Raw genomic sequence first — 57340 nt, forward strand, 5'->3', positions numbered from 1 at the left:
CCCCAAAGGGGAGAGGGGACTTTATACACCCTCGCCGGGGTGAGGGGAAAATCAAGCCGCACCCACCTTAGTTCCCTAACACCTTCATCGCTTCCCGCGTCACATTATCCATTTCATCCAGTAACTCCAGGAACTCCGGTTCAAGCTCTGATTCCGGGGTCCCTGCACGCAACTGCTGCTCCAGCAACTGGCAGAGGTTTTTCAGCCGCGGCACACCGCTGTAGCCGCAGCTGCCGTGCAGCTTGTGGATCGCTTCCAGCAGCGCTTCCGGGTTTTCACCCACCAGTTGCTCTTCAACCTTGTTGCGAATTTCCGGCAGAAACGCGACCAGCATTTGCAGCATTTCGCGGGCTAAATCGGGTTTACCTGCCGCCTGGCGCAGCGCAAGCTGCCAGTCAAACGTCGCGTTCTGATTGACGCTGAGCTCAACCGGCTCACTGGACACCGTGTACGTTCCGCCAATATGACCCGGCTGATAGCGTAACAGCAGGTTGTGAAGTTTCTCTTCATCGATTGGCTTCGCCAGATAATCATTCATCCCGGCGCTCAGCAGCTTCTCTTTCTGGCCAGCCATCGCATGGGCGGTGACCGCAATCACCGGGGTTTGCTGCTGGTGCGGCAGCTGGTGGATCAGCTCGCAGGCACGAATGCCATCCATGCCCGGCATCTGAATATCCATCAGGATTAAATCAAACTGCATCTGCTTAGCCTGTTCAACCGCCTGCGCGCCGCTGGTACACAGCTCAACATGCTGTACCTGGTCTTCAAGCAGTGCGCCAATGAGCTTCAGGTTGGCCGGATTATCATCTACCGCCATCACGCTCATCGGCAGTTTTTGCTCTTCGTCAATCAGCGGAAGGGCATGCTGGCTAAGACGGCAATACTCCGTAAGCGCGGGCAGCAGGCGGGTCGAGGTGAGCGGCTTAAGCAGACACGCGGCGGCGCCGTCATTTTTTAACTCTTCGGCATTGAGCTGCGCATGGCAGGGCAGCGCCAGCAGCAGATAGTCGGTCATTGACGCGGCCTTCGCCAGCCGCTCCTGCTGCATGGTCAGTTCGCCGGTGAAGGTGACCGGGATGCCCATCAGCAGAATGTCGTAGTGCTCAACGGCAAGGGCGGAGAAGGTGGGGCTGTAGATCACCTCCAGCGGCGTGGTGCTTAAAATATCGAGCGCACACTGCGCTGCCGCCGCGTTCGGCTCAACGTAGGCCAGACGCTTCCCTTTCAGACAGTCCGTCACCGGGCCATCGGTCAGCACGTTCGGGTTGAGGTCCAGATTGATATGGAACCAGAAGGTTGAGCCGCGGTTCGGCTGGCTGTGGAAAGAGATATCGCCCCCCATCTCGTTCACCAGGCGTTGCGTGATCACCAGACCCAGGCCAGTACCGCCATGACGGCGGGAGATACTGGCGTCGGCCTGTCGGAACGCCTGGAACAGACGCGACTGATCCCGCTCCGGAATACCGATGCCTGTATCGCGGATCTGAACTTCAATCTGCACCTTGTTGCTGCTGATAGAGCGCTTTTCGACAAGGATGTCGATGTTGCCGCTTTCGGTGAACTTAATGGCATTCCCGACGAGGTTGGTAATGACCTGCTGCAGGCGCAGCGGATCGCCAATGACGTTATCCGGCACGTCGTTTTTAATGTTCAGCGTCAGCTCAAGGCCTTTATCGTGGGACGAGTGCGCGAGCAGCGTCACCACTTCATCAAGCGTGCTGCGCAGCGGGAACGGAATACTCTCCAGGATAAGCTTGCCCGCTTCCAGCTTGGAGAAGTCCAGCACGTCGTTGATGATTGCCAGCAGGTTGTTGGCCGAGCGTTCAATGGTGTGCAGGTGATCGCGCTGAGTCGGGTTCAGCTCGCTTTTCAGGGTCAGGCGGGTAAAGCCGATCACGCCATTGAGCGGCGTACGTAGCTCGTGCGACATATTGGCAAGGAATTCTGATTTAATACGTGCTGCTTCCTGCGCACGCTTTTTCGCCAGATCCAGCTCAACGTTCTGGATCTCCATCTGCTCCAGCGTTTCGCGCAGGTCGGACGTGGCCTGGTCCACATTATGCTGCATCTCTTCGTGGTACGCCGCCAGCGACATCGCCATTGAGTTGATGCCGTTTTTCAGCATATCCAGCTCGCCCAGCATAAAGCCTTCCACCCGGCTGTCGAGCTGTCCCCGGCGGATGCGGTCAACCGTGTTGACCATGTTACGGATAGGCCCCGTCACATCGCGCATCAGGCGCCAGCCGAAGATCAGCGCAATGCCGATGCAGAACAGCATCATCACGCCAGAGATGAAAATTTCTTTGTACTGCTGTAGCCGGACCGACTTGAGATCCAGCTCCAGCGCCACATATCCCAGCATGTTATCGCTGGATTTGGCATCAGATTGCGCGGACTCATCCGGGGAATAGCTTTCCGACACGATGGGCGTACGCAGGATCATGATATCGCCGCGCCGCAATACCGTGAGATGGCGCGGGAAGGGCGTACCGTCCGGGATCTTCAGGGCCGCCGGGTCGAGATGAAAATTCGAGGTGACAAACAGCCGGTTGTGTTCGTCGTAAACGGAAATGGCGCGTACGATGTCTGAGTGCCGGCGGTGGAGTACGCTGATTAACTGACCAATGGATTCGCGGTTTTGCAGGTTCATGCCGTACTCGCTGGAGACGGCAAGCGGTTCGATGATGCTGGCGCCTGCATCTTCCAGTTGTCGCTGCAAATCGTTATAGCGGTGCACCACGAAAAAGATACTCAGCAGCAAACCGATGAGAACGGTGGGGGCGAGGATCAAAATCATCATGCGCGCGCGCAGGCTGTAGTTGGTCATGGCGTTCCGTTATGGGACAATTAAGATAATTATGTTTATGTGAGAAAAATCTCGGCGATGGCGCAATTCTACTCTGCAAAGCGACGCGTGACGACGCGTCAAATCATCACTGTTGAAGCCACGGACCTGGATCCGTTTGGCCAGGGTGTGGCGCGTCACAATGGTAAGGCTCTGTTTATAACAGGTTTACTGCCAACAGAACGAGCAGAAATTACACTGACGGAAGACAAACGTCAGTTCGCACGGGGGCAGATTAAGCGTCGTCTCAACGACAGCCCGGAGCGTGTGAAGCCTCGCTGTGCGTATTTTGGCGTCTGTGGCGGCTGCCAGCAACAGCATGCAAGCACAGAATTACAGCAAAAAAGTAAAAGCAACGCCCTGGCGCGTCTGCTTAAACATGAAGTGAACGAGGTCATTGCCGGTGAGCCATGGGGCTACCGCCGCCGTGCACGTCTGAGTCTGAGCTATCAGCCAAAAACGGCGCATCTGGAGATGGGGTTTCGCAAGGCCGGATCCAGCGACATCGTTGACGTGAAGCAGTGCCCCATTTTGGTGCCCCAACTTGAGGCATTGCTGCCGGACGTGCGCACCTGCCTCTCCGGGCTGGACGGCGTTCGTCACCTCGGGCATGTCGAACTGGTTATGGCAAACAATGGCCCGCTGATGGTGCTGCGCCATACGGCGCCGTTATCGAAAAAAGACCGCGAAAAACTGGAACGCTTTTCGCATTCCCACGACCTGGCGCTTTTCCTTGCACCACAAAGCGAGATACTTGAGCAGGTTACCGGTGATGCACCCTGGTATGCGTCAAACGGGCTACGCTTAACGTTCAGTCCGCGGGATTTCATTCAGGTGAATGATGGCGTTAACCAGCAGATGGTCGAGAAAGCGCTGGGGTGGCTGGATGTTCAGAAAAGCGATCGGGTGCTTGACCTGTTCTGCGGAATGGGCAACTTCACCCTGCCGCTGGCCCGCAACGCGGCCAGCGTCGTGGGCGTCGAAGGTGTCGAGGCGCTGGTGGCGAAAGGGCGGGAGAACGCACAACAGAACGGCTTGCAAAATGTGACATTCTTTCATCAAAATCTTGAGGAAGATGTCACTCAACAGCCGTGGGCTAAGCAGGGCTTTGATAAAATTCTTCTCGACCCGGCGCGTGCAGGCGCCCCGGGTGTAATGCAGCATATTATTAAACTCGCGCCAAAGCGTGTGGTCTATGTTTCCTGTAACCCGGCAACGCTTGCCCGTGATAGCGAGGCATTAGTCAGCGCGGGTTACCAGATTCAGCGTCTGGCAATGATGGACATGTTCCCGCACACTGGGCATCTGGAATCCATGGTGTTGTTCGAACATATATAATGAGTTTGGCTTGTCGACTTCGACAGGCCCAGGTCCCTAAAGGAGAGGACAATGGTTGCGGTAAGAAGTGCACATCTCAATAAAGCTGGGGAATTTGACCCACAAAAATGGATCGCAAGTCTGGGAATTTCCAGCCAGCAGTCGTGTGAACGCTTAACCGAAACCTGGGCCTATTGTCTGCGCACCACGCAGGGTCATCCTGACGCCGATCTTCTCCTGTGGCGCGGCGTGGAGATGGTTGAAATTTTGTCTATGTTGAACATGGACATCGAAACGCTGCAGGCCGCGCTGCTCTTCCCCCTTGCCGATGCGGACGTGGTCACCGAAGAGGTGCTGCGCGACAGCGTCGGAAAATCCGTTGTCGCGCTGATCCACGGCGTGCGCGATATGGCGGCCATCCGCCAGCTTAAAGCCGCACATACTGACTCCGTCTCCTCAGAACAGGTCGATAACGTCCGCCGGATGCTGCTGGCCATGGTGGATGATTTCCGCTGCGTGGTCATCAAGCTCGCCGAGCGTATTGCCCACCTGCGCGAGGTCAAGGATGCGCCGGAAGACGAGCGCGTGCTGGCGGCCAAAGAGTGTACCAACATCTATGCACCGCTGGCGAACCGCTTAGGGATTGGTCAGCTCAAATGGGAGCTGGAAGACTACTGCTTCCGTTACCTGCACCCGGCGGAATACAAACGCATTGCCAAACTCCTGCACGAGCGCCGTATCGACCGCGAGCACTATATTGAGGATTTTGTCGGCGGTTTACGCCAGGCGATGAAAGAAGAGAACGTGCGCGCCGAAGTCTACGGCCGTCCTAAGCACATCTACAGCATCTGGCGCAAAATGCAGAAGAAACACCTCGCCTTTGACGAGCTGTTTGACGTGCGCGCCGTGCGTATCGTGGCGGAGCGTCTGCAGGACTGCTACGCCGCGCTGGGGATAGTGCACACTCACTTCCGCCATCTGCCGGACGAGTTCGATGACTATGTCGCCAACCCCAAACCGAACGGCTACCAGTCTATCCATACTGTTGTGCTTGGTCCGGGTGGGAAAACGGTCGAGATTCAGATCCGCACCAAACAGATGCACGAAGACGCTGAGCTGGGCGTCGCCGCGCACTGGAAGTACAAAGAAGGCACCTCCGGTGGGGCGCGTTCTGGTCACGAAGACCGCATTGCCTGGTTGCGTAAGCTGATTGCGTGGCAGGAAGAGATGGCCGACTCCGGCGAGATGCTCGACGAAGTGCGCAGCCAGGTCTTTGACGACCGGGTGTATGTCTTTACCCCGAAAGGCGACGTTGTCGACCTGCCGGCCGGCTCTACGCCGCTCGATTTTGCCTACCACATCCACAGCGATGTGGGGCACCGCTGCATCGGGGCCAAAATTGGCGGACGCATCGTACCGTTCACCTATCAGCTGCAGATGGGGGATCAGATTGAAATCATTACCCAGAAGCAGCCCAACCCGAGCCGGGACTGGCTTAACCCAAACCTGGGGTATGTCACCACCAGCCGCGGGCGCTCGAAGATTCACGCCTGGTTCCGTAAACAGGATCGTGACAAGAATATCCTTGCCGGTCGCCAGATCCTTGACGACGAGCTGGAGCACATCGGGATAAGCCTGAAAGAGGCGGAGAAATTCCTGCTGCCGCGCTACAACTTCAACGAGCTTGATGAGCTGTTAGCGGCCATTGGCGGCGGTGATATCCGTCTGAATCAGATGGTGAATTTCCTGCAGGCGCAGTTTAATAAGCCAAGCGCGGAAGAGCAGGACGCGGCGGCGCTGAAGCAGCTGCAGCAAAAAACCTATGCGCCGCAGCAGCGCAGCAAAGACAACGGTCGCGTGGTGGTCGAGGGCGTGGGCAATCTGATGCACCACATTGCCCGCTGCTGCCAGCCTATTCCGGGTGACGACATCGTCGGCTTTATCACTCAGGGGCGCGGGATCTCGATTCACCGTTCCGACTGCGATCAGCTTGGCGAGCTGCAGTCTCACGCACCGGAGCGCATTGTGGAAGCGGTCTGGGGCGAGAGCTATTCCGCCGGTTACTCGCTGGTGGTTCGCGTCACCGCGAACGACCGCAGCGGTCTGTTGCGCGACATTACCACCATTCTTGCCAACGAGAAGGTCAACGTGCTGGGTGTCGCCAGCCGCAGCGATACCCGCGAGCAGCTTGCCACCATTGATATGACCATCGAAATCTACAACCTGCAGGTGCTGGGCCGCGTGCTCGGTAAACTGAACCAGGTGCCGGATGTGATTGACGCGCGTCGTCTGCACGGCGGTTAACTGCACTTTCTTATGTAGGCCGGGTAAGGCTTTGCCGCCACCCGGCTTGTTTTTTAATGGAACAGATTATGACGCAAATCGACCGCCTGCTCGGCATCATGAAACGCCTGCGCGACCCGGAAAACGGCTGCCCGTGGGACAAAGAGCAGACTTTCGCCACCATCGCTCCGTACACCCTTGAAGAGACCTACGAGGTACTGGACGCCATTTCCCGTGAAGATTTTGACGACCTGCGCGGCGAGCTGGGCGATCTACTGTTCCAGGTGGTGTTCTATGCGCAAATGGCGCAGGAAGAAGGGCGCTTTAACTTTGACGATATCTGCGCCGCCATCAGCGACAAGCTGGAGCGCCGTCATCCCCATATTTTCGGTGACGCCACGGCAGGGAACAGCAGCGAAGTCCTTGCCCGCTGGGAGCAAATCAAAAGCGCCGAACGGGCAGAAAAATCCCAGCACTCTGCGCTGGATGACATCCCGATGAGCCTGCCCGCGCTGATGCGCGCGCATAAAATTCAAAAACGCTGCTCCGCCGTCGGTTTTGACTGGACCTCGCTTGGCCCGGTGCTGGACAAAGTGCACGAAGAGATTGATGAAGTGATGCACGAAGCGCAGCAGGCGGTGGTGGATGAAGCAAAGCTCGAAGAGGAGATGGGCGACCTGCTGTTTGCGACCGTCAACCTTTCGCGCCACCTGGGTGTAAAGGCGGAAACCGCCCTGCAAAAAGCGAACATAAAATTCGAACGACGCTTTCGCGAAGTCGAGCGGATTGTGGCCTCGCGGGGCCTGGAAATGAGCGGAATTGACCTCGAAGCCATGGAAGAAGTCTGGCAGGAAGTAAAACGCCAGGAATCTGATCTCTAACGGAATTTTGCGATCAAGCGCAATTTGTGTGATTTTTTAAATGACAAGCGCTTGATTTGCGTCAAAAACATTTACCCAAAAGGGGCTATTTTCTCACTCCTTATGTTTGTCATGGCCTGGAATGGAGACGGAGAATGAAAGTTTGTGGCGCTCGCCGTGTTCGGGTATACTACTTTCCCGTCCTGGTTATTCCATCGTTTCACCCTAACTTCTCAGGTTCAGCATGACAACGAACTATATTTTTGTGACCGGCGGGGTCGTATCCTCTCTGGGTAAAGGCATTGCCGCAGCCTCCCTCGCAGCCATTCTTGAAGCCCGTGGCCTCAATGTGACCATGATGAAACTGGATCCGTACATCAACGTCGATCCGGGCACCATGAGCCCAATCCAACACGGGGAAGTGTTCGTTACTGAAGACGGCGCTGAAACCGATCTGGATCTTGGCCACTACGAGCGTTTCATCCGCACCAAAATGACCCGTCGAAACAACTTCACGACGGGCCGTATTTACTCCGACGTTCTGCGTAAAGAGCGCCGTGGTGACTACCTGGGTGCCACCGTTCAGGTTATTCCGCACATCACTAACGCTATCAAAGAACGCATTGTGGCGGGTGGCGAAGGCCACGACGTGGTGCTGGTTGAAATCGGCGGGACCGTGGGTGACATCGAATCCCTGCCGTTCCTGGAAGCGATTCGTCAGCTGGCGGTAGACATTGGCCGTGAACACGCGCTGTTCATGCACCTGACCCTGGTGCCTTACATGGCCGCTGCAGGTGAAGTGAAAACCAAGCCGACGCAGCACTCTGTAAAAGAACTGCTCTCCATTGGTATTCAGCCAGACATCCTGGTTTGCCGTTCTGACCGTGCGGTTCCGGCGAACGAACGTGCGAAAATTGCATTGTTCTGTAACGTGCCAGAAAAAGCCGTTATTTCAATGAAAGATGTCGATTCCATTTATAAAATCCCGGGCCTGTTGAAATCGCAGGGCCTGGACGATTATATTTGTAAACGATTCAGCTTGAACTGTCCGGAAGCTAACCTGTCTGAATGGGAACAGGTTATTTACGAAGAAGCCAATCCGGCAGGCGAAGTGACTATCGGTATGGTTGGCAAGTACATCGAGCTGCCAGATGCCTATAAGTCAGTGATTGAAGCGCTGAAACACGGTGGTCTGAAGAACCGTGTCTCCGTGAACATCAAGCTGATTGATTCACAGGATGTTGAAACGCGTGGCGTTGAAATCCTGAAAGATCTGGATGCTATCCTTATCCCTGGCGGCTTCGGCTACCGTGGTGTAGAAGGCAAGATCGCCACCGCGCGCTATGCGCGTGAAAACAATATTCCATACCTCGGCATCTGTCTGGGTATGCAGGTTGCGCTGATCGAATTTGCGCGCAACGTAGCGGGAATGGAAAACGCGAACTCTACGGAATTTGTGCCAGACTGTAAGTACCCTGTGGTGGCGCTTATCACTGAATGGCGTGACGAAGAAGGTAACGTCGAAGTCCGTACCGAGAAGAGCGATCTGGGTGGCACCATGCGTCTTGGCGCACAGGCGTGCCAGCTGACTGACGATAGCGTGGTTCGCAAGCTGTATGGCGAGCCGGTCATCACCGAGCGCCATCGTCACCGCTATGAAGTCAACAACATGTTGTTGAAACAAATTGAAGCTGCGGGTCTGCGTGTTGCGGGCCGCTCCGGGGATGATCAGTTAGTCGAGATCATCGAAGTGCCAAATCATCCGTGGTTTGTTGCCTGCCAGTTCCACCCGGAATTTACTTCAACGCCACGCGACGGGCATCCGCTGTTTGCAGGCTTCGTGAAAGCCGCCAGCGACTACCAGAAGCGTCAGGCGAAGTAAAAAAAGTTAGAACGGCAACGCGTACCTTAGGTACGCGTTGTTTGTCTGGAGTTTTAGTTTAACTTGTACTGAGGAAAATCTAATGTCCAAAATCGTTAAAGTCATCGGTCGTGAAATCATCGACTCCCGTGGTAACCCGACCGTTGAAGCCGAAGTTCACCTGGAAGGTGGTTTCGTTGGTATGGCTGCTGCTCCATCAGGTGCTTCTACCGGTTCCCGCGAAGCGCTGGAACTGCGCGATGGCGACAAATCTCGCTTCCTGGGTAAAGGCGTACTGAAAGCGGTTGGCGCTGTAAACGGTCCGATTGCTCAGGCAATCATTGGCAAAGACGCCAAAGACCAGGCTGGCATCGACAAGATCATGATCGATCTGGACGGTACTGAAAACAAATCTAACTTCGGTGCAAACGCCATTCTGGCGGTTTCCCTGGCGAACGCCAAAGCGGCTGCAGCTGCTAAAGGTATGCCACTGTTCGAGCACATCGCTGAGCTGAACGGCACCCCAGGCAAATACTCCATGCCTGTACCAATGATGAACATCATCAACGGTGGTGAGCACGCAGACAACAACGTTGATATTCAGGAATTCATGATTCAGCCAGTTGGTGCGAAATCCCTGAAAGAAGCGGTTCGTATGGGTTCTGAAGTATTCCACAACCTGGCGAAAGTGCTGAAAGCGAAAGGCATGAACACCGCTGTCGGTGACGAAGGTGGCTATGCGCCAAACCTGGGTTCTAACGCAGAAGCTCTGGCTGTTATCGCAGAAGCGGTAAAAGCAGCGGGCTACGAGCTGGGCAAAGACATCACCCTGGCGATGGACTGTGCAGCATCTGAATTCTACAAAGACGGTAAATACGTTCTGGCTGGCGAAGGCAACAAAGCGTTCACCTCCGAAGAGTTCACTCACTTCCTGGAAGACCTGACCAAACAGTACCCAATCGTGTCTATCGAAGACGGTCTGGACGAGTCTGACTGGACTGGTTTCGCATACCAGACCAAAGTACTGGGCGACAAAATCCAGCTGGTTGGTGACGACCTGTTCGTAACCAATACCAAGATCCTGAAAGAAGGCATCGAGAAAGGCATCGTTAACTCCATCCTGATCAAATTCAACCAGATCGGTTCTCTGACCGAAACCCTGGCTGCGATCAAAATGGCGAAAGACGCTGGCTACACCGCTGTTATCTCTCACCGTTCTGGCGAAACTGAAGACGCTACCATTGCCGACCTGGCTGTGGGTACCGCTGCAGGCCAGATCAAAACCGGTTCTATGAGCCGTTCTGACCGTGTTGCTAAATACAACCAGCTGATTCGTATCGAAGAAGCGCTGGGCGAAAAAGCACCATACAACGGCCGTAAAGAGATCAAAGGCCAGGCATAATTGCTTAAGCCTTAAAATGAAAATGCCAGTCGAATGACTGGCATTTTTTTTGTCTATTTGAAGTCGACCGCCATTTGTTCCGGTATGGTCAGCCCCCGGGTGGTTTGCACGCAGCGGGCGATATAATCCGTAAACCGGGGTGGCTTCGGCATCCCCATGCTCAACAGCTTGTCGTTGCTAAAGCGCACGTTAAGCGTGGCGAACGCACCGTATAACCGCATGGCTTTGAGCATCAGACGTTCATTGCACGGGCCAAAAATATCCTTCAGCTCGCGGCGCATTCTGACCAGCGTTTCGTAGCTGACCTGCGCATATTTATCACCCACGGGGGCTTTCTCCAGCGCCTGCGCCATCGCATTATCAATATCCGCAAAGCGAACGCTGTTCTCTTCGCCCGCCGAAATATGCACCACTTCCCCCGGACGAGCGTTGCTGTGAAGCAGCATTAATAGCGCATCGGCGCAGTAGTCCACCGGAACAACGTCGATTCGGTCTTCCATGGAGCACATAAACTTCTGCAGCATCAGACCCATGCTAAAGACCCAGAAAATGCTGCTCGATGGCGTGCAGCCGTGGCGGGTATGGCCGACAACGATGGACGGACGGGCAATCAGCAGCGGCAGGTCTGGACACGCCTGGCGCATCAGCTGTTCGATGGTTGACTTCGACCAGGTGTATTCCACCAGATGTTCAGCATTCTCTCTGAATTCAGCGCTTTCGGCGACCAGGGAATCCTGTTCTGGCGTGCATGACATAGCCGTGCCGACGTGGAGGAAACGCTGTAGCGTTGAAACCTGCTCCATGCGGCGCGCCAGCGCCAGGGTACCTTCTACGTTGACCTTCCAGATCAGCGGGTTATTTCCGAATGAGGCAACGGCCGCACAGTTAACGACATGTGTGACCTGATCCAGACGCGGATCGTTCAGGAAGGCTTCCGGCTGGCTGAGATCGCCAATAAGGATATTCTCCACACTCAGGGAGGCCAGTTTATCTTCGGGAACGTTAAACTTGCGCATGTTCTCCAGCACCCGCTCCAGCCCGCTCTGCGCATCGCCGGCTCGCGCGAGCAAAAGGAGTTTTACAGCTTGATCGCTGGCCAGAACTTTCTCCAGTACTGCACCGCCCAGAAACCCCGTCACGCCTGTAATCATTAACATCTTCATTAATACCGCCTCATTATGATTGATGAGGCGGATTGTAGGCGTGCAAAAGTAAACGGCATTTAAATAATAAAATGCCGAAACCGACGGCCTCTTAAGCTTATTTTAAGGAAAGGAAATCAGGTGGAGATATTGGACATTGCGGCTGGGATAAAAATTCAATTTATTAACTATTATATTTTAATTATCTGATTTTAAAGTGATTTAAATGGGTGTGTCAGCATGTTAAGCATAATTCAAAATGTAATTAATAAAATACTTTGTTACACCAAACATTTACCGGATAAATCATTTAAATAGAGCTTAACGCAAATCAGATCATATTAATTGCAGGCTATTTTATTTAGCCTGCGAAGGGTTTTCAGAGTAACAGAGGAAGCGTGGCGCTGGCGGTTTGCTGGCTAACGTCCCCGTAATGACCGTCCAGCGCAATCATGGATGTGGTCAGCAGCTCAACCAGCAGCATAACCCCAACCTTAGCATTGAGCGCGCCTGCGCTCAGTGGTCCCTCCGGTTTGGCGGCCACCAATTGCATATCGCTCAGGGACGCCAGCGGGCTACGTGGCGTATTGCTGAGCGCCAGCACCGTAACGCCGCGCTTGCGGGCCAGTTTCACCACGTGGAGCAAATCCCGCGTTGAACCGGAGCTGGAGATGGCCACCACCAGGGTCTCTTTTGAAAGCGTGGTCGCATTCATGGCCGCGCGGTGCATATCGCTAAACAGCTGCGCCGGTTTGCCCAGCCGCAGCAGCTTATAGTGCAGATACTCCCCGAGTATGGCGCTGGCCGCAACGCCGTAAATCTGCACGGACTGTGCCTGATGCAGCGCCAGCGCGGCCTTTTCCAGCAGCGCGCGGTCGAGGAGTCGGGCGGTATCCTGCAAAGCCTGCACCGATTCCTCCACGACGTTATCAATTTCGTCCCCGGCCTGACGCGCGGGCTGGCCCTGCTGAATATCCAGCGCAAGCGCCATCTTAAATTCGTTATAGCCCTTGCAGCCCAGCGTGCGGCAAAGACGCGTGACGCTGGCCTCGCTGGTATGGCTTTCGCGGGCCAGCTCGGTGATCGTCAGGTAGAGCACCCGGGCAGGATCGCTGAGGACAAACTCACCGAGTTTTTGTTGTGTTGGGCTGTACCCGGAAGCCTCCTGGCGGAGCTTCAGCAGCAGGTTTTCATGATCCGACATGCCACGTCCTTAATGCGTTTCTCTGCGCCTAGTGTGGCGGAAAGCGGGGGAAAGATGCCAGTCATTTCGAAAAAGTATGATCGGGCTCCTGGTTTGTGATGATAATTTTCACTATTAAATATTAATATGGTAAAAATTTTCATCTATAAAAAGGGGGATGAAAAAATGATGCAAATGTTCAGTGGGGCTTCTTCGGGCGGATGGTTTGAAAAAGCGCAGCGCTTTGGCAAATCCTTCATGTTGCCCATCGCCGTGTTGCCTGCGGCGGGTCTGCTGCTGGGAATCGGCGGCGCGCTATCGAATCCTAATACGCTGACGGCTTATCCGTTTTTAGATGTGGGCTGGCTACAGGCGATTTTCACCATCATGAGCAGCGCAGGTTCAATCGTCTTTGCGAACCTCCCGGTGCTGTTTGCCGTTGGGGTGGCCGTCGGGCTGGCCAAAAGTGATAAGGGTACGGCTGGGCTGGCGGCGTTACTCGCATTTCTGGTGATGAATGCCACCATCAACGCGCTGCTGATCCTCACCGGCAAGCTGGCGCACGAGAACCCGGGAGCCGTGGGACAGGGCATGACGCTGGGCATTCAGACGCTGGAAACCGGCGTGTTTGGCGGCGTGGTGATTGGACTGGTGACCTGCGCGCTTCATCATCGGTTTAATAAAATTGCGCTTCCGCAGTTTCTCGGGTTCTTTGGTGGCTCACGTTTTGTTCCTATTATCAGCTCTCTGGCGGCGATCCTCGTCGGGGCCGCAATGACCGTGGTCTGGCCGCATTTTCAGAAACTGATTTTTGGTCTGGGCGGGCTGGTGGATGCCACCGGTTATCTGGGAACGCTGCTGTACGGCTTTATTCTACGCATGCTGGGCCCGTTTGGGCTGCACCACATCTTCTATCTGCCGTTCTGGACCACCGCGCTCGGCGGCAGTGAGATGGTCAACGGTCACCTTGTAGAAGGCACACAGCGAATTTTCTTCGCCCAACTGGCCGACCCTGCGACGCGTCAGTTCTATGAAGGTACGTCACGCTTCATGTCCGGGCGCTTTATTACGATGATGTTTGGCCTGCTCGGAGCATGTCTGGCGATGTACCACACGGCAAAACCCGAGAACAAAAAACGCGTTGCCGGGCTGTTACTTTCAGCGGCGTTGACCTCGTTCCTGACCGGGATCACTGAGCCCATCGAGTTCTCCTTCCTGTTTATCGCACCGGTGCTGTACGTCATCCATGCGCTGTTTGACGGGCTGGCATTCATGCTGGCGCACATGCTGCATATCACCATCGGGCAAACCTTCTCCGGCGGTTTTATCGACTTCGTGCTGTTCGGCATTTTGCAGGGGGAGGCCAAAACCCACTGGATGTTCGTTCCGTTGGTCGGCGTGCCGTGGTTCTTCCTCTACTACTTCACGTTCCGCTACCTGATTAACCGCTTTGATTTTGCCACGCCGGGCCGTGAAAAGGAGACGATGTCTGACGAGGTGACTCTCCCGCAAAGCGATCGCGCCGCGGCGGTGATTGCCGGATTAGGCGGAAAAGACAATCTGGAAGAGGTGGACTGCTGTGCCACGCGTCTTCGCGTCACGGTAAAAGACGGCAGCAAAGTGAATGACACGGCGCTGAAAGCCACCGGCGCGCGCGGCGTTATCGTGCGCGGAAACGGTGTTCAGGTCATCTATGGCCCGCACGTCACGATTATCAAAAACGAAGTGGAAGAGATCTTATCGTAATGAAAACTGTACTGGATACCCTGAAGGGAAAACTGGTCGTCTCCTGTCAGGCGCTGGAAAACGAACCCCTGCATAGCCCGTTTATTATGTCGCGAATGGCGCTGGCAGCGGCGCAGGGCGGAGCCGCCGCCATACGCGCCAACAGCGTAGTGGATATCGTGGCCATTAAACAGCAGGTGTCGTTGCCGGTTATCGGCATCATTAAGCGGGATTATGCCAACAGCGAGGTGTTTATCACCGCGACGATGACAGAGGTGGATGAGCTTATGACCGTCTCTCCGGAGATCATCGCGCTTGATGCGACGGCGCGGGCACGCCCCGGCGGTGAATCGCTGGAAGCCCTGGTCACGCGTATCCGCGCACGCTACCCCACGGTATTGCTGATGGCGGATATTTCCTCAACAGCGGAAGCCGTAACGGCGCAGGCGTTAGGTTTTGATTGCGTTGGCACCACGCTTTATGGCTATACGGCGGACACCGCGGGCCATACTCTGCCGGAAAATGACTGTGCGTTCCTCAAGGCGGTGCTGGCGGCCGTCACGATTCCCGTGGTGGCTGAAGGCAACGTGGATACGCCCGAGCGTGCGGCCAGGTGTCTGGCGCTGGGCGCGCATACGGTTGTCGTCGGCGGCGCGATCACCCGCCCACAGCAAATTACCGAACGGTTTATGGCGGCGATTGACGCGCAAAGCACCGATGGAGCATGACCATCCGGCGGGGATCTGCGATACTTATCGTTTATCCCCTTTACTGAGATGACTATGCAGTACCCGATTAACGAGATGTTCCAGACCCTGCAAGGCGAGGGTTACTTTACCGGCGTTCCCGCTATCTTTATCCGTTTACAGGGATGCCCGGTTGGCTGTGCCTGGTGTGATACCAAACATACGTGGGATAAGCTCGCAGATCGGGAAGTGTCGCTGTTTAGCATTCTGGCGAAAACCAAAGAGAGCGATAAGTGGGGCGCGGGCAGTTCAGAAGATCTGCTGGCCATCATTGGTCGTCAGGGCTGGACGGCGCGCCACGTGGTGATCACCGGCGGCGAACCCTGCATTCACGATCTGACCCCGCTGACCGAGCTGCTCGAAAAGCACGGCTACAGCTGTCAGATTGAAACCAGCGGTACCCATGAAGTGCGTTGCTCGCATACCACCTGGGTGACGGTATCGCCGAAAGTGAATATGCGCGGCGGATACGATGTGCTGTCTCAGGCGCTGGAGCGCGCGGATGAGATTAAGCATCCGGTGGGACGCGTGCGTGATATTGAAGCGCTGGATGAACTGCTGGCGACGCTGACGGATGAAAAGCAGCGGGTGATCGCCCTGCAGCCTATCAGCCAGAAAGAGGACGCGACGCGCCTGTGTATTGAAACCTGCATTGCGCGCAACTGGCGCCTGTCGATGCAGACGCACAAATATCTGAATATCGCCTGAAAAAAAGCCCGGTGGCGTTAGCGCTTTCCGGGCCGGGGTTTCGAGGCTTTCGTAGGCCGGGTAAGGCGAAGCCGCCACCCGGCAAGCATCACTCGCCGCGATACACGCAGCCTGCCGTACAGGTCTCTTTGATCATCACCGCGCTCAGCAGCGGAACCTGCGGTTTCATCTGATCCCAAATCCATTTCGCCAGCACTTCGCTGGTCGGGTTTTCAAGACCCGGGATATCGTTCAGGTAGTAGTGATCCAGACGATCGTAAGTCGGTTTGAATGCAGCCTTCAGCTCGGCAAAATCCATGATCCAACCGGTATGCGGATCAACTTCACCGGTGATCTCAAGACGCACCATAAACGAATGCCCGTGCAGTCGGCCGCATTTGTGTCCTGCAGGAACATGCGGGAGGTGGTGGGCAGCTTCGAAGGTGAAATCTTTAAACAGTGTGGTGGACATGATCGCTCTCAGTAATGCGGAAAAAACCGCCGCATAGTACCGGAAAGCACAATTTTTCGCATTAACTAAAACGGCTCTGAAGCCTGAGCTTGCATTAACAGCGGTTTTATATGGTTTTTATTTAATAATTTCAAAAGGTTACTTAATCGGTTTTATCGCTAAGAATGATAACTAAAACAGGTTAGTCCATTTGGTTATTTATTATTTCCATCCCTTCTTTAATTGTTATTATCCTCGCCGTTAACCTTATCTCTAGTTTGGTCTTTTTGCATAAATTCCGCTTTGCTACTGGAACATAACGACGCATGACAACACAGGCCCCACCTTCAAATTTGCTTCCCCTGAACCCGGAGCAACTGGCGCGTCTTCAGGCTGCCACCTCTGACTTTTCTCCCACTCAGCTTGCCTGGGTCTCCGGTTATTTCTGGGGAATGCTTAATCAGCAGCCTGGCGCTGTGGCGGGGGCACCGGCAACAGCCGTTGAAATTCCGGCCATTACCCTGATTTCCGCTTCGCAAACAGGCAATGCCCGCCGCGTGGCTGAAGCACTGCGTGACGACCTGCTGGCCGCCAAACTGAACGTGAACCTGGTCAACGCCGGGGATTATAAATTTAAGCAAATCGCGTCGGAAAAACTGCTGGTGGTTGTCGCCTCTACCCAGGGTGAAGGTGAACCCGCTGAAGAAGCGGTGGCGCTGCATAAGTTCCTGTTCTCGAAAAAAGCCCCAAAACTGGACGGCACGGCGTTTGCCGTATTTGGCCTGGGCGATACCTCCTATGAATTCTTCTGCCAGTCCGGGAAAGATTTCGACAGTAAGCTGGCGGAGCTCGGCGCGGAGCGCCTGCTGGACCGCGTTGACGCAGATGTCGAATACCAGACCGCCGCAGCAGAATGGCGTGCCCGTATCGTAGAGGTGCTGAAAGCCCGCGTGCCAAAAGCGACGTCGGCGCAGGCGGCGTTCACCGCGACGGGGGCGGTCAACGACATTCACACCAGTCCGTACACCAAAGAGGCGCCGCTAACCGCGAGCCTGTCGGTGAACCAGAAAATTACCGGCCGCGATTCTGAAAAAGACGTGCGCCATATCGAAATCGATCTCGGTGACTCTGGCCTGCGCTACCAGCCTGGCGATGCGCTGGGGGTCTGGTATCAGAACGATCCGGCGCTGGTGAAAGAGCTGGTTGAGCTGCTGTGGCTGAAAGGCGACGAGCCGGTCACCGTGGAAGGCAAAACGCTGCCCCTCTCTGAAGCATTGCAATGGCATTTCGAGCTGACGGTCAACACGCCGAACATCGTCGAAAATTATGCCACCTTAACCCGCAGTGAATCCCTGCTGCCGCTGGTGGGCGACAAAGCGAAGCTGCAGCATTACGCGGCGACGACGCCGATTGTCGATATGGTGCGTTTCTCTCCGGCGCAGCTGGATGCCGGGGCGCTGATCGGCCTGCTGCGTCCGCTGACCCCACGCCTGTACTCCATTGCCTCGTCTCAGGCCGAGGTGGAGAGCGAAGTGCATATCACCGTGGGCGTAGTGCGCTACGACATCGAAGGCCGCGCCCGTACGGGTGGAGCATCGGGCTTCCTGGCTGATCGCGTAGAAGAAGAGGGCGAAGTGCGCGTCTTTATCGAGCACAACGACAACTTCCGCCTGCCGGCGAATCCGGAAACGCCGGTTATCATGATTGGCCCGGGGACCGGTATTGCGCCGTTCCGCGCCTTTATGCAGCAGCGTGCGGCAGACGGTGCGCCGGGTAAAAACTGGCTGTTCTTCGGGAACCCGCACTTTACGGAAGATTTCCTCTACCAGGTGGAGTGGCAGCGCTATGTCAAAGAAGGCGTACTGACCCGCATCGATCTGGCCTGGTCTCGCGATCAGAAAGAAAAAGTATACGTACAAGACAAACTGCGCGAACAGGGCGCAGAGCTGTGGCGCTGGATCAATGACGGTGCCCACATTTATGTCTGCGGCGATGCCAATCGCATGGCGAAAGACGTTGAGCAGACATTGCTGGAAGTGATTGCCGAGTTCGGCGGTATGAATGCCGAAGCGGCGGATGAATTTTTAAGTGAGCTGCGCGTTGAGCGCCGTTATCAGCGAGATGTCTACTAATGAGCGAAAAACATCCAGGGCCACTGGTGGTCGAAGGTAAACTGACAGACGCCGAGCGCATGAAGCTGGAAAGCAACTACCTGCGCGGCACCATTGCTGAAGATCTGAATGACGGTCTCACCGGCGGTTTCAAAGGCGACAACTTCCTGCTGATCCGTTTCCACGGCATGTACCAGCAGGATGACCGTGATATTCGTGCCGAGCGCGCGGAACAGAAGCTGGAGCCGCGTCATGCGATGCTGCTGCGCTGCCGTCTGCCGGGTGGGGTAATCACCACCAAACAGTGGCAGGCCATCGACAAGTTTGCCGGTGAAAACACGATCTACGGCAGCATCCGTCTGACCAACCGTCAGACCTTCCAGTTCCACGGCATTCTGAAGAAGAACGTGAAGCCGGTGCACCAGATGCTGCACTCCGTCGGGCTGGACGCGCTGGCGACCGCGAACGATATGAACCGTAACGTGCTCTGCACCTCTAACCCGTTTGAGTCCGAGCTGCATGCCGAAGCGTACGAGTGGGCGAAGAAGATCTCCGAGCACCTGCTGCCGCGTACCCGCGCGTATGCAGAGATCTGGCTCGATCAGGAAAAAGTCGCGACCACGGACGAAGAGCCGATCCTCGGTCAGACCTACCTGCCGCGTAAGTTCAAAACCACGGTAGTGATCCCGCCGCAGAACGATATTGATCTGCACGCCAACGACATGAACTTCGTGGCGATTGCCGAAAACGGCAAGCTGGTGGGCTTTAACCTGCTGGTGGGCGGTGGCCTGTCTATCGAACACGGTAACAAGAAAACCTACGCCCGCACCGCGAGCGAGTTCGGCTTCCTGCCGCTCGAGCATACGCTGGCCGTGGCGGAAGCGGTGGTTACGACCCAGCGCGACTGGGGTAACCGTACCGACCGTAAAAACGCGAAAACCAAATACACCCTGGAGCGCGTGGGCGTGGAGACGTTCAAAGCGGAAGTGGAGCGTCGCGCGGGCATCAAATTTGAGCCGATTCGCCCTTACGAATTCACCAGCCGCGGCGATCGTATTGGCTGGGTTAAAGGCATCGACAATAAATGGCATCTGACGCTGTTTATCGAAAACGGCCGTATTCTGGACTATCCGGGGCGTCCGCTGAAAACCGGTCTGCTGGAAATCGCGAAGATCCATAAAGGTGAGTTCCGCATTACGGCTAACCAGAACCTGATCATTGCCGGCGTGCCGGAAAGCCAGAAGGCGAAGATCGAGAAGCTGGCGCGCGATCATGGATTGATGAATGCGGTTAAACCGCAGCGTGAAAATTCGATGGCCTGCGTGTCATTCCCGACCTGCCCGCTGGCGATGGCCGAAGCGGAACGTTTCCTGCCGTCCTTCACTGACAAAGTGGAAGCGATTCTGGAAAAACACGGCATTCCGGACGAGCATATTGTTATGCGCGTCACCGGCTGTCCGAACGGCTGCGGTCGTGCGATGCTCGCCGAGCTGGGCCTGGTGGGGAAAGCGCCGGGGCGCTACAACCTGCACCTGGGCGGTAACCGTATCGGCACGCGTATTCCGCGTATGTTCCGCGAGAACATCACCGAGCCGGAAATTCTTGATTCCATCGACGAGCTTGTCGGGCGCTGGGCGAAAGAGCGCGAAGCGGGTGAAGGCTTCGGCGACTTTACGGTGCGTGCGGGCATCATTCGCCCGGTGCTCGATCCCGCCAGGGATTTCTGGGAGTAACCCATCCTTTGCCCGGTGGCGCTTCGCTTACCGGGCATACGGGTTTTGTAGGCCGGGCAAATGCAGTGCTGCCCGGCAAAACAGGCAAACGAGGTTCTTATGTCCGTACTCGATCTAAACGCGCTTAACGCATTGCCGAAAGTCGAACGCATTCTGGCACTCGCAGAAACCAACGCTCAGCTGGAGAAGCTCGACGCCGAAGGGCGTGTGGCGTGGGCGCTGGAAAACCTGCCGGGAGACTACGTGCTGTCGTCGAGCTTTGGTATTCAGGCGGCGGTCAGTTTGCATCTGGTGAATCAGATCCGCCCGGACATTCCGGTGATCCTCACCGATACCGGCTACCTGTTCCCGGAAACCTACCAGTTTATTGACGAGCTGACGGACAAGCTCAGGCTGAACCTGAAAGTCTACCGCGCGGCTGAAAGCGCAGCCTGGCAGGAGGCGCGCTACGGCAAGTTGTGGGAGCAGGGTGTTGAGGGCATTGAGAAATACAATGAGATCAACAAGGTTGAGCCGATGAACCGGGCGCTAAAAGAGCTGAACGCGCAGACGTGGTTTGCGGGGCTGCGCCGTGAGCAGTCCGGCAGCCGCGCCACGCTGCCGGTGCTGGCGGTTCAGCGCGGGGTGTTTAAAGTGCTGCCGATCATCGACTGGGATAACCGGACGGTGTACCAGTACCTGCAAAAACACGGGCTGAAGTACCATCCGCTGTGGGATCAGGGCTACCTGTCAGTGGGAGATACCCACACCACGCGCAAATGGGAACCGGGAATGGCGGAAGAAGAGACGCGATTCTTTGGGCTGAAGCGCGAGTGCGGGTTGCACGAAGGGTAATTTCATTCACTCCCCCTCACCCCAGCCCTCTCCCCAAAGGGGAGAGGGTGTAATCGTCCCCTCTCCCCTTTGGGGAGAGGGTTAGGGTGAGGGGAAATACCGCTCTACGCTTTCCCCGCTTTTGCCAGCTCTTTCACCAGCGGCAGCATCACTTTCACCACATCCCGGCTGCGGTGCTCAATGCGCTGCGGCAGGGCGCTATCAATGTGCTGCTGATTATCCAGCATCACGTTATGCCAGCTTGTCCCGTCCGGGAAGGCTTTCGATTTAGTCCGCTGCTGATAGCCATCTTTCTTGCCCAGCGACCAGTTTGTCGCTTCCACATACAGTACCGGAATGCCGGCCTTATCGAACACTTCGCCGTCGTTACAGCAGCCCGTTCCTCGCGGATAGCTGGCGTTCCCGCCAGGATTGGTCGTGGCATAAACGCCATGGCTGCGGGCAATCGCCAGCGCCCGGTCACGGGTCAGTTTCCGCACGGTACCTGGCGTACTCTGTCCGCTATTGAAATAGAGCTTATCGCCGACGATTAAATTATCGAGGTTAATCACCAGCAGCGTATTTTTCTTCTCCTCTGCGCTCATGCGTTTAAGGAGATTCTCAGCGCCAAGCTTGCCTTCCTCTTCGCCGCTGGTCGCCACAAAGCGAATACCATATTTTGTCGGGATGTCTTTCATCCGCTCGGCCAGCTCAAGCATCACGCCCAGGCCTGCGGCGTTATCGTCCATGCCCTGCAGCGTCAGCCCACCGAGGTTGTTATCCGAATCTGCGTCACTCTGCGGGGCGTAGGTATCAAGGTGCGCCATAATAATGATCTGCTCAGCCGCGCGACCTTCATGCGCCGCGATAACCGTACTGCCGGTCACGTTATGCCAGTTTTTGGTTTTATTTCTGGAGGTATAAACGTAGCGGCTGTGAAACGAACGGATATCGCTCTGGTAACCCATATCGGCAAACTGCTGACGAATATAGTCGGCGGAGAGCATTTCCGCCGGAGAGCCGGTCATGCGTCCGGGGAAGACGGTAGCAATATGCCGCGCCTGCATATTGGCGATTTCACCATACGGTTGATTTTTTGCCTGAGCCGGAAGGATGAAGCAAACGCCGAGCGCCAGGGCAGCAATACGGTGGCGCGTTGCGGAAAACATAGGGAGTCCTTAAAAAACAGAGCAAAATTTTAACCCGCCTAGTATGAAACTGTGATCGCCCATACACAATTTGAATTGCTCTTAAATGCCCGAAATTTCGCGTGTTAAGCACTTTTTGATATTTGCTTTTTCATTGCGTTATTCCATTGAGTAACTACTCATTCCAATTCGTAATTTCATTCGGTCTAAGCCGCCCCCTATAGTCCCTCTATTCCTTGTTGTGAGTGAGTTGTTGCTTGTGGACTATCTGCCCTTATTTGCCGCGATTAAAGAGAAACCGGTGCTGGTTGTTGGTACCGGTGACATTGCCGATCGCAAAATCGCGTTTCTGCTGCGTGCGGGCGCGCAGGTGCAGACCGTCGCAGAGGCAGATTTTGACGAATCACAGATCGACAGCGTGGTGCTGGTGATTGCGGCAACGGAAAATCGCGAACTCAACCGGCGGATCTCCGAGGCCGCGCAGGCGCGTTACCGCCTGGTGAACGTGGTCGACGACCAGCCTTTATGCTCGTTTATCTTCCCCTCAATCGTCGACCGATCGCCGCTGCTGGTGGCTATCTCTTCTGGCGGCACCGCACCGGTGCTGGCGCGCGTGCTGCGTGAAAAAATCGAAGCGCTGTTGCCAACCAGCCTTGGACGAATGGCGGAGAAAGCCAGCTACTGGCGCAACCATCTGAAAACCCACCTGACCAGCGTGACGGAACGCCGTCGCTTCTGGGAGCGCGTGTTTCGCGGCCGCTTTGCCAGCCTGATGCATGCCGGTAATGAGACGGCGGCGCAAAAAATTCTCGAAGACGAACTGGATAACCCCGGCAGTACGGGCGGGGAAATCATTCTGGTGGGGGCCGGGCCAGGTGATGCCGGACTCCTGACGCTGCGTGGCCTGCAGGTACTGCAGGATGCGGACGTGGTGTTCTATGACCATCTGGTCACCGACGGCGTGCGCGAACTGATCCGTCGCGATGCGGAGCAAATCTGCGTCGGCAAACGGGCAGGCGAGCACTCTGTCCCCCAGCATGACACCAACCAGATGCTGATTGCGGCCGCCAGAGCGGGCAAAACCGTGGTGCGCCTGAAAGGCGGCGATCCGTTTATTTTTGGTCGCGGCGGTGAAGAGCTGCAGGCGGCAGCCGAAGCGGGTGTGCCGTTCCAGGTGGTGCCAGGCATCACGGCGGCCTCTGCGGTAACGGCCTACGCCGGTATTCCGCTCACGCATCGCGATTACGCCCAGAGCGTGACCTTTGTGACCGGCCACTACAAGGCGGACAGTACGCCGTTTGACTGGTCGCACCTCGCCCAGAGCCGACAGACGCTGGCTATTTACATGGGCACCATGAAGGCGGCGGACATCAGCGAACAGCTTATTCAGCACGGCCGTGAGGCGACGACGCCAGTCGCCGTGATTTCCCGCGGTACGCGCGTCGATCAGCACGTTGCTGTCGGCACACTTCAGGAACTTGCAACCCTGGCGAAAGACGCCCCGATGCCCGCCCTGATCGTGGTTGGGGAAGTGGTGCAACTGCACAGCACGCTCGCCTGGTTTCAGCACACAACCGACACAGAAGGCTTCGGCGCTTCTGTCATAAATTTGGCTTAAGGAACGGTTATGGACCAAAAACGTCTTACTCACCTGCGACAGCTTGAAGCGGAAAGTATCCATATTATCCGCGAAGTGGCCGCCGAGTTTTCTAACCCGGTGATGATGTACTCCATCGGTAAAGATTCCAGCGTCATGCTGCATCTGGCGCGTAAAGCGTTTTATCCGGGTACGCTGCCGTTCCCGCTCCTGCACGTAGATACCGGCTGGAAATTCCGCGAGATGTATGAGTTCCGCGACCGTACCGCGAAAGCCTACGGCTGTGAGCTGCTGGTGCATAAAAACCCGGAAGGGGTGGCGATGGGCATTAACCCGTTCGTGCACGGCAGCGCCAAACACACCGATATCATGAAAACCGAGGGGCTGAAGCAGGCGCTGAATAAATACGGTTTTGATGCGGCCTTCGGCGGCGCGCGCCGTGACGAAGAGAAATCACGCGCCAAAGAGCGCATCTACTCCTTCCGCGACCGCTTCCACCGCTGGGACCCTAAAAACCAGCGTCCGGAGTTATGGCACAACTACAACGGTCAGATCAACAAAGGCGAAAGCATTCGCGTCTTCCCGCTCTCCAACTGGACCGAGCTGGATATCTGGCAGTACATCTATCTGGAAAATATCGAGATCGTTCCGCTGTATCTGGCGGCTGAACGCCCGGTGCTGGAGCGCGACGGCATGCTGATGATGATCGACGACGATCGTATCGACCTGCAGCCGGGGGAAGTGATCAAAAAACAAATGGTGCGTTTCCGTACCCTGGGCTGCTGGCCGCTGACCGGCGCGGTGGAATCCAGCGCGCAGACGCTGCCGGAGATCATCGAAGAGATGCTGGTGTCGACCACCAGCGAGCGACAGGGGCGCGTGATCGACCGCGACCAGGCAGGCTCGATGGAGCTGAAGAAACGTCAGGGTTATTTCTAAGGAGCCGCCATGAACACCACTATTGCTCAACAAATTGCCAAAGAAGGCGGCGTGGAAGCGTATCTGCACGCGCAACAACATAAAAGCCTGCTGCGTTTTCTGACCTGCGGCAGCGTGGATGACGGGAAAAGTACCCTGATTGGCCGCCTGCTGCACGATACGCGCCAGATTTATGAAGATCAGCTCTCTTCCCTGCATAACGACAGTAAGCGTCACGGTACCCAGGGCGAAAAACTCGACCTGGCGCTGCTGGTGGATGGCCTGCAGGCGGAGCGCGAGCAGGGCATCACCATCGACGTGGCCTATCGTTATTTCTCCACCGAGAAGCGCAAATTTATTATCGCCGACACTCCGGGGCACGAGCAGTACACCCGTAATATGGCAACCGGTGCGTCGACCTGTGACCTGGCGATCCTGCTGATCGACGCCCGTAAAGGCGTGCTGGATCAGACCCGTCGCCACAGCTTTATCTCCACGCTGCTGGGGATCAAACACCTGGTGGTGGCCATCAATAAGATGGATCTGGTGAGCTTCAGCGAAGAGACGTTCGACGCGATCCGCCAGAGCTACCTGACCTTTGCTGAACAGCTGCCGGGCAACCTCGACATTCGCTTTGTGCCGCTCTCGGCGCTGGAAGGGGACAATGTCGCCTCCCAGAGCGCGAACATGCCGTGGTACAGCGGCCCGACGTTGCTGGAAGTGCTGGAGACCGTTGAGATCCAGCGCGTGGTCGACACCCAGCCGATGCGCTTCCCGGTGCAGTACGTCAACCGTCCGAACCTCGATTTCCGCGGGTTCTCCGGTACCCTCGCTTCGGGTGTCGTGAAGGTGGGGCAACGCGTCAAGGTGCTGCCATCCGGTGTGGAATCAACCATTGCCCGTATCGTTACCTTTGACGGTGACCTGCAGGAAGCGGGTGCCGGTGAAGCGGTAACGCTGGTGCTGAAAGACGAGATTGATATCAGTCGCGGAGACCTGCTGGTGGATGCCCAGGAAACGCTGGCGGCCGTGCAGGGTGCTTCCGTGGACGTAGTATGGATGGCGGAGCAGCCGCTGACCGCGGGTCAGAGCTATGACATCAAAATTGCCGGCAAGAAAACCCGCGCCCGCGTGGACGGCATTCAGTTCCAGGTGGACATTAACAACCTGACCCAGCGCGAGGTCACCGAGCTGCCGCTGAACGGCATTGGTCTGGTCGATCTAACCTTCGACGAACCGCTGGTGCTGGATCCGTATCAGCAGAACCCGGTGACGGGCGGGCTGATCTTTATCGACCGCTTGACGAACGTTACCGTCGGCGCGGGTATGGTGCGCGAGCCAAACGAGCAGGCGAGCGTGGCCTCGGAATTCAGCGCCTTTGAGCTGGAGCTGAACGCGCTGGTGCGTAAGCACTTCCCGCACTGGGGCGCACGCGATCTGCTGGGAGGTAAGTAATGGCCGCCCATGATGAGAACGTCGTCTGGCATCCTCATCCGGTCACCGTCGCCCAGCGCGAACAGCTCCACGGCCACCGTGGGGTTGTGCTGTGGTTTACCGGGCTCTCTGGCTCCGGTAAATCCACGGTCGCCGGGGCGCTGGAAGAGGCGTTGCATCAGCAGGGAGTAAGCACCTACCTGCTCGATGGCGACAACGTGCGCCACGGCCTGTGCAGCGATTTGGGGTTCAGCGATGACGATCGTAAAGAGAACATCCGCCGGGTCGGGGAGGTCGCCAGCCTGATGGCGGACGCCGGGCTGGTGGTGCTGACGGCGTTTATCTCACCGCACCGCGCCGAGCGCCAGATGGTGCGCGAACGTGTGGGGCAGGATCGCTTTATCGAAGTGTTTGTCGACACCCCGCTGGAGGTTTGCGAAGCGCGCGATCCGAAAGGGCTGTACAAAAAAGCCCGTGCCGGTGAACTGCGCAACTTCACCGGCATTGACGCGGTCTACGAAGCGCCTGAATCGCCTGAAATTCACCTGGAAGGTCAACAATTGGTAACAAATTTAGTAAGCCAATTATTAGACCTGCTCAGACGGGACGATATTATCAGATCCTGAGACGGTATCGTTCGGGAGCTGTCTTCCCGAACGATGAGTCACGGTCACAGGATTAGCTATGCGCAACAGTGAAAATTACATCATCACCACCGGGTCGGAGCCGCTTGCGACCGACGACGAGACGACCTGGTCATTTCCTGGGGCCATCATTGGCTTCGTCTCATGGTTGCTGGCGCTTGGCATTCCGTTTCTCATCTACGGCGGTAACACGCTGTTCTTCTTTCTCTACACCTGGCCTTTCTTCCTGGCGTTAATGCCCGTGGCGGTGGTTGTCGGCATTGCGCTGCACTCGCTGCTCAATGGCCGCCTCCTGTACAGTACCGCGATCACGATTGTGACGGTGGTTCTGATGTTTGGCCTGTTATTTTTGTGGCTCATGGGCTAACTTCAGCCATAATTCAAACCGTAACCAACTGTGTGGCGATATTGTGCAGGACGATTCTGCGGAAAAAATGTGGTACATTTGCCCGCGATGTTGCGGCATCTCTGTTACCCCGGCGTTGTGCTCTGGGGAAGTCTTGGGATGAGGATGCCGTTTTTCAGGGGGCAGGATGGGTAAACTAACGCTGCTGTTGCTGGCTTTGCTAATCTGGCTGCAATATTCGCTGTGGTTCGGTAAGAACGGACTGCACGACTATAGCCGGGTGAGTGATGACGTCGCGGCTCAGCAGGCAACAAACGCCAAACTTAAGGCGCGAAACGATCAACTCTTCGCTGAAATTGATGACCTCAATGGCGGGCAAGAGGCGATTGAAGAACGCGCACGCAATGAACTCAGTATGACTAAGCCGGGCGAAACCTTTTATCGTCTGGTTCCGGATGCGTCTAAACGCAATCAGGGCTCAGCACAAAACAATCGATAATCAGGCCCAGGATTACGACATGGCAGTAACTTTTTCGGACGTATGCGCCGTGGTGCCGGCCGCAGGTTTTGGCCGGCGCATGCAGACAGAATGTCCCAAGCAATACCTCTCTATTGGCGATAAAACGATCCTCGAGCACGCCGTGGCGGCGCTGCTGGCGCACCCACGGGTGACGCGGGTGATCATCGCCATCAGCCCGGGCGATGCGCGCTTCGCGCAGTTACCGCTGGCCAATCACCCACAGATTACCGTTGTCGATGGCGGTGCCGAGCGCGCCGATTCCGTGCTGGCAGGCATTCAGGCTGCCGGAAACGCGCCGTGGGTGCTGGTGCATGACGCGGCGCGTCCGTGTCTGCATCAGGACGATCTCGCTCGCCTGCTGGCGTTGAGTGAAACCAGTCGGGTGGGTGGCATTCTGGCTGCCCCTGTGCGTGACACCATGAAGCGTGCCGAGCCGGGCAAAGCGGCTATCGCCCACACCGTTGAGCGCGTCGATTTATGGCACGCGCTGACGCCACAATTTTTCCCCCGCGAATTACTCCATGACTGCTTAACGCGAGCGCTGAATGAAGGGGCGACCATTACGGACGAGGCCTCGGCGCTGGAGTATTGCGGTTTCCACCCAACGCTGGTTGAAGGACGTGCTGATAATATAAAAGTGACGCGTCCGGAAGATTTACAGCTCGCGGAATTCTATCTTACCCGTTCGACCCATCAGGAGAAGGCATAATGCGAATTGGACACGGTTTTGATGTACACGCCTTTGGCGGAGAAGGCCCAATTATCATTGGCGGCGTGCGCATTCCTTATGAAAAAGGGCTGCTGGCACATTCTGATGGCGACGTGGCGCTGCATGCGCTTACCGACGCCTTACTGGGCGCTGCGGCGCTGGGCGATATTGGCAAACTGTTCCCGGACACCGACCCGGCCTTTAAAGGGGCGGACAGCCGCGAGCTGCTGCGCGAAGCGTGGCGCCGCATTCAGGCGAAAGGCTACACCCTCGGCAACGTTGACGTCACGATTATTGCTCAGGCACCGAAAATGCTGCCGCATATTCCGCAGATGCGCGTGTTTATTGCTGAAGATCTGGGCTGCCATATGGACGACGTCAACGTCAAAGCGACGACCACCGAGAAGCTGGGCTTTACTGGCCGCGGTGAAGGCATTGCCTGTGAAGCCGTGGCGCTGCTGGTGAAGGCGAGCAAATGACAGATTTCGACAACCTGACCTACCTGCACGGTAAACCGCAGGGGCACGGGGTGCTGAAAGCCAGCCCTGAAGACTTCCTCGTGGTGGAGGATCTGGGCTTTGAGCCGGATGGCGAAGGCGAACATATCCTGGTGCGCATTCTTAAAAATGGCTGCAATACCCGTTTTGTGGCCGACGCTCTGGCAAAATTCCTCAAAATTCATGCCCGCGAAGTGAGCTTTGCTGGTCAGAAAGATAAACATGCCGTCACGGAACAGTGGCTCTGCGCCCGCGTGCCCGGCAATGCGATGCCTGATTTAAGCAAATTTGAACTTGAGGGCTGTAAGGTACTGGAATATGCCCGTCACAAGCGCAAATTGCGTCTGGGGGCGTTGAAAGGTAACGACTTTACGCTGGTGCTGCGTGAAGTGACCGACCGCGATGACGTGGAGAAACGCCTGAATGCCATCAGCGCGCAGGGCGTGCCGAACTACTTTGGCGCGCAGCGTTTTGGGATCGGCGGCAGTAACCTGCAGGGCGCATTGCGCTGGGCACAAAGCGATGCGCCGGTTCGTGACAGGAATAAACGCAGTTTTTGGTTGTCGGCGGCCCGCAGTGCGTTGTTTAATCAGATTGTGAGCGAAAGGCTGAAAAAACCGGACGCGAATCAAGTTGTTGTTGGCGATGCGCTACAATTAGCGGGACGCGGAAGCTGGTTTGTGGCAACGGCCGAAGAGATGGCCGATGTACAGTCGCGCGTGGACGCCAAAGCGCTGATGATTACCGCTGCGTTGCCCGGTACAGGCGACTGGGGAACCCAGGGCGAAGCCCTGACGGCGGAGCAGTCTGCCGTTGCGGATGCGCAGGCATTACAATCCTTGCTGGTGCGGGAAAAAGTCGACGCAGCACGCCGCGCGATGCTGCTTTATCCGCAGCAGTTAAGCTGGAACTGGTGGGATGACGTGACCGTCGAGTTACGTTTCTGGCTGCCGTCAGGTAGCTTTGCCACCAGTGTTGTCAGGGAACTTATCAACACGTCGGGTGATTATGCGAATATTGCTGAGTAACGATGACGGGATCCACGCGCCAGGCATTCAGACGCTGGCGAAACACCTCCGCGAATTCGCGGATGTGCAGGTCGTGGCTCCCGATCGTAACCGCAGTGGAGCGTCTAACTCGCTGACGCTGGAGTCGTCGCTTCGCACCTTTAGCTTTGAAAATGGCGATATTGCCGTGCAGATGGGCACGCCAACCGACTGCGTTTTTCTGGGGGTGAACGCGCTAATGCGGCCGCGTCCGGATATTGTCGTCTCCGGCATTAATGCCGGGCCTAACCTCGGCGATGACGTGATTTACTCCGGTACCGTGGCGGCGGCAATGGAAGGGCGTCACCTCGGGTTTCCGGCGCTGGCGGTCTCGTTAAACGGCCACACCCACTACGATACCGCCGCCGTGGTGACCTGTTCGATCCTGCGGGCCCTCAGCCGCGAGCCGCTGCGCACCGGACGCATCCTCAATATCAACGTGCCGGATCTGCCCCTGAGTGAGATTAAAGGCATTCGCGTCACCCGGTGCGGAAGCCGTCATCCGGCCGATCAGGTGATCCCGCAGCAAGATCCGCGCGGCAACACGCTTTACTGGATTGGTCCTCCCGGCGAGAAGTGCGATGCGGGCCCGGATACCGACTTTGCCGCCGTGGATGAAGGTTATGTTTCGGTGACGCCGCTGCACGTAGATTTAACCGCGTATAGCGCGCATGATGTGGTGTCGGGCTGGCTGGATCGCGCAGGAGTGAACGCGCAATGGTAAACAAACGTGTACAAACTCTTCTGGAGCAACTCCGCGCGCAGGGGATCCGCGACGAGCACGTGCTTGACGCGCTCGCCAGGGTTCCGCGTGAGAAATTTGTCGACGAGGCGTTTGAACACAAAGCGTGGGAAAACGTGGCGCTACCTATCGGACAAGGCCAGACGATTTCGCAGCCCTACATGGTGGCGCGCATGACCGAGCTGCTGGAGCTCACGCCCAACTCCCGCGTGCTGGAGATCGGTACCGGGTCGGGGTATCAGACCGCGATCCTGGCGCATCTGGTACATCATGTCTGCTCCGTTGAGCGGATTAAAGGTTTACAGTGGCAGGCGCGTCGGCGCCTGAAACAACTTGATTTACATAATGTTTCGACACGACACGGTGATGGATGGCAGGGTTGGCAGGCTCGCGCCCCGTTTGACGCCATTATCGTGACGGCGGCCCCACCTGAAATACCTGTGGCACTGTTGTCGCAGCTGGATGAGGGGGGCATTCTTGTTCTGCCCGTCGGGGACGAGCAGCAGCTTCTGAAGCGCGTTCGTCGCCGCGGCGGCGAGTTTATTATCGATACCGTGGAAGCCGTGCGCTTTGTGCCTCTGGTAAAGGGGGAGTTAGCCTGAGACTCGGAATTATCCAGGGTTATTAAGGCAAATTCAGCGTATGGTGTGGCGCGAAAGATTCGTGCCATCACGGTAAATTTTAAGTCACTGGTAGTTAACACATTCCTGGGGGATAAATGAGCGCGGGAAGCCCTAAATTCACCATCAGCCGTGTTGCGGCATTATCACTGGTTTCGCTCTGGCTGGCAGGTTGCACAAGTTCTAATAACGCGCCTGCGCCCGTCAGTTCCGTCGGCGGAAACAGCGGCTCCGGTAACACGTCCAGCGGAATGTTAATCACGCCGCCACCTAAAATGGGCACTGCTGCACCGCAGCAAACACCACAAATTCAGCCTGTGCAACATCCTGTTACACAGCCAATGCAGGTTCAGCCAGTTGAACAACCTGTTCAGACCCAAAATGGCCGCATAGTCTATAACCGCCAGTATGGGAACATTCCGAAAGGCAGTTATACCGGTGGCAGCACCTATACCGTGAAGCGTGGCGACACGTTGTTCTATATTGCCTGGATCACCGGGAACGATTTCCGTGACCTCGCCCAGCGCAATAACGTGCAGGCCCCATACGGTCTGGAAGTCGGGCAAACGCTGCAGGTTGGCAACGCAACGGGTACGCCGCTTACGCCTGGCAACACCGTTTCCGCAGCCGACGTGACCGCGCAAAATAACAGCGTTAAGCCTGCACAAAAATCCACCACGGTGGTTGCTTCACAACCTGTAATTACGTATTCTGAGGATTCAGGTGATCAGACTGCTAACAAAATGTTGCCGAATAATAAAGGGACTGCGACTGTTGTCACAGCACCGGTAACGGCACCTGTGGTTAGCTCTACTGAACCGACTGCCAGCAGTATGACATCCAGTTCGCCAATCTCTGCATGGCGCTGGCCAACTGACGGCAAGGTTATCGAAAACTTCTCTTCCTCCGAAGGGGGAAATAAAGGGATCGATATCGCAGGGAGTAAAGGACAGGCTATCATCGCGACCGCAGACGGACGCGTTGTGTATGCCGGTAACGCTCTGCGCGGTTACGGTAATCTTATCATCATCAAACACAACGATGATTACCTGAGTGCCTACGCCCATAACGACACAATGCTGGTCCGGGAACAACAAGAAGTTAAGGCGGGGCAAAAAATCGCTACCATGGGTAGCACCGGAACCAGTTCTACACGCTTGCATTTTGAAATTCGTTACAAGGGGAAATCCGTAAACCCGCTGCAGTACTTGCCGCAGCGATAATTTGACGGGGCATGCCAGCCAGGGTGTCTCGTCCAGGGATCACGGGTAGGAGCCACCTTATGAGTCAGAATACGCTGAAAGTTCATGATTTAAATGAAGACGCGGAATTTGATGAGAACGGAGTAGAGGCTTTTGACGAAAAAGCCTTAGTAGAAGAGGAACCCAGTGATAACGATTTGGCTGAAGAAGAGCTGTTATCGCAGGGCGCCACACAGCGTGTACTGGACGCGACTCAGCTTTACCTTGGGGAGATTGGTTACTCCCCACTGCTAACGGCCGAAGAAGAAGTCTATTTCGCACGTCGTGCTTTGCGTGGTGATGTGGCCTCGCGTCGTCGCATGATTGAAAGTAACCTGCGACTGGTCGTGAAAATTGCCCGCCGTTACGGCAATCGTGGTCTGGCTCTGCTGGATCTGATTGAAGAGGGCAACTTAGGTCTCATCCGCGCAGTTGAGAAGTTTGACCCGGAACGCGGGTTCCGTTTCTCAACCTACGCGACCTGGTGGATTCGTCAGACCATCGAACGGGCTATTATGAACCAGACCCGTACGATCCGCCTGCCGATTCACATCGTCAAAGAGTTGAACGTGTATCTGCGCACCGCGCGCGAGTTGTCCCATAAACTGGACCACGAGCCAAGCGCAGAAGAAATTGCCGAACAACTCGATAAACCAGTTGATGACGTAAGCCGCATGCTGCGTCTCAACGAGCGCATTACCTCCGTTGACACCCCGCTGGGTGGCGACTCCGAAAAAGCGCTGCTGGACATCCTGGCTGATGAAAAAGACAACGGCCCGGAAGACACCACGCAGGACGATGACATGAAGCAGAGCATCGTCAAATGGCTGTTCGAACTGAACGCCAAACAGCGTGAAGTGCTGGCACGTCGTTTCGGTTTGCTGGGGTATGAAGCTGCGACACTGGAAGATGTCGGCCGTGAAATTGGCCTGACCCGTGAACGTGTTCGTCAGATTCAGGTTGAAGGTCTGCGCCGTCTGCGTGAAATCCTGCAGGGGCAAGGTCTGAATATCGAAGCGTTGTTCCGCGAATAAGCAACCTTTCGTCAAAAAAGGCCCGTCGTGAGACGGGCCTTTTTCTTTTGTGTCACGGCTGCGTCGCCGTCTCGTGCAGCAAACGCCACGTTATCCGATCGCCTTCCTGATTGAGCACCGCGGTTGACCAGCGCACGTTGACGGGCAGCTCTGGCCGGGTTTGTGTCTCCCGGTAGTGAAGCACTGCACCCCGATCGCCGCTCTGGATGGTGGTTAATTCGTCAATAACGATGTTCAGTCCAGGGCGGCTTCCACGCTGTTGTTCCAGAAAGCTGGCCAGGCCGTGATAGTCGACCTGGACACCCCCCGGAGGGATCATCAGAAAATCGGGATGGAAACGGGCGAGCAGGGCGTTGGCCTCGCCTTCACCTTTGCCTAACCACTCTTCAAGCGCGATGTGGAGGTCGATAATATCGTGTTCGAAAGGCGTCATGAGTTCTCCTGTCGCAGCTGGTTTAGCACCTGCGTATTGTTAAGACGAAAAACGTACGGTACAGGCAGCAAGGTTATGCCTGCGGCAAAAATAAACATCCCATGCCAGGCGGCGTGTGGGGGCAGCCACGCCTGCGCCAGGTTCAGCACCTGCGCAAGCACCAGGGCACCGGCAAAAAAGCTCAGCTGACGATTGAGATTCCACAGCGCGCTGGCATCCGGCATCTCGTCCCGGCGCGTTGTCAGAAACGCGCTGCTCTGAGCCGTACTGCTGCACAGGCTTCCCCCCGCGCCCATCAGGGCAAACGCGACGGCAGGCAACAGCGTTGACGAACTGACGTCAATCAAAAGCAAAATACCCGCCGCCTGCAACAGGCAGCCGATGACGATCGGCGGCCGGGGGCCAATACGGTTAAAATAACGTCCCGTCGCCGTGATGGCGAGAAACGATGCCACAGACCACGGCAGCATGAGCATCCCCGTTGCGGCGGGGCTCATGTTCGCCTCGTGCTGAAGATAAAACATGCCCGTGACGTTCACCCCAATAAATACGCCGGGGACGCACAAATAGACAAGCATGGAAAAACGCAAAAGCGGGTTTGCGAGTAAAGGCAGGTTTAGCAGTCTGGTTGCGTTCATCGTGGGTTTTTCGTGTTTTAGCCACAGACAGGCCAGAACGAAGGTCACGATAGCCACCGGAAGCGTGGCGAAAAAGATCCATCGCCAGCTCAGCGTCTGCACCAGCAGTCCCCCGATAGCAGGGGAGCAGGCCGGGGCAAGCAGCGCGACCAGCATCACCGCCGAGGAGAGTCTGGCACGCTCGTGAGGTTTAAACTGTTGCCAGGTCAGCGCCTGTCCGACGGGGATCAGTAAGCCTCCTCCCACGCCCTGGAGTACTCGCCAGGCGATCAGACCTTCAAGCGTTGCAGACAAGCCCGCCGCTGCGGAGGCTGCGCTGAACAGAAAAAGCGAGAGCAGGATGACGCGCTTTGGCCCGATGCGGCGCGTGAGCACGCTGCTGAAAGGGATCGCCAGCGTCAGGCCGGCAATGTATCCGTTACTGACCCAAGCGAGGGCAGAAGGCGTGGCGTTAAAGGCGTGAGCCATTGCTGGGAACGCGACGCTGGCCATAAACATGTTGATCAAATCAAGGAAAAAGCCCAGCAGATAGACAGCGGCAACTTTACTGCGATACGTCATGGTGGATCCTCCGGTGAGGTAGCGTATCGTAGCGGCTCGGTAAGTACGGATAAACCTGACAAAGCGCGATATACTGTCAAAAATATTTTGACAGTAAAAGGCATGATGATGATTAACCTACAGCGGACGCAGATGTTTGTCGCGGTGGCTGACACCGGTAGTTTTACGGCGGCCGCCGAGGCAATGGGGCTGACAAAAGCGGTCGTCAGCTTCAATATTCGCCAGCTTGAGGATGAGCTGGGCGTTACGCTACTGCTGCGCTCCACCCGCCGCCTGACGTTAACCGAGGCGGGCGTACTGTTTCATCAGCGCAGCGTGGCGCTACTGAAGGACGCCGAGCGGCTGCAGGATGACGTCCGCGCAAACCATGCGGGACTCACCGGTGAACTGCGGATCACGACCACGCCTGAGTATGGCTCCCGGGTCGTGGTGCCGCTGCTGGCCAGGTTTAGCCAGCAGCACCCGGATCTTCGCGTTCGACATGTTTCGTCGTCACTGCACGCTGACCTTATCTCGGAGCGCTTTGACGTGGCCATTAGGCTGGGGACGCTTGTCGATTCGCGCAACCATGCCGCACTGATTTCACACTTCTCTATTCTCCCCGTTGCGACGCCCGAGTGGCTCGTTAATCATCCGATCGAAACGCTTGCGCAGCTGTCCCACGCGGACTGGATTATTCACGAGCGTCTTGCCTCGCCGCTGCGCTGGCAGGTGAAAGATGCCCGCGGTGCGCCTGAAATGCTGGAGATAAAAAAAGCGCCGCGCCTGTATGCCGACAGCGCTCAGGCCCTGATGGCTTTTGCGCTCGCAGGAGGCGGGGTGGCGTTGCTGCCGGAATGGCTGGTGCGCGAGGCGCTTGATGCGGGAACGCTGGTGACGATTTTACCGGAGTATACATTTGCGCGGCAGGGCATCTATGCGGTCTATCCTGATGCCCGGCATTTCTCAGCGAAAGTGCGCACCTTTATCGATTTTATGCGCACCAGCGTGAATTAATCGTGCATCATCTTTTTGATGAGAGCAGAGAACTGCTCCCGCTCGACCTTGTTTAAACGTCCTAAAAACGCCTCATCCACCGCGTTGCCCACCGGTTTACAGCCTGCAAGCAGGGCTTCACCTTCTGGTGTCAGGAAGACGAAGCGGCGGCGCTTATCTGCCGGGTCGTGCTCGCGTTTGACCAGCCCGCGCGCCTCCATGCGGCTCAGCATTTCCGCCAGAGTCGCTTTCGTGCTGACCGCCACTTCAGTCAATGCCACCTGTTCAATTCCCGGATGCTCAGCAATTGAGCGCATCACCGCATATTGCGGCTTGGTCAGTTCCGGTAAGGCATGTTGCCACTGCGCGGTATGCTGTTGAAAAAGCTGACGTAACAGATGGAACGCCTCTTGTCTTAGTTCCATGAACACTCCGACGGAAAAAATCTCCCTCTATCATAGCCGCTATTGCTCTGGATTTTAACGCAGCAACTTTTAGCAATTTGTGTGATCGTGTACGAACGATCTTGTCAGAAAAACGATCCGGGAGTAGCTTATCTACAATGTTCGTATACGAACAAAATATTGAGGTGCTGAATGAGATTGATCGTGGGAATGACGGGGGCAACGGGGGCTCCGCTGGGCGTGGCGCTGCTGCAGGCGCTGCGGGAAATGCCGGAGGTGGAGACCCACCTGGTGATGTCGAAGTGGGCAAAAACCACCATTGAGCTGGAAACGTCCTGCACCGCGCAGGATGTCGCTGCTCTGGCTGACGTGGTCCACAGCCCGGCGGACCAGGCCGCGACCATCTCCTCCGGTTCGTTTCGCACCGACGGCATGATCGTCATTCCCTGCAGCATGAAAACACTGGCGGGCATCCGTGCCGGTTATGCCGAAGGGCTGGTGGGCCGTGCGGCCGATGTGGTGCTGAAAGAGGGACGCAAGCTGGTGCTGGTTCCCCGTGAAACGCCGCTCAGCACCATTCATCTGGAGAACATGCTCGCACTTTCCCGCATGGGTGTGGCGATGGTGCCGCCCATGCCTGCGTATTACAACCATCCGCAAACCGCCGATGACATCACCTGGCATATCGTGACGCGCGTGCTTGATCAGTTTGGTCTGGAGCATAAAAAGGCGCGCCGCTGGAACGGGTTACGCGAAGCGAAACATCTTTCACAGGAGAATAAAGATGGCATTTGATGATTTGAGAAGCTTCCTGCAGGCGCTCGATGAGCAAGGGCAACTGCTGAAAATTGAAGAAGAGGTGAACGCCGAGCCAGATCTGGCGGCGGCAGCCAACGCGACGGGACGCATCGGTGACGGCGCGCCGGCGTTGTGGTTCGATAACATTCGCGGGTTTACCGATGCCCGCGTGGTGATGAACACGATAGGCTCCTGGCATAACCATGCCATCTCAATGGGGCTTCCGGCCAATACGCCGGTGAAAAAACAGATCGACGAGTTTATTCGTCGCTGGGATAAATTTCCGATTGCGCCAGAGCGCCGCGCCAATCCGGCCTGGGCGCAGAATACGGTCGACGGTGAGGACATAAACCTGTTTGATATTCTGCCGCTGTTTCGCCTGAACGACGGCGACGGGGGTTTCTATCTCGACAAAGCGTGCGTAGTCTCACGCGATCCGCTCGACCCGGATAATTTCGGCAAGCAAAACGTCGGGATCTACCGCATGGAAGTGAAGGGCAAGCGTAAGCTTGGCCTGCAGCCGGTACCGATGCACGATATCGCCCTGCATCTGCACAAAGCGGAAGAGCGCGGCGAAGATCTGCCGGTGGCGATTACGCTCGGCAACGATCCCATTATCACTCTGATGGGCGCGACGCCGCTGAAATACGATCAATCCGAGTATGAAATGGCGGGTGCGCTGCGTGAAAGCCCGTACCCGATAGCCACCGCGCCGCTGACCGGCTTTGATGTGCCATGGGGCTCTGAAGTGATCCTGGAAGGGGTGATTGAGGGCCGTAAACGTGAAATCGAAGGGCCGTTCGGTGAGTTTACCGGGCACTATTCCGGTGGGCGTAACATGACGGTAGTGCGAATTGATAAGGTCTCTTACCGCACCAAACCGATTTTCGAATCTCTCTACCTCGGCATGCCGTGGACCGAGATTGACTATCTGATGGGGCCGGCCACCTGTGTGCCGCTCTACCAGCAGCTGAAAGCAGAATTCCCGGAAGTGCAGGCGGTGAACGCGATGTACACCCACGGTCTGCTGGCGATTATCTCCACCAAAAAACGTTACGGCGGCTTTGCCCGCGCGGTCGGTTTACGCGCCATGACCACGCCGCACGGTCTGGGCTACGTGAAGATGGTGATTATGGTGGATGAGGATGTCGATCCGTTCAACCTCCCGCAGGTGATGTGGGCGCTGTCGTCGAAAGTAAACCCGGCAGGGGATCTGGTGCAGCTGCCGAATATGTCGGTGCTTGAACTCGATCCGGGCTCCAGCCCGGCAGGCATTACCGACAAACTGATTATCGATGCCACCACGCCTGTGGCACCGGACAACCGTGGCCATTATAGCCAGCCGGTACAGGATCTTCCTGAAACCAAAGCCTGGGCTGAAAAACTGACCGCCATGCTGGCAGCACGTCAATAAGGAGGAAAAGATGATTTGTCCACGTTGTGCCGATGAACATATTGAAGTGATGGCAACCTCACCGGTGAAAGGGGTCTGGACGGTTTATCAGTGCCAGCATTGTCTGTATACCTGGCGCGATACCGAACCGCTGCGTCGTACCAGCCGCGAGCACTATCCGGAAGCGTTTCGTATGACGCAGAAGGATATTGATGAGGCACCGCAGGTGCCAACGATCCCGCCGTTGTTGTAAAAAAAAACCGGTGCTTGCCGGTCGTGCCGGGTGGCAGCTTCGCCTTACCCGGCCTACAAAAACCGTAGGCCCGGTAAGCGTAGCGCCACCGGGCAAAAGACCGCAGAAAACTAAACCAGACTCTTCAACCGATAAATCCACTCCAGCGCCTGGCGCGGCGTCAGGGAATCCGGGTCGAGATTCTCCAGCGCTTCCACCGCCGGTGATGTCTCTTCCGCAGGTGCCAGCAGCGACATCTGCGTGCCATCAATTTGCGTCGCCGCCGCGTTGGGAGACAGGCTTTCCAGCTCACGCAGCTTCTGACGCGCGCGCTTGATCACCTCTTTCGGTACCCCTGCCAGCGCCGCGACGGCCAGGCCATAGCTCTTGCTCGCTGCGCCATCCTGCACTGTGTGCATGAAGGCGATGGTGTCGCCATGCTCCAGCGCATCAAGGTGAACGTTAGCCACCCCTTCCATTTTTTCCGGCAGTTGCGTCAGCTCGAAATAGTGGGTAGCGAACAGCGTCATGGCTTTGATTTTATTCGCGAGACTTTCCGCGCAGGCCCAGGCCAGCGACAGACCATCATAGGTGGATGTTCCGCGTCCCACTTCGTCCATCAGCACCAGGCTGTGCTCCGTCGCGTTATGCAGAATGTTAGCCGTTTCGGTCATCTCGACCATAAAGGTTGAGCGACCGCTCGCCAGATCGTCCGCTGCACCCACGCGGGTAAAGATCCGGTCGATGGGGCCAATCTCCACTTTTTGCGCCGGAACGTAGCTACCGATATAGGCGAGCAGGGCAATCAGCGCCGTCTGGCGCATATAGGTACTCTTACCGCCCATGTTCGGACCGGTAATGATCAGCATTCTTCGCTGCGGTGACAGGCTCAGCGGGTTGGCGATGAACGGTTCATTCAACACTCGCTCAACCACCGGGTGACGGCCTTCGGTAATACGAATGCCGGGTTTGTCGGTAAAGGTTGGGCAGGTATAGTTCAGCGTTTCAGCGCGCTCAGCCAGGTTCACCAGCACGTCCAGCTCTGCCAGCGCACTGGCGCTTAACTGCAGGTCGGCCAGATGCGGCATCAGCATGTCGAACAGCTCGTCATACAGCTGTTTTTCCAGCGCCAGCGCTTTGCCTTTGGAGGTGAGGACTTTGTCTTCGTACTCTTTCAGCTCGGGAATAATATAGCGTTCAGCGTTTTTGAGCGTCTGGCGACGCACGTAGTGAATCGGTGCCAGATGGCTCTGCCCGCGGCTGATCTGAATATAGTAACCGTGTACCGCGTTATAGCCGACCTTCAGGGTGTCGAGTCCAAGACGTTCGCGCTCGCGGATTTCCAGTTTATCAAGATAGTCCGTCGCGCCGTCGGCCAGCGCGCGCCATTCGTCCAGCTCCGCATTGTAGCCAGGGGCAATCACGCCGCCATCACGAACAAGTACCGGAGGCGCATCGATAATGGCGCGTTCGAGCAGCTCGCGAAGCTCGGTAAATTCGCCCATGGTGTCGCGGAGTTTCTGTACCGGCTCGCTGTCAACGTCACTCAACTGAGCACGCAGCTCTGGCAGTTGCTGGAACGCGTGACGCATCCGAGCGAGATCGCGTGGACGCGCGGTCCGCAGAGCCAGACGGGCCAGGATACGCTCCAGGTCGCCCACCTGGCGCAGGACGGGCTGTATCTCGGTATAGCGATCCTGCAACGCGGCAATCGTCTGCTGACGGCAAACAAGCGTCCCGGTATCGCGAATCGGCATGTGCAGCCAGCGTTTCAGCATGCGGCTGCCCATGGGGGTCACCGTACTGTCGAGGACCGAGGCAAGCGTATTTTCGACGCCCCCCGCCAGGTTCTGGGTGATCTCCAGATTACGGCGCGTGGCGGCATCCATGATGATGCTGTCCTGCTGGCGCTCCATGGTGATCGAGCGGATATGCGGCAGGGCGGTGCGCTGGGTATCTTTCACGTACTGCAGGAGGCAACCTGCCGCACACAGCCCGCGTGGGGCATTTTCGACACCAAAGCCAATCAGATCGCGGGTGCCAAACTGCAGATTCAGCTGCTGGCGCGCGGTATCAATTTCAAACTCCCACAGCGGACGACGGCGTAACCCGCGGCGGCCTTCAATGAGCGCCATTTCGGCAAAATCTTCGGCATAGAGCAATTCTGCCGGATTGGTGCGCTGCAGTTCAGCTGCCATCGTTTCACGGTCAGCCGGTTCACTCAGACGAAAACGTCCGGAGCTGATGTCGAGCGTCGCGTAGCCAAAGCCTTTCCCATCCTGCCACAGTGCGGCAAGCAAATTATCCTGACGCTCCTGCAGCAGAGCTTCATCACTGATGGTGCCTGGCGTGACGATACGCACGACTTTGCGTTCCACCGGACCTTTGGACGTCGCGGGATCGCCGATCTGTTCGCAAATGGCGACGGACTCCCCCTGATTCACCAGCTTCGCCAGGTAATTTTCTACCGCGTGATGGGGGATACCAGCCATAGGAATGGGCTCACCCGCCGATGCACCACGTTTGGTCAGCGAGATGTCGAGCAGCTGCGATGCACGCTTAGCATCGTCATAAAATAGCTCGTAAAAATCGCCCATACGGTAAAACAGCAGGATTTCCGGATGCTGTGCTTTCAGCTTCAGGTACTGCTGCATCATGGGGGTATGGGCGTCGAAATTCTCTAGTGTACTCATTAGGTTACCGTGTCCATTTTATAAAATTCAATGAGTTGTCTTTTTTATTGTCAGTGTTATCTCTCATTGGAACTCATGAAATCCTGTGTTTCTTATCATGAATTGTGAAGCGACCATGATAACGGAGTCTGTAGTGCAGGAAAACAGACGTGCAGGCTCTTTCGACGCAAAATGCGTACCTGATTCCACACACAAAAGATGGTCTCGCGTCGTCCTGGCTGTGGCCGGTGCGCTGTGCTTCTGTGGCCGTCACCAGAGCATTGAACGATTGTTATCGCGCATTAAACGTCAACCGTGATTAATTCGTTCAGAATATAACGTCATTATTTTTATTTCCGTTTAAGAAGCGTAATCGTGCAGGATGACTGGCCGGTCTTTTTTCCTGAGATAATCCTTTTTATTTTAATGAAGTACCGGTACTAATGCGCTAACTGGCTGCTTTGACAAGGATTATTCACAGAGTATAATTGCCATCTATATCAACAGTTTTTGAATCTGTTTACTGTATAGTGAGTATTCTATGTTCTGGATAATTAACGATAATATTAAATTCTGTCCAGAGAAAAACTTACTTGTCTCTTTGACCCGCCCTGAGTTAAGCGTAATTCTCACAACGCCAGCCAGTCGGTGTCTGGTTCTTCTGCTTGAATCTTCCCCGGAAGTGGTCCACCAAAAGACGTTCTTTGATAAAGTCTGGGGTGAGGACGGGATGTTAGTTCCTGCCAATACGCTTTATCAGAATATCTCCATTATCCGGCGCGGGCTACGCTCAACGGGAGAAACAGACGATACGCTGGTGGCCACCGTCCCGAGAAAAGGTTTCCAGATTGAAAAAGGCGTCAGCGTTACCCGCATTGAAAACGACGTGGCCGAATCAGTAAACGCGCCTGAGAGCGTGGCATCAGACGCGCCTCCTGTCACCGTGTCGAAAGAGAGCATCGCTGAAACCGCTGTCGCACAGGTGAGTGCTAAGGCGCCGCGTTAACAATATCGTCGCTATGTTTCGCTATTACTTATGGTCCTCTCTTTTGGGGGGGGTATTTTATTCTCCATCTGGCCGTGCATGACTACTCAAAGAAAGATTTTTTTAAAGATTACACAATAAACAGCACCGAAAACGGGTGTCATTTTTTCTCGCGAAACGACGATATTAAAAGTATCGGAAACTTTACGCGTTATAAAAAAATTATCCTGCAAACGGGGCTCGATTGTAAAAAATATCCGTGGGTCTACTTCTCCTCATCCAGTACTGCTCCGGCACTGTCGGTACTTATTTGCAGAAAACCTTATGAACAAGAAGAAGATGCCGGTTGCGTTACGCTTTATTTCAGGGGGTACAATCAGTGACTAAAAGGTCAACTGCGATAATGTGTCTCTTACTGTTTGCCGTTGGCGCGCTGGCGTCATGGCTTTACCATTATCACTTAGAAAAAAAACATAATACGGAAGCCTGTTCCGTCTCTATCGTTGTTTTTCATGAAGATGTTCGTGCAAACCTTACCCTGGACTTTATGTATACCATGCAGCAGCAGACCGGTGTGGTAGCGGTCAGCGGTACGTATTTTAAAAATGATAAGCCGACGGCAGTTATCCGAAGAGATGTGTCCTATGTCTGGACGGAAAACAAAGATTCCTTCCATTTTACGTCGGTAAAGATCCATGATGTGAATGACGAATCGTTGCCAGATAACGTTCTCGGCGACGTGTTGCCTGATTTCTTTATTTACCCGAACCATAAGTTAAACTATTCAATCCTGAAACAAGGGCCCAGAGGTTTTCTATTTACCGTAGGAAAGCGTCCTATTTTCTTCTGCTCTCGCTGATGATACCGCTTTGGTATCATCAGGAGGTTACGCTGGCTTACGTGTGACGCTATGCTTCGCCAGGGTTCAGTAACTCAATAACGATTTTCCCCTGTTCGACCCCTACACGCACCTGCGAGTGGGTGGTAAAACCTGCCTGTTCAAGCCAGTCGCCTTTTAAGCTCAACGCCGCATGTACGCTGTAACGTGTCGGAATTTTAGTTTTCCGGTCTTCGTGACGTTTTCTGAAATAACCGACTTTTAAGCGGCGATAGTATTTAGTGCTGGCGATCTCTTGCATACATCCTCCATAACGACGGCAGCTGGGCTCTTAATGCCTGTATAAAATACCAGTAAAACGTGGCTGGTGGAGGCTTAAAAGTGGAAGGCGGGTTCAGAAAATGACATGCAACAACTGAAAACAGAGACATTAAGAGGTATTATTAATGCATGTTATTAACCAGTGAACCGCTATGTCTGGTAAACGAATTTCTCGTGAAAAAAAGACGATCGCCAGAATGATCGCCCTGTATGAAAAACACTGTCCTGACGCGTCTCAGGACGAAGGGCATTATCAGGCGCTGAATGCCTACGCCGATAAGCGTCTGGATAAATGCGTATTTGGTGAAGAAAAGCCTGCCTGCAAACAGTGTCCGGTGCACTGCTACCAGCCTGCAAAACGGGAAGAGATGAAGCAGATTATGCGCTGGGCTGGCCCGCGTATGTTATGGCGTCACCCGATCCTGACCGTTCGTCATCTGATTGATGACCGTCGTCCCGTGCCGGAGCTGCCTGAAAAGTATCGCCCGAAAAAGTGACCGGTTCAGCGTCTCAGCGGGCGGCAAATCACGTTCAGGGCCAGCGCGCTGCAGAGTGGGAAAAGGGCCAGCAGCAGCCAGGGATACATTGCCTGCGTTGAGGGCACCAGCGCGCGATCCAGCAGGCTACCAAACAACAAGTTTCCTGCCAGTACCGCAATGCCGCCAGCGGTGGCGAGTGCGCCATAATGTGCCCCCAGCGTGGACTCCTCGGCAAACCTCGGTATCAGATCCTTTGCCGAGGGTACCAGCAACATCTGTCCCAGCGTCAGCAGCGTCACAAAACAGACCGACGGCAGCAGGCGCAGCCAGCCCTCTGGCGGTGCCGTCGACGCAAACATTGCCACGCTTGCAAAGGCGGCGGAGAGCAGCAAAAAGCCCACCGGCAGGATCCTCACAGCGCCCACACGCCGGGCGAAACGCGCCAGCGGCAGCTGTAAGGTGATGATCAGAACGGAGGCCAGCATAAAAAGCGGGCCGAGATCTTTCTCGTTACCGCCAGAGCGCTGGATCTCTACCGGCAGCGCCAGATAGAGCTGGTTATAGCTTAAAAGCCACGAACTGTAGGCAATGATAAAGGCGACAAAGCGGGGCTGGCGGAATGTCGTCCACCAGGGAACGAGCTTTAGCGTCTGCGCGGCGTGACGTGACGCGGGCAGGCAAAAATAGAGCACCACCAGCGCAACGATAAAGACGCCAGCCCCCGCGAGAGCCACCTGACGAAAGCCCAGGCCGGTTAGCAGGGCGCCGGCAACCGGGCCCAGTACGGCACCGAGTTCCCCGCAAACCGCAAAGAGCGCGAACCACTCCGCCCGGCTTCGTTTACCTTTCGCCTCGCTGTGCGTGCCTGCTTTCGCCAGCAATGCCTCAATAGACGGAGAAAATAGCGCGCCGCCCACGCCTGTCAGACACGCGCCCAGAATAATCGGCCACAGCGATTCCCCGAACGCCAGCAGCAGATAGCCCGCGACGCGGATAACACACCCACTCAGGATCACGACTTTCGCGCCAAAGCGGTCCGAGAGCGCACCCCCGACGATAAACATCCCCTGCTGGGAGAACGTGCGTAGCCCCAGGATCAGCCCGATCAGCCCGCCGGAGAGCAGCATATCGTCGCGCAGGAATATCGCCAGGAAGGGGACAACGGCGTAAAAGCCAATGTTAAAAACAAACTGGCTGCCCAGTAAAACGGGCGGCCAGAGCGCGGTGGCAGGGCGAAGGGGCATCGTCGTTCACTCGCCCCTAAACGATAAAGTGGATGTGCTTTTTGCCATGGAACGGCGAGATCTCAATTTTGGTTTTTACCCGGAAAACATCCCAGAGCAGCGCCTCGGAGAGGATCTCCTGCGGCGTTCCTGTGGCCACAATTTGCCCTTTCTGCATCACAATCAGCGAGTCACAGAACATCGAGGCGTGGTTGAGATCGTGGATGGCGACAATGCTGGTGACCGGTAATTCGCTGATCAACTGCATCAGCTGCATCTGATGATGAATATCCAGGTGGTTGGTCGGTTCATCGAGCAGGATTTCCGTCGGGGTCTGGGCCAGGGCGCGGGCAATATGGACGCGCTGGCGCTCGCCGCCAGAGAGGCTCAGCCAGCCCTGATCGCTTTTATCCAGCATATCCACCCGTTGCAGCGCGGCGGTGACGGTTTCGTCATCATGCCTGCTCCAGTTGGAAAAAGCGGAGTGGTGCGGAATACGCCCGAGCTTCACCACGTCGCGCACGCGCATGTTCGCGTCGGTCATCCCGTGCTGTTCAACGAAGGCCACCCGGCGGGCAAGCTGTTTTTTGGCGATGCGGGCGATGTCCTGACCGTCCAGGGTAACGCTGCCGCAGTCCGGGCGGCGCAGACCAGCCAGAATGCGCAGAAGCGATGATTTACCGCAGCCGTTGGGGCCAAGCAAGCCGACCGTTTCCCCGCGAGACACCGTCAGCGAAACGTCATTAACGATGACTTTTTTACCCACCTTCCAGGTAATATGTTCAGCGCAGATACTCATCACTTATTCCTTGAGCGGTAGATAATCACGGCAAAGAACGGAACGCCAACCAGCGCGGTCACGACGCCGACGGGCAGGCTTTGCGGGGCGATCAGCATGCGCGAGGCGATGTCCGCCAGCACCATCAGGATCGCCCCTGCCAGCGCGCTGGCGATCAGCAATGTACGATGCAGCGGCCCGAACAGGAAACGCATGACGTGCGGCACCACCAGCCCGACAAAGCCGATTGAGCCCGCCATACTGACGATGGTCGCGGTGATCAGCGCGGTGGTGGTAAAGAGCGCCAGACGTACCCACGGGACGGCGATGCCCAGCGACGCCGCGGCGTCATCGCCGAACGTAAAGGCATCCAGCGCCCGGGAATAGTAGAGGCACACGGCTAACCCAATCAGCACCACCACCAGGGCAAGCTGGAATTCGGGCCAGCGCACGCCGCTGAAACTGCCCAGCAGCCAGAACATCACGTCACGCGCCTGCTGGGCGCTGGCGGAAGTGCTGATGGTGTAGGCGGTAATGGCGTTGAAAAGCTGCGAGGCGGCAACGCCCGCCAGAATGGTTCGTTCATTTCCGCCACGCGCGCCGTTGGTCAGAAACGCGACAAACGCAAAGGCGGCGAACGCCCCGGCAAAGGCACCCGCAGAAAGCGACACCGCGCCGGTGCCGATCCCCAACACCACCACGGAGACCGCGCCAGTCGACGCGCCGGCGGATACGCCCAGCACGTATGGCTCCGCCAGCGCGTTCTTCAGCAGGCTCTGCAATACGGCGCCGCAGATGGCCAGCCCCGCGCCGCAGCAGGCTGCCACCAGCGCGCGGCTCAGGCGAAAGTCCCAGATGACGCTCTCATAGATACGGTTGAGCGGAACCCCGGTGAGCCCCATTTTATTGCTGATGGCATAAAAGACGTTCTGCAGCGGAATGGACAGCTCGCCGACGCTGACGCTCAGCGCGATAACCAGAAATAGCAGGACAAAGGCAAGCAAACATGAGGTCGTCAGAACCAGGCTCTGCCTGGCCTGAAGGACGGCGGTGGTCATCAGTTCAGCCCCAGTTTTCTGAGCTGTTCGCCAACCTGCTGAGCCCCGTAAATCGTGCGGATCGTCGGGTTCATCGCCTGGCCGTCCATCACCACGATATGACCCTTTTTCACCGCATCCAGCTGGCTGACCGCCGGATCGCTTTTAAGGAATTTGATTTTTTCTTCCGCGTTATCCAGCGCCCAGCGGTTGCGGTCGAGGCTTGAGACCACAATGACATCCGGATTAGCGGCAATAATGCTTTCCCAGCCCACGGTTGGCCATTCGGTCTCGGAGGTGATGGCGTTATGGCCGCCCAGCAGGCTGGCAATAAATCCGGAAGGGCTATTTTTACCGCCGACGTAGGCGTCCGCAGAAGGGGAGGAGCTTGAGAACCAGAAAACAAAGGAGAGATCTTTTTTGTTTTTACTGAATTCCTGGCGCAGGTCAGCCTCACGTTTTTTGAAATCGGCAATCACGGCCTGACCGCGATCTTCCACGTTAAAGATTTTGGCGAAATCCTCAATCTCCTGATAGAGATAGGTCATATCCCACAGTTTCTGGCGGCTGCCGTACATATCGCCGGTGGCTTTTTTGGTCGCGCACATGCCCGGGGACACGTAGCTGTTCACGCCCAGGGTCATCAGATCGTCGCGTTTGGCAACCTTACTTTCAGGCCCCAGCAGCAGGGGAGTCTGCGCGGGGACAAAGTCAGGATTTTGTGCGAGAACGGATTCAAGCGTAGGAATTTCTACCGTCAGGGTTTTAATTTTCGCGTTCTGTTCCGCCAGCTGCGGCAGCACTTTGGTCGGCCAGAAGGCGCTGGCCTTCACTTTGTCTTCCAGGCCCAGCAGGAGCAAAATTTCGACGGTATTCTGACCCAGGGCCACGACGCGTTCCGGCGCTTTGGTGAATGTCTCTTTATAGCCACAGTTTTCAATGGTCAGAGGATATGTGGTTGCCAGAGCAGAACTGACCGACGCAACCGCCAGGCCTAACGCGCAGATGACCTTCTTCATGAAACGCTACCCTTGATGAATATTGTTATTGATGCAAATGAAACTCATTATTAAGGCGGAATTTTATACAGAGGAAACGATTTTGTGTCAATGAGGGACAATTGCGCAGGGTGACAAAAGGCGGTGTCAGAAAACACCGCCGGGATAAGGCGTTAGACCAGGCTCTCTTTATCGATCCCAAGACGCTTCATGCGCGACAGCAGGGTGGTGCGTTTTAACCCCAGGCGCTGGGCGGCACCTTTCGGTCCGGCGACCACGCCGTTGGTCTCTTTCAGCACGCGCATAATGAGCTGATATTCATCTTCTCCCTCTTTTGCCGTCTCGGCGGCGGGCGCGGTTACGTCAGGTAGCGTAACTTCAGGCAGGGAGAGTTGCAGCACATTGCCGCGCGTCAGCAGCACCGCACGTTCGATGACGTTTTCCAGCTCGCGCACGTTGCCGGGCCATTCCATCGAAGAGAGGGTGCGTAACGTCTCTGCAGGAATACTGTCGATGTTGCGCCCCATCCGGCGGGCAATCTTCGCGGTAAACGCTTTGACCAGCAGGGGGATATCTTCCGGACGTTCGCGCAGCGGCGGCAGGCAGATCGGGAACACGTTCAGGCGATAGTAGAGATCGCTGCGAAACTCGCGGTCGGCGACCATTTTTTTCAGGTCGCGGTTGGTGGCGGCAATCAGCCGCACGTCAGTCTGGATAAGCTTGTTGCTGCCCAGGCGCTCAAACTCCTGCTCCTGCAGGACGCGCAGCAGTTTTGGCTGTAGCTCCAGCGGCATATCGCCCACTTCGTCGAGGAACAGCGAGCTCTTGTCGGCCAGTTCAAAGCGGCCCAGACGCTGGCTGCTGGCCCCGGTGAACGCGCCGCGTTCGTGACCGAACAGATCGCTTTCCAGCAGCCCCGCCGGCATGGCGGCGCAGTTCATCTTCACCATCCGTCGGCTGTTGCGGTTGCTCAGGTTGTGAATGGCGCGGGCAATCAGCTCTTTACCCGTGCCGGTTTCGCCCAGAATCAGCACCGTGCTGTCGCTTTGCGCCACCATCTCCACCTGCTTGAGCACGCTGTACATCGCATCGCTGCGCCCGATGATTTCACCAAACTCGCTGTCCACGTTGTTGAGCTGTTCGGTCAGGGCGAGGTTCTCATCCACCAGCCGCTCTTTCAGGCGATGAATCTCCTGATAGGCGAGGGCGTTATCCAGGGCGATGGAAATACGCTCGGCGATCTGACGCAGCAGCTTCAGGTTGGCGGTGGTAAATACTCCCTCCTCACACTGCGCCAGCTTCAGCACGCCGAGCATGGTGTCGCCGGACATCAGCGGCAGCAGGCACAGGGTCTGGATTTTGTTGCCCCAGGTGTTAAACAGCATTCGCTCGTAGGGTGCCACCGTATCCTGCTCGTTCAGGTTGAGCAGGAGGATCTCTTTGCTTTTAAAGACCCGCTCGGAAAGCGTACCGGCTTCGTCCACTTCACTCTGCTCATGGGCAGGGTTAGCCTCATCCAGATAGTGGGTGGAGTAGATGTTCAGCTTGCCCTTACGGTGCCCCCGCAGCGCAATACTGATGGCGTCGATTTTAAAATAGTGATGGATCTCTTTTGACACCTCGCTGACCAGCTCATCCATATCGAGCCTGGAGAGCACGGCGTTGGTGATGGCGACCAGAATACGAAAGTTGTCGCGCTCGCGGCTCAGCAGGTCGTAATCGACGTTATTGTTCACGCGGCTTTGGATCTGCTCCGCGACGACGGCCACAATCTGGGTGAAGGTATGCAGGCGCTCGTATTCCGCCTCGCTCCACGGCTGGTCGGCGGTGCGGATAAACTCGCAGCCGCCAAAAATCTGGCCCTCTACCGCCAGCGGCAACATGCAGTAATGCCCGAAGGGCTGATACAGATTGCTCTCCGCCAGCCGCGGCCACGCCTGTCGGAATGCCTCAAAGTTGCAGTGCAGCGCTTCAGGCCGGGAGAGAATGCGGCGCACCGGGCCATGGGCCAGATACGTTTCATCCTCGTATTCAAACGTTTTGCCATTATCACGCGTTGCGTAGTAGCTCGCGCGATGCGTACCGCTATGCCAGAGCACAATCGCGGCGCTGTCGGCCAGCGCCGATTGCCTGACCAGACGCGTCAGGGCATCGCTTAGCGCGCCCAGATCGGGCTGCTGTAAAAGTGTGCGCGTGATGTCAAACAGCCCCTGCTGTCCAAGATCGCTCATCGGTGTATATGGCATAGTGCTTTCCAGTAGAAACGAGCAAAAATTCCACGCTGGCCGCTTATGGCGCGGCCTAGCAAATTCGGGGTAAGGGTTCCGCGTGCGGCAAATCCAGCGTCCGTTTCACGCCATACAGCCCGGTCAGGCGCACCCCTTTGCGCTCAACCACTTCACCAATTATCGCCGCCTCGTGTCCAAACGGATGTGACCGCAGCTGTTCCAGAACGGCGGGTGCAGAAGTGCGTTCAACGCCAATCACCAGCTTGCCTTCGTTGGCAAAGTTGAGCGGGTCAAGCCCCAGCAGCTCACACAGACCACGAACGGCGGGCGTTACGGGCAGGCTGCGCTCGGTGAGTTCAATCCCGCATCCGCAGCTTGCCGCAAATTCATGGACCACGGCATTCACGCCGCCGCGCGTGGCGTCCCGCAGCGCTTTCACGCCGGGAACTGCGCGCAGCGTCTGGATCAGCGGGGTCAGCACCGCGCAGTCGCTGCGCAGTTCGCCGTCCAGCCCCAGACCTTCGCGCAGGTTGAGGATGGTCGCTCCGTGGCAGCCCAGCGTGCCGGTCACGATCAGCACGTCGCCCGTGCTGAGGCGCTGCGCGCCCCAGTGAATATCGGCGGGGATCGCCCCGATGCCGGCGGTGTTGATAAACAGCTTGTCGGCCGCGCCGCGCTGCACCACTTTGGTATCGCCGGTGACGATAGCTATCCCTGCCTCACGGGCGGTCTGCGCCATACTGTTGACCACCGCTGTGAGCGTCTCCATCGGTAACCCCTCTTCGAGGATAAACCCGCAGGAGAGGTAGCGTGGAATGGCGCCGCTGACGGCGATGTCGTTCGCCGTGCCGCAGACAGCGAGCTTTCCGATATCGCCACCCGGGAAGAACAGCGGGTCAATCACGTAGCCGTCGGTGGAGAACGCCAGCCTGTCGCCCTGCGCGGTGAGGGTCGCGAGGTCAATGCGCGCCTGGTCTTCCTGCTCGGCGAGCCAGGGGTTGCTGAAAGCCTCCATAAACAGCCGGTTAATCAGCTGCTGCATCGCCTGTCCGCCGCTGCCGTGCGCCATTTCAACCGTCTTCATGCTTCACTCTCCTGGTTGCGATACTGATACCACGCGGCACACGCTCCTTCGGAGGAGACCATCAGCGCGCCAAACGCCGTTTGCGGGTTACAGGTGTTGCCGTATAGCGGGCAATGATGAGGCTTGCATTTACCGGTGAGCACCTCGCCGCAGCGGGCCCGCGGATCGTCGCAAACCTGCTGCGGCTGCGGGCGGAAATGCGCTTCGGCGTCGAACGCGCGATAGGCCGGCGTCAGGCGCACGCCGGATTCGGCAATCAGCCCCAGGCCACGCCATTCGCTGTCGCCTTCGACGCAAAACACGTCGGCTATTGCCTGCTGTGCCCGTTCATTTCCTGCATCCGGCACCACGCGGCGGTACTGGTTTTCCACGGCACTCAGGGCCGCTATTTTCTGCTCAACCAGCATGGTGACACCTTGCAGTAGATCAAGTGGTTCGAAACCAGCGACCACTAACGGACGATTGTACTGTTCAGCGATAAAACCGTAGGTATCTGTGCCAATCACCATGCTGACATGGCCCGGCGCCAGGAAGGCGTCAATCCCGTTTCCCGGCGCTTCCAGCAGGCTGCGTAGCGTGGGGATGAGCGTAATGTGCTGGCAGAAGAAGAAAAAGTTATCGACGCTGCGCGCTTTCGCCTGCTGCAGCGTAATGGCGGTGGCGGGCATGGTGGTTTCAAACCCCAGGCCAAAAAACACGATTTTGCGCGTGGGGTTATCCGCTGCCAGCGTCAGGGCATCCATCGGCGAATAGACGATCCGGATGTCGGCTCCGCGTGCTTTTGCCTGCAGCAACGAGCCGTTTTTCCCCGGAACGCGCATCGCGTCGCCAAAGGTGCAGAAAATGACGTCGGGCCGGCTGGCAATCTCGATACAGCTGTCGATGCGCCCCATCGGCAGCACGCAGACCGGACAGCCGGGGCCATGGATAAACTCGATGTTCTCCGGCAGCAGCTGGTCGAGGCCAAATTTGAAAATGGCGTGCGTATGTCCGCCGCACACCTCCATGATCCGCAGCGGGTTTTCCGCCGTGTAGTCCAGCAGCGCCGCACGTGTTTTCAGATGCCCGATAAGCTGTAGCACCTGCTCGGGTGCGCGGTATTCATCCACGTAACGCATGATTATCGCTCCTCGCCATACAGCAGCGCCCCGACGTCCGGCTCCACGTCGAACATGTTCTGCAGCGCATCCAGCGTGTCGTGGGCTTCCGTTTCGTTAATCACGCTCATGGCGAACCCCACGTGGACCAGCACCCACTGGCCGAGACGCGAGACGCCGGTTTCATCGCTGCTGCCCACCAAGGTCAGGTCGACGTCGCGCAGGATGCCGCAGACCTCAACTTTGGCCTGATTACCGTCAATGGCATGAATCTGTCCCGGTACGCCTATGCACATCGTTCGTTCTCCAGCCAGTGTAGCCAGCTGTCCATGCCGTCGCCGCGGGTAGCGGAGACCAGCAGGATCTCAATATCCGGGTTCACCTCGCGGGCCCAGGACAGGCATTTATCCACGTCGAAGTTCAGGTACGGCAGCAGGTCGACTTTGTTGAGCAGCATGATGGAGGCGGCGGCAAACATATGCGGGTACTTCAGCGGCTTGTCTTCGCCTTCGGTCACCGAAAGCACCGCGACTTTGTGCCGTTCGCCCAGGTCGAAGCTCGCCGGGCAGACAAGGTTACCGACGTTTTCAATAAACAGGATGCCGTTATCTTCAAGCGGCAGGCGCGGGGCGGCGTCGGCGATCATCTGCGCATCGAGATGGCAGCCTTTGCCGGTATTCACCTGGATCGCCGGGGTACCGGTTTCGCGAATGCGCGCCGCGTCGTTAACGGTTTGCTGATCGCCTTCAATCACCGCACAGGAGACGCGCCCGTTCAGGCGGTTGAGCGTTTCCGTGAGCAGCGTGGTTTTGCCGGAGCCGGGGCTGGAGACCAGGTTCAGCACCAGCTGTCTGCGGGCGGCGAAGCGGGCACGGTTACGGTTGGCGATCTGGTTATTCTTGTCCAGGACGTTGATTTCCACCTCCAGCATCTGACGCTGGCTGATGCCCGGCGCGTGGGTACCCGCTTCGCCGTGGCCGTAGTGAAGATCGCCCGCATCGGATCGTCGCGGGGCGAAAGCGATCCCGGTCAATGTCGCAGAAGGGCGTGGGGCAGGTGCAAAGGGCGCGGAGCGAAACGCGGAGTGGGGATGATGTTCATCCCCTTCTATATACAGGTTGCCTTCGGCGCAACCGCAGGTACTACACATACTTTACTCCTTCTCGATTTCGAGGCGTTGGATCTGCATGCCGTCATCCGCCACGATGCGAAGAAAGGTGCTCTGACACTGCGGACAGCGCTGTACCTTCGACGACAGCAGGGTGACGTACTGCTGACACTGCTCGCACCAGCACTCCGCCTGCTGCTCTTCAATATGCAGTTCGCAGCCTTCCGCCAGCGTGCCGCGGCACACCAGTTCAAAACAGAAGGTCAGGGCGCTGGTTTCGACGCAGGAAAACGCCCCGACTTTCAGCCAGACGCCGGTGACGCGTTTTGCGTGGTTTTGCACAGCCTGCTGTTCGATAAGTTCCAGAGCCCGCTGGCAGAGGGTGATTTCGTGCATGACGCCTCCTCAATGAATTGCGCCATTGAATGCAATAACAATGCCATCTTGATTTCTGTTAAGGCATGTCGATGTCAACGCTGTCGAAATGACACGTCGACACCGCAAAGTTGACAGCCAGTTTTTAATTAAAATTCTTAAAAATCAGTTGGATAAAAACTGGCATGGAATCTGCTTAACAGCCGCTATCTCCATTAAACGGATACCTTTTATGACTATTTGGGAAATCAGCGAAAAAGCAGATTACATCGCGCAGCGTCATCAGCAGTTGCAGGACCAGTGGCATCTTTACTGCAACTCTCTGGTTCAGGGCATCACCCTCTCGAAAGCGCGTCTTCACCATGCGATGAGTTGTGCGGCGCAGGGGGACATGCGCTTTGTCCTCTTCGGCCATTTCATCATCAATGTCACCCTGGCGGATAACTTCAACAGCCACACCATTGAGTACCACCTTGAGACAAAAGACGGCGAAAAACAGTGTATTGCGAAAGCACAGCTGATGGCCGACGGCATGGTGGACGGCCACGTCAGCAACCGCGATCGCCAGCAGGTGCTGGAGCACTATCTGGAAAAAATCGCCCCGGTTTATAACAGCCTGTACGCCGCCGTTGAACACGATCTCCCGGTCAATCTGAAGCAGCTGATGGACGGAAATGCCTCAGCGAACGTGGCCTGACCCCTGTGTGTCGAAAAGTGTCGACAAGACAGTTTTTCGTCAAAAATGACTATCACCAGAGGATGACCCGGTGAACCGTTTTGTAATTGCTGACTCGACGGTCTGTATTGGCTGTCGAACCTGTGAGGCGGCGTGTTCGGAAACGCATCGCCTGCATGGGCTGCAGTCCATGCCGCGCCTGCACGTCATGCGTAATGAAAAAGAGTCTGCCCCGCAGCTCTGCCATCACTGTGAAGATGCCCCTTGTGCGGGTGTCTGTCCCGTAAATGCCATCACCCGCGTGGACGGCGCTGTCCAGCTGAACGAAAGCCTGTGCGTAAGCTGCAAGCTGTGCGGCATTGCCTGCCCGTTCGGCGCCATTGAATTTTCCGGCAGCCGCCCGCTGCATATTCCGGCGAATGCCAACTCGCCAAAAGCCCCGCCCGCGCCGCCTGCTCCGGCACGCGTCAGCACGCTGCTGGACTGGGTGCCCGGCATCCGCGCCGTTGCGGTGAAATGCGACCTGTGCAGCTTTGATGAACAAGGCCCGGCCTGCGTGCGCACCTGTCCAACCAACGCGTTGATTCTGGTTAACATTCGCGACATCGCCCGTACCCGCAAGCGTAAACGCGAGCTGACCATCAACAGCGATGTTGGCGACCTTTCTCTGCTACAGACGCTTAACGAGGGGGCGAAATGAACGCGGCGATGATGATGACCAGCGCGGTAGCGTACTTTGCGGCCACCGCGGTTCTGGCGTGGCTTCTGTCATTCCATAAAACCCTGAGCGGCTGGGTCGCCGGGATTGGCGGGGCGGTCGGCAGCCTGATGACGCTGGCGGCAGGCGGGATGGTTCTGCTCGACGGACACACCGTGGACACGCTCATGCCGCTCATCCGTCACTCCGTTGCGATCACGCCGCTGAACGCCATCTGGCTGGTGACGTTTGGCCTGTGCGGGCTGTTTATCAGCCTGTTCAATATCGACTGGCACCGCCATCAAAACACCAGGGCCAACGGTCTGCTGATTAATCTGCTGATGGCGACGGCGGTCTGCACCGTTACCGCCAGCAACCTCGGCGCACTGGTGGTGATGGCGGAGATTATGGCGCTCTGCGGCGTCTTCCTGACGGGGTGCAGTACCTCCGGCAAACTGTGGTTTGCGCTGGGACGCCTCGGGACGCTGCTGCTGGCGCTGGCCTGCTGGCGGGTGTGGCAACGCTTTGGCACGCTGGACTTCGCGGCGCTTAACGGTCAGCCGCTGGGCAGCGACGTCTGGCTGCTGGGCGTGGTGGGCTTTGGCCTGCTGGCCGGGATCATCCCGCTGCACGGCTGGGTGCCGCAGGCGCACGCGAATGCCTCAGCGCCCGCCGCTGCGCTCTTTTCCACGGTCGTGATGAAAGTCGGGTTGTTCGGCATTCTGACGATCACCCTGACCGGCGGTCAGCCGCCGCTGTGGTGGGGCGTGGTGTTGCTTCTCGCCGGTATGGTTACCGCCTTTGTCGGTGGGCTGTACGCGCTGATGGAGCACAATATTCAGCGTCTTCTGGCGTATCACACCCTTGAAAATATCGGCATCATCCTGCTCGGTCTTGGCGCGGGCGTGACCGGTCTGGCGCTCAATCAACCGGCGCTGATTGCCGCCGGGTTTATCGGCGGTCTGTATCACCTCGTCAACCATAGCCTGTTCAAAAGCACCCTGTTCCTGGGGGCGGGAAGCGTCTGGTTCCGCACCGGCCATCGCGACATCGAAAAGCTCGGTGGCATTGGCAAAAAAATGCCGGTGATATCTCTCGCCATGCTGGTCGGGCTGATGGCGATGGCCGCGCTGCCGCCGCTGAACGGCTTTGCCGGGGAGTGGGTGATCTACCAGTCCTTCTTCGCGCTCGGCCAGAGCGAGGCGTTTATCGCCCGTCTGCTGGGGCCGCTGCTGGCGGTCGGGCTGGCGATTACCGGGGCGCTGGCAGTGATGTGCATGGCGAAAGTTTACGGCGTCACCTTCCTCGGCGCGCCGCGTACGCGTGAGGCGGAAAACGCCTGCTGCGCACCGGTACTGATGGGGATAAGCGTGGTTGCGCTGGCGCTGTGCTGCATCGCGGGCGGCGTGGCCGCGCCGTGGCTGCTGCCGCTGCTGGGTAATGCCATTCCGCTGCCGCTGACCGTGGCGAATACCACCGTTTCCCAGCCAATGGTCGCGCTGCTGCTGATTGGCGCACCGCTGCTGCCGTTCATCCTGATGCTGTTCTTCAAACGCGACCGACTGGTCTCCCGCTCGCGCGGGACAGCGTGGGCCTGCGGCTATGAACACGAACAGTCGATGGTGATTACCGCTCACGGTTTCGCCATGCCGGTG

Annotated in this window: 53 protein-coding genes and 1 pseudogene (1 of these 54 cut by a window edge); 34 read left to right on the plus strand and 20 right to left on the minus strand. The window is 56.8% G+C overall.

The window, feature by feature from the left end; translation table 11 throughout:
- Positions 1 to 67 precede the first annotated feature (67 nt).
- Complete coding sequence (barA, locus tag EKN83_RS07445; protein WP_095449224.1) at positions 68 to 2827, minus strand: two-component sensor histidine kinase BarA; 2760 nt, start codon at positions 2825 to 2827, stop codon at positions 68 to 70.
- Positions 2828 to 2884: 57 nt separating this feature from the next.
- Here barA and rlmD point away from each other — a divergent pair, with 57 nt between their 5' ends.
- The 5 genes from rlmD (at position 2885) to eno (ending at position 10568) form a co-directional block, all read left to right on the plus strand.
- Positions 2885 to 4183, plus strand: a complete 1299-nt coding sequence (rlmD, locus tag EKN83_RS07450; RefSeq protein WP_126800606.1) for a 23S rRNA (uracil(1939)-C(5))-methyltransferase RlmD — start codon at positions 2885 to 2887, stop codon at positions 4181 to 4183.
- Between the two features lie 51 nt (positions 4184 to 4234).
- The gene (relA, locus tag EKN83_RS07455) at positions 4235 to 6466 is read left to right on the plus strand and encodes a GTP diphosphokinase (protein WP_126800607.1); all 2232 of its coding nucleotides are present in this window, start codon (positions 4235 to 4237) and stop codon (positions 6464 to 6466) included.
- Positions 6467 to 6534: 68 nt separating this feature from the next.
- Positions 6535 to 7326, plus strand: coding sequence for a nucleoside triphosphate pyrophosphohydrolase (gene mazG / locus EKN83_RS07460; protein WP_047959371.1), 792 nt, complete (start codon positions 6535 to 6537; stop codon positions 7324 to 7326).
- Positions 7327 to 7549: 223 nt separating this feature from the next.
- A complete protein-coding gene (gene pyrG, locus EKN83_RS07465) occupies positions 7550 to 9187 on the plus strand; it encodes a glutamine hydrolyzing CTP synthase (protein WP_025757058.1) in 1638 nt (545 codons plus the stop codon).
- Positions 9188 to 9269: 82 nt separating this feature from the next.
- Complete coding sequence (gene eno, locus EKN83_RS07470; RefSeq protein WP_025757059.1) at positions 9270 to 10568, plus strand: phosphopyruvate hydratase; 1299 nt, start codon at positions 9270 to 9272, stop codon at positions 10566 to 10568.
- Between the two features lie 53 nt (positions 10569 to 10621).
- Here the strand turns inward: eno and EKN83_RS07475 are convergent, their stop codons facing one another.
- On the minus strand, positions 10622 to 11731 hold the full coding sequence (locus EKN83_RS07475) for an SDR family oxidoreductase (protein WP_126800608.1): 1110 nt from the start codon (positions 11729 to 11731) through the stop codon (positions 10622 to 10624).
- 358 nt (positions 11732 to 12089) lie between these two features.
- Positions 12090 to 12914 carry a MurR/RpiR family transcriptional regulator gene (locus EKN83_RS07480; RefSeq protein WP_025757061.1) on the minus strand — a complete coding sequence of 275 codons (825 nt, stop codon included), beginning with the start codon at positions 12912 to 12914 and terminating at the stop codon, positions 12090 to 12092.
- Positions 12915 to 13079: 165 nt separating this feature from the next.
- On the opposite strand from EKN83_RS07480, the gene EKN83_RS07485 reads away from it, so the two are divergent.
- From EKN83_RS07485 to queE, 3 genes are read left to right on the plus strand one after another with little or no spacing between them, the layout of a single operon-like run.
- Positions 13080 to 14639 (plus strand): maltose/glucose-specific PTS transporter subunit IIC, encoded by a 1560-nt coding sequence (locus EKN83_RS07485; RefSeq protein WP_095449386.1) that lies wholly within the window; start codon positions 13080 to 13082, stop codon positions 14637 to 14639.
- A complete protein-coding gene (locus EKN83_RS07490; RefSeq protein ID WP_126800609.1) occupies positions 14639 to 15346 on the plus strand; it encodes an N-acetylmannosamine-6-phosphate 2-epimerase in 708 nt (235 codons plus the stop codon). The genes EKN83_RS07485 and EKN83_RS07490 overlap by 1 nt, the downstream gene beginning before the upstream one ends.
- A gap of 54 nt (positions 15347 to 15400) precedes the next feature.
- Entirely contained in the window at positions 15401 to 16072 is a 672-nt protein-coding gene (gene queE, locus EKN83_RS07495; protein WP_045286480.1) for a 7-carboxy-7-deazaguanine synthase QueE, read from the plus strand.
- A gap of 88 nt (positions 16073 to 16160) precedes the next feature.
- Here the strand turns inward: queE and queD are convergent, their stop codons facing one another.
- A complete protein-coding gene (gene queD / locus EKN83_RS07500; protein ID WP_025757064.1) occupies positions 16161 to 16523 on the minus strand; it encodes a 6-carboxytetrahydropterin synthase QueD in 363 nt (120 codons plus the stop codon).
- Positions 16524 to 16828: 305 nt separating this feature from the next.
- Between queD and cysJ the strand changes: the two genes are divergently transcribed.
- The 3 genes from cysJ (at position 16829) to cysH (ending at position 21180) form a co-directional block, all read left to right on the plus strand.
- Entirely contained in the window at positions 16829 to 18634 is a 1806-nt protein-coding gene (gene cysJ, locus EKN83_RS07505; RefSeq protein ID WP_126800610.1) for an NADPH-dependent assimilatory sulfite reductase flavoprotein subunit, read from the plus strand.
- Positions 18634 to 20346 carry an assimilatory sulfite reductase (NADPH) hemoprotein subunit gene (gene cysI / locus EKN83_RS07510; protein ID WP_126800611.1) on the plus strand — a complete coding sequence of 571 codons (1713 nt, stop codon included), beginning with the start codon at positions 18634 to 18636 and terminating at the stop codon, positions 20344 to 20346. Before cysJ ends, cysI begins: the two co-directional genes overlap by 1 nt.
- Positions 20347 to 20445: 99 nt before the next feature.
- Complete coding sequence (gene cysH, locus EKN83_RS07515; protein ID WP_025757067.1) at positions 20446 to 21180, plus strand: phosphoadenosine phosphosulfate reductase; 735 nt, start codon at positions 20446 to 20448, stop codon at positions 21178 to 21180.
- A gap of 104 nt (positions 21181 to 21284) precedes the next feature.
- On the opposite strand, the gene EKN83_RS07520 is transcribed toward cysH, so the two are convergent.
- Positions 21285 to 22328 carry an aminopeptidase gene (locus tag EKN83_RS07520; protein WP_025757068.1) on the minus strand — a complete coding sequence of 348 codons (1044 nt, stop codon included), beginning with the start codon at positions 22326 to 22328 and terminating at the stop codon, positions 21285 to 21287.
- Positions 22329 to 22566: 238 nt separating this feature from the next.
- Here EKN83_RS07520 and cysG point away from each other — a divergent pair, with 238 nt between their 5' ends.
- The 13 genes from cysG to rpoS all read left to right on the plus strand — a co-directional run bounded on the left by cysG (position 22567) and on the right by rpoS (position 33655).
- Positions 22567 to 23925, plus strand: a complete 1359-nt coding sequence (gene cysG, locus EKN83_RS07525) for a siroheme synthase CysG (RefSeq protein ID WP_126800612.1) — start codon at positions 22567 to 22569, stop codon at positions 23923 to 23925.
- 9 nt (positions 23926 to 23934) lie between these two features.
- Complete coding sequence (gene cysD / locus EKN83_RS07530; RefSeq protein WP_006811770.1) at positions 23935 to 24843, plus strand: sulfate adenylyltransferase subunit CysD; 909 nt, start codon at positions 23935 to 23937, stop codon at positions 24841 to 24843.
- 9 nt (positions 24844 to 24852) lie between these two features.
- Positions 24853 to 26277 carry a sulfate adenylyltransferase subunit CysN gene (gene cysN, locus EKN83_RS07535; RefSeq protein ID WP_025757070.1) on the plus strand — a complete coding sequence of 475 codons (1425 nt, stop codon included), beginning with the start codon at positions 24853 to 24855 and terminating at the stop codon, positions 26275 to 26277.
- A complete protein-coding gene (gene cysC / locus EKN83_RS07540; RefSeq protein ID WP_021241908.1) occupies positions 26277 to 26882 on the plus strand; it encodes an adenylyl-sulfate kinase in 606 nt (201 codons plus the stop codon). The genes cysN and cysC overlap by 1 nt, the downstream gene beginning before the upstream one ends.
- Before the next feature lie 58 nt (positions 26883 to 26940).
- On the plus strand, positions 26941 to 27267 hold the full coding sequence (locus EKN83_RS07545) for a DUF3561 family protein (protein ID WP_045286500.1): 327 nt from the start codon (positions 26941 to 26943) through the stop codon (positions 27265 to 27267).
- A gap of 166 nt (positions 27268 to 27433) precedes the next feature.
- Entirely contained in the window at positions 27434 to 27745 is a 312-nt protein-coding gene (ftsB, locus tag EKN83_RS07550) for a cell division protein FtsB (RefSeq protein ID WP_008499609.1), read from the plus strand.
- A 19-nt stretch (positions 27746 to 27764) separates the two neighbouring features.
- Entirely contained in the window at positions 27765 to 28475 is a 711-nt protein-coding gene (ispD, locus tag EKN83_RS07555; protein WP_025757072.1) for a 2-C-methyl-D-erythritol 4-phosphate cytidylyltransferase, read from the plus strand.
- Entirely contained in the window at positions 28475 to 28954 is a 480-nt protein-coding gene (gene ispF, locus EKN83_RS07560) for a 2-C-methyl-D-erythritol 2,4-cyclodiphosphate synthase (protein ID WP_008499607.1), read from the plus strand. Before ispD ends, ispF begins: the two co-directional genes overlap by 1 nt.
- Complete coding sequence (gene truD, locus EKN83_RS07565; protein ID WP_126800613.1) at positions 28951 to 30000, plus strand: tRNA pseudouridine(13) synthase TruD; 1050 nt, start codon at positions 28951 to 28953, stop codon at positions 29998 to 30000. The genes ispF and truD overlap by 4 nt, the downstream gene beginning before the upstream one ends.
- Positions 29981 to 30742: a 5'/3'-nucleotidase SurE gene (gene surE / locus EKN83_RS07570; protein ID WP_025757074.1), complete on the plus strand. Its 762-nt coding sequence runs from the start codon at positions 29981 to 29983 to the stop codon at positions 30740 to 30742. Before truD ends, surE begins: the two co-directional genes overlap by 20 nt.
- Positions 30736 to 31362, plus strand: coding sequence for a protein-L-isoaspartate(D-aspartate) O-methyltransferase (locus EKN83_RS07575; protein ID WP_025757075.1), 627 nt, complete (start codon positions 30736 to 30738; stop codon positions 31360 to 31362). The genes surE and EKN83_RS07575 overlap by 7 nt, the downstream gene beginning before the upstream one ends.
- Positions 31363 to 31478: 116 nt before the next feature.
- A complete protein-coding gene (gene nlpD, locus EKN83_RS07580) occupies positions 31479 to 32603 on the plus strand; it encodes a murein hydrolase activator NlpD (protein WP_045286502.1) in 1125 nt (374 codons plus the stop codon).
- A 59-nt stretch (positions 32604 to 32662) separates the two neighbouring features.
- Positions 32663 to 33655 carry an RNA polymerase sigma factor RpoS gene (gene rpoS, locus EKN83_RS07585; RefSeq protein WP_008499600.1) on the plus strand — a complete coding sequence of 331 codons (993 nt, stop codon included), beginning with the start codon at positions 32663 to 32665 and terminating at the stop codon, positions 33653 to 33655.
- Positions 33656 to 33707: 52 nt separating this feature from the next.
- Here rpoS and EKN83_RS07590 read toward each other — a convergent pair whose 3' ends face one another.
- Complete coding sequence (locus tag EKN83_RS07590; protein WP_126800614.1) at positions 33708 to 34088, minus strand: DUF4440 domain-containing protein; 381 nt, start codon at positions 34086 to 34088, stop codon at positions 33708 to 33710.
- Positions 34085 to 35287: an MFS transporter gene (locus EKN83_RS07595; protein ID WP_126800615.1), complete on the minus strand. Its 1203-nt coding sequence runs from the start codon at positions 35285 to 35287 to the stop codon at positions 34085 to 34087. Before EKN83_RS07595 ends, EKN83_RS07590 begins: the two co-directional genes overlap by 4 nt.
- A 108-nt stretch (positions 35288 to 35395) precedes the next feature.
- Between EKN83_RS07595 and EKN83_RS07600 the strand changes: the two genes are divergently transcribed.
- Positions 35396 to 36283 carry a LysR family transcriptional regulator gene (locus EKN83_RS07600; RefSeq protein ID WP_126800666.1) on the plus strand — a complete coding sequence of 296 codons (888 nt, stop codon included), beginning with the start codon at positions 35396 to 35398 and terminating at the stop codon, positions 36281 to 36283.
- On the opposite strand, the gene EKN83_RS07605 is transcribed toward EKN83_RS07600, so the two are convergent.
- Positions 36280 to 36687, minus strand: coding sequence for a MarR family winged helix-turn-helix transcriptional regulator (locus tag EKN83_RS07605; protein WP_126800616.1), 408 nt, complete (start codon positions 36685 to 36687; stop codon positions 36280 to 36282). The two genes, EKN83_RS07600 and EKN83_RS07605, sit on opposite strands and share 4 nt — an antisense overlap.
- 171 nt (positions 36688 to 36858) lie before the next feature.
- On the opposite strand from EKN83_RS07605, the gene EKN83_RS07610 reads away from it, so the two are divergent.
- From EKN83_RS07610 to EKN83_RS07620, 3 genes are read left to right on the plus strand one after another with little or no spacing between them, the layout of a single operon-like run.
- On the plus strand, positions 36859 to 37461 hold the full coding sequence (locus EKN83_RS07610) for a non-oxidative hydroxyarylic acid decarboxylases subunit B (protein ID WP_126800617.1): 603 nt from the start codon (positions 36859 to 36861) through the stop codon (positions 37459 to 37461).
- Complete coding sequence (locus EKN83_RS07615) at positions 37451 to 38878, plus strand: non-oxidative hydroxyarylic acid decarboxylases subunit C (protein WP_126800618.1); 1428 nt, start codon at positions 37451 to 37453, stop codon at positions 38876 to 38878. The genes EKN83_RS07610 and EKN83_RS07615 overlap by 11 nt, the downstream gene beginning before the upstream one ends.
- A gap of 10 nt (positions 38879 to 38888) precedes the next feature.
- Complete coding sequence (locus EKN83_RS07620) at positions 38889 to 39110, plus strand: non-oxidative hydroxyarylic acid decarboxylases subunit D (RefSeq protein ID WP_003862116.1); 222 nt, start codon at positions 38889 to 38891, stop codon at positions 39108 to 39110.
- A gap of 110 nt (positions 39111 to 39220) precedes the next feature.
- Here EKN83_RS07620 and mutS read toward each other — a convergent pair whose 3' ends face one another.
- Positions 39221 to 41782, minus strand: coding sequence for a DNA mismatch repair protein MutS (gene mutS / locus EKN83_RS07630; RefSeq protein ID WP_126800619.1), 2562 nt, complete (start codon positions 41780 to 41782; stop codon positions 39221 to 39223).
- Positions 41783 to 42302: 520 nt separating this feature from the next.
- Between mutS and EKN83_RS07635 the strand changes: the two are divergent.
- Positions 42303 to 43129: pseudogene (locus EKN83_RS07635) on the plus strand (transcriptional regulator).
- Between the two features lie 20 nt (positions 43130 to 43149).
- Positions 43150 to 43605, plus strand: a complete 456-nt coding sequence (locus tag EKN83_RS07640) for a hypothetical protein (RefSeq protein WP_082082941.1) — start codon at positions 43150 to 43152, stop codon at positions 43603 to 43605.
- Between the two features lie 49 nt (positions 43606 to 43654).
- Here the strand turns inward: EKN83_RS07640 and EKN83_RS07645 are convergent, their stop codons facing one another.
- Positions 43655 to 43885, minus strand: coding sequence for a SymE family type I addiction module toxin (locus tag EKN83_RS07645; RefSeq protein WP_126800620.1), 231 nt, complete (start codon positions 43883 to 43885; stop codon positions 43655 to 43657).
- Positions 43886 to 44057: 172 nt separating this feature from the next.
- Here EKN83_RS07645 and EKN83_RS07650 point away from each other — a divergent pair, with 172 nt between their 5' ends.
- A complete protein-coding gene (locus EKN83_RS07650; protein WP_032672451.1) occupies positions 44058 to 44402 on the plus strand; it encodes a nitrous oxide-stimulated promoter family protein in 345 nt (114 codons plus the stop codon).
- Positions 44403 to 44407: 5 nt separating this feature from the next.
- On the opposite strand, the gene EKN83_RS07655 is transcribed toward EKN83_RS07650, so the two are convergent.
- The 10 genes from EKN83_RS07655 to hypA all read right to left on the minus strand — a co-directional run bounded on the left by EKN83_RS07655 (position 44408) and on the right by hypA (position 54333).
- A complete protein-coding gene (locus EKN83_RS07655) occupies positions 44408 to 45628 on the minus strand; it encodes an MDR family MFS transporter (protein WP_025757084.1) in 1221 nt (406 codons plus the stop codon).
- Between the two features lie 16 nt (positions 45629 to 45644).
- The gene (locus EKN83_RS07660; RefSeq protein WP_045286032.1) at positions 45645 to 46406 is read right to left on the minus strand and encodes an ABC transporter ATP-binding protein; all 762 of its coding nucleotides are present in this window, start codon (positions 46404 to 46406) and stop codon (positions 45645 to 45647) included.
- Positions 46406 to 47443 (minus strand): FecCD family ABC transporter permease, encoded by a 1038-nt coding sequence (locus EKN83_RS07665; RefSeq protein ID WP_095449236.1) that lies wholly within the window; start codon positions 47441 to 47443, stop codon positions 46406 to 46408. Before EKN83_RS07665 ends, EKN83_RS07660 begins: the two co-directional genes overlap by 1 nt.
- Positions 47443 to 48441: an ABC transporter substrate-binding protein gene (locus EKN83_RS07670; protein WP_025757086.1), complete on the minus strand. Its 999-nt coding sequence runs from the start codon at positions 48439 to 48441 to the stop codon at positions 47443 to 47445. Before EKN83_RS07670 ends, EKN83_RS07665 begins: the two co-directional genes overlap by 1 nt.
- A 152-nt stretch (positions 48442 to 48593) precedes the next feature.
- The gene (flhA, locus tag EKN83_RS07675; protein ID WP_126800621.1) at positions 48594 to 50666 is read right to left on the minus strand and encodes a formate hydrogenlyase transcriptional activator FlhA; all 2073 of its coding nucleotides are present in this window, start codon (positions 50664 to 50666) and stop codon (positions 48594 to 48596) included.
- Positions 50667 to 50721: 55 nt separating this feature from the next.
- Positions 50722 to 51732: a hydrogenase expression/formation protein HypE gene (hypE, locus tag EKN83_RS07680; protein ID WP_126800622.1), complete on the minus strand. Its 1011-nt coding sequence runs from the start codon at positions 51730 to 51732 to the stop codon at positions 50722 to 50724.
- The gene (hypD, locus tag EKN83_RS07685) at positions 51729 to 52850 is read right to left on the minus strand and encodes a hydrogenase formation protein HypD (protein ID WP_095449238.1); all 1122 of its coding nucleotides are present in this window, start codon (positions 52848 to 52850) and stop codon (positions 51729 to 51731) included. Before hypD ends, hypE begins: the two co-directional genes overlap by 4 nt.
- A gap of 2 nt (positions 52851 to 52852) precedes the next feature.
- Positions 52853 to 53125 carry a HypC/HybG/HupF family hydrogenase formation chaperone gene (locus tag EKN83_RS07690; protein ID WP_045286037.1) on the minus strand — a complete coding sequence of 91 codons (273 nt, stop codon included), beginning with the start codon at positions 53123 to 53125 and terminating at the stop codon, positions 52853 to 52855.
- The gene (hypB, locus tag EKN83_RS07695; protein WP_126800623.1) at positions 53116 to 53979 is read right to left on the minus strand and encodes a hydrogenase nickel incorporation protein HypB; all 864 of its coding nucleotides are present in this window, start codon (positions 53977 to 53979) and stop codon (positions 53116 to 53118) included. The genes EKN83_RS07690 and hypB overlap by 10 nt, the downstream gene beginning before the upstream one ends.
- A 3-nt stretch (positions 53980 to 53982) precedes the next feature.
- Positions 53983 to 54333, minus strand: a complete 351-nt coding sequence (hypA, locus tag EKN83_RS07700; protein ID WP_025757091.1) for a hydrogenase maturation nickel metallochaperone HypA — start codon at positions 54331 to 54333, stop codon at positions 53983 to 53985.
- 211 nt (positions 54334 to 54544) lie between these two features.
- Here hypA and hycA point away from each other — a divergent pair, with 211 nt between their 5' ends.
- The 3 genes from hycA to hycC all read left to right on the plus strand — a co-directional run.
- Positions 54545 to 55009 (plus strand): formate hydrogenlyase regulator HycA, encoded by a 465-nt coding sequence (gene hycA / locus EKN83_RS07705; protein WP_025757092.1) that lies wholly within the window; start codon positions 54545 to 54547, stop codon positions 55007 to 55009.
- A gap of 70 nt (positions 55010 to 55079) precedes the next feature.
- Positions 55080 to 55688 (plus strand): 4Fe-4S dicluster domain-containing protein, encoded by a 609-nt coding sequence (locus tag EKN83_RS07710; protein ID WP_094918878.1) that lies wholly within the window; start codon positions 55080 to 55082, stop codon positions 55686 to 55688.
- Positions 55685 to 57340, plus strand: partial view of a formate hydrogenlyase subunit 3 gene (hycC, locus tag EKN83_RS07715; protein WP_126800624.1) — the 5' portion only. Its footprint extends 159 nt past the window's final position; only the first 1656 of its 1815 coding nucleotides appear in the window; it begins with the start codon at positions 55685 to 55687; its stop codon lies off the right edge, out of view. The genes EKN83_RS07710 and hycC overlap by 4 nt, the downstream gene beginning before the upstream one ends.

It is taken from the genome of Enterobacter sp. WCHEn090032, from assembly GCF_003986875.1.
Lineage (GTDB): Bacteria > Pseudomonadota > Gammaproteobacteria > Enterobacterales > Enterobacteriaceae > Enterobacter > Enterobacter sichuanensis.

Coding starts and splice junctions, on each gene's coding strand:
- cysN (WP_025757070.1), top strand. CDS start 24,853: ATGAACACCACTATTGCTCAACAAATTGCCAAAGAAGGCGGCGTGGAA.
- flhA (WP_126800621.1), bottom strand. CDS start 50,666: ATGCCATATACACCGATGAGCGATCTTGGACAGCAGGGGCTGTTTGAC.
- cysD (WP_006811770.1), top strand. CDS start 23,935: ATGGACCAAAAACGTCTTACTCACCTGCGACAGCTTGAAGCGGAAAGT.
- queD (WP_025757064.1), bottom strand. CDS start 16,523: ATGTCCACCACACTGTTTAAAGATTTCACCTTCGAAGCTGCCCACCAC.
- EKN83_RS07670 (WP_025757086.1), bottom strand. CDS start 48,441: ATGAAGAAGGTCATCTGCGCGTTAGGCCTGGCGGTTGCGTCGGTCAGT.
- EKN83_RS07615 (WP_126800618.1), top strand. CDS start 37,451: ATGGCATTTGATGATTTGAGAAGCTTCCTGCAGGCGCTCGATGAGCAA.
- EKN83_RS07645 (WP_126800620.1), bottom strand. CDS start 43,885: ATGCAAGAGATCGCCAGCACTAAATACTATCGCCGCTTAAAAGTCGGT.
- surE (WP_025757074.1), top strand. CDS start 29,981: ATGCGAATATTGCTGAGTAACGATGACGGGATCCACGCGCCAGGCATT.
- EKN83_RS07640 (WP_082082941.1), top strand. CDS start 43,150: ATGTGTCTCTTACTGTTTGCCGTTGGCGCGCTGGCGTCATGGCTTTAC.
- rpoS (WP_008499600.1), top strand. CDS start 32,663: ATGAGTCAGAATACGCTGAAAGTTCATGATTTAAATGAAGACGCGGAA.
- hypB (WP_126800623.1), bottom strand. CDS start 53,979: ATGTGTAGTACCTGCGGTTGCGCCGAAGGCAACCTGTATATAGAAGGG.
- relA (WP_126800607.1), top strand. CDS start 4,235: ATGGTTGCGGTAAGAAGTGCACATCTCAATAAAGCTGGGGAATTTGAC.
- mazG (WP_047959371.1), top strand. CDS start 6,535: ATGACGCAAATCGACCGCCTGCTCGGCATCATGAAACGCCTGCGCGAC.
- ftsB (WP_008499609.1), top strand. CDS start 27,434: ATGGGTAAACTAACGCTGCTGTTGCTGGCTTTGCTAATCTGGCTGCAA.
- EKN83_RS07620 (WP_003862116.1), top strand. CDS start 38,889: ATGATTTGTCCACGTTGTGCCGATGAACATATTGAAGTGATGGCAACC.
- EKN83_RS07600 (WP_126800666.1), top strand. CDS start 35,396: ATGATTAACCTACAGCGGACGCAGATGTTTGTCGCGGTGGCTGACACC.
- cysC (WP_021241908.1), top strand. CDS start 26,277: ATGGCCGCCCATGATGAGAACGTCGTCTGGCATCCTCATCCGGTCACC.
- hypD (WP_095449238.1), bottom strand. CDS start 52,850: ATGCGTTACGTGGATGAATACCGCGCACCCGAGCAGGTGCTACAGCTT.
- EKN83_RS07610 (WP_126800617.1), top strand. CDS start 36,859: ATGAGATTGATCGTGGGAATGACGGGGGCAACGGGGGCTCCGCTGGGC.
- EKN83_RS07650 (WP_032672451.1), top strand. CDS start 44,058: ATGTCTGGTAAACGAATTTCTCGTGAAAAAAAGACGATCGCCAGAATG.
- mutS (WP_126800619.1), bottom strand. CDS start 41,782: ATGAGTACACTAGAGAATTTCGACGCCCATACCCCCATGATGCAGCAG.
- nlpD (WP_045286502.1), top strand. CDS start 31,479: ATGAGCGCGGGAAGCCCTAAATTCACCATCAGCCGTGTTGCGGCATTA.
- EKN83_RS07520 (WP_025757068.1), bottom strand. CDS start 22,328: ATGTTTTCCGCAACGCGCCACCGTATTGCTGCCCTGGCGCTCGGCGTT.
- cysI (WP_126800611.1), top strand. CDS start 18,634: ATGAGCGAAAAACATCCAGGGCCACTGGTGGTCGAAGGTAAACTGACA.
- hypA (WP_025757091.1), bottom strand. CDS start 54,333: ATGCACGAAATCACCCTCTGCCAGCGGGCTCTGGAACTTATCGAACAG.
- ispD (WP_025757072.1), top strand. CDS start 27,765: ATGGCAGTAACTTTTTCGGACGTATGCGCCGTGGTGCCGGCCGCAGGT.
- hypE (WP_126800622.1), bottom strand. CDS start 51,732: ATGAAGACGGTTGAAATGGCGCACGGCAGCGGCGGACAGGCGATGCAG.
- EKN83_RS07605 (WP_126800616.1), bottom strand. CDS start 36,687: ATGGAACTAAGACAAGAGGCGTTCCATCTGTTACGTCAGCTTTTTCAA.
- ispF (WP_008499607.1), top strand. CDS start 28,475: ATGCGAATTGGACACGGTTTTGATGTACACGCCTTTGGCGGAGAAGGC.
- EKN83_RS07660 (WP_045286032.1), bottom strand. CDS start 46,406: ATGAGTATCTGCGCTGAACATATTACCTGGAAGGTGGGTAAAAAAGTC.
- EKN83_RS07490 (WP_126800609.1), top strand. CDS start 14,639: ATGAAAACTGTACTGGATACCCTGAAGGGAAAACTGGTCGTCTCCTGT.
- cysH (WP_025757067.1), top strand. CDS start 20,446: ATGTCCGTACTCGATCTAAACGCGCTTAACGCATTGCCGAAAGTCGAA.
- EKN83_RS07690 (WP_045286037.1), bottom strand. CDS start 53,125: ATGTGCATAGGCGTACCGGGACAGATTCATGCCATTGACGGTAATCAG.
- EKN83_RS07590 (WP_126800614.1), bottom strand. CDS start 34,088: ATGACGCCTTTCGAACACGATATTATCGACCTCCACATCGCGCTTGAA.
- rlmD (WP_126800606.1), top strand. CDS start 2,885: ATGGCGCAATTCTACTCTGCAAAGCGACGCGTGACGACGCGTCAAATC.
- hycA (WP_025757092.1), top strand. CDS start 54,545: ATGACTATTTGGGAAATCAGCGAAAAAGCAGATTACATCGCGCAGCGT.
- EKN83_RS07475 (WP_126800608.1), bottom strand. CDS start 11,731: ATGAAGATGTTAATGATTACAGGCGTGACGGGGTTTCTGGGCGGTGCA.
- EKN83_RS07575 (WP_025757075.1), top strand. CDS start 30,736: ATGGTAAACAAACGTGTACAAACTCTTCTGGAGCAACTCCGCGCGCAG.
- EKN83_RS07545 (WP_045286500.1), top strand. CDS start 26,941: ATGCGCAACAGTGAAAATTACATCATCACCACCGGGTCGGAGCCGCTT.
- EKN83_RS07665 (WP_095449236.1), bottom strand. CDS start 47,443: ATGACCACCGCCGTCCTTCAGGCCAGGCAGAGCCTGGTTCTGACGACC.
- barA (WP_095449224.1), bottom strand. CDS start 2,827: ATGACCAACTACAGCCTGCGCGCGCGCATGATGATTTTGATCCTCGCC.
- EKN83_RS07595 (WP_126800615.1), bottom strand. CDS start 35,287: ATGACGTATCGCAGTAAAGTTGCCGCTGTCTATCTGCTGGGCTTTTTC.
- truD (WP_126800613.1), top strand. CDS start 28,951: ATGACAGATTTCGACAACCTGACCTACCTGCACGGTAAACCGCAGGGG.
- EKN83_RS07655 (WP_025757084.1), bottom strand. CDS start 45,628: ATGCCCCTTCGCCCTGCCACCGCGCTCTGGCCGCCCGTTTTACTGGGC.
- pyrG (WP_025757058.1), top strand. CDS start 7,550: ATGACAACGAACTATATTTTTGTGACCGGCGGGGTCGTATCCTCTCTG.
- queE (WP_045286480.1), top strand. CDS start 15,401: ATGCAGTACCCGATTAACGAGATGTTCCAGACCCTGCAAGGCGAGGGT.
- EKN83_RS07480 (WP_025757061.1), bottom strand. CDS start 12,914: ATGTCGGATCATGAAAACCTGCTGCTGAAGCTCCGCCAGGAGGCTTCC.
- cysJ (WP_126800610.1), top strand. CDS start 16,829: ATGACAACACAGGCCCCACCTTCAAATTTGCTTCCCCTGAACCCGGAG.
- eno (WP_025757059.1), top strand. CDS start 9,270: ATGTCCAAAATCGTTAAAGTCATCGGTCGTGAAATCATCGACTCCCGT.
- EKN83_RS07485 (WP_095449386.1), top strand. CDS start 13,080: ATGATGCAAATGTTCAGTGGGGCTTCTTCGGGCGGATGGTTTGAAAAA.